Origin of the sequence: Kitasatospora sp. NPDC058492 (assembly GCF_042720685.1) — a bacterium.
Lineage (GTDB): Bacteria > Actinomycetota > Actinomycetes > Streptomycetales > Streptomycetaceae > Kitasatospora.
On record NZ_JBHXMU010000022.1, the window covers coordinates 1 to 57,671 of the forward strand.

The window sequence follows — 57,671 nt, forward strand, 5'->3', positions numbered from 1 at the left end:
GATTGGTGCTGGTCATCAGGGGTGGAACTCCTACTCGGGCCCTCTCAGGCTAACCCGACAAAGCGGGATGTCTCACCCAAGGCTGACAGAGAGGGGACGCCGCTGGACGGCAAGCGCCAGACTCGGCGGCGGGGTGGGTTCGCCAGCCGGGCGGAGGCCGCGAGGGAGATGGCGCGGGTGCTGGATGCCGAGTACCGGGGCGTGTACGAGGACCGCACGCTGCGCGTCGGGCTGTTCCTGTACGAGTGGCTGGAGTCGAAGCGGCTGGCGCTTGCCCCGAACACCTGGGCGGGCTACCGGGTGTGCATCGAGCGTGACCTGGTCCCGGCGTTCGGCGGCATGCTGCTCGTCGACCTGCGGCCCAAGCACATCGACGCCTGGGTGAGCACGCAGCTCGCCGCCGGCCGCAGGCGCACCACCGTGCACCACCCGGTGGCCATACTCCGCAACGCCCTGAACCACGCGGTGCGGACGTGGCGGCCGCGCTACAACCCGGCTGAGCACTGCGTTCCAGCCAAACCCCGCGCCGCCGAGCGCGTCTGCTGGACCCCCGATGAGGCCGCGGCGTTCCTGCGGCACAACGCCGAGCACTACGCCGACCGGCTCACCGACCTCTTCGAGGTCATGCTCGGCACCGGCATGCGCCGCGGCGAGATCCTCGCCCTTCACTGGTCCGATGTGCACCTCATGGACCGCCAGCTCTACGTCCGCTGGACACTGACCACCGTGAACAACGGGAAGATCCACCTCGGCGAGCCCAAGACCGAGGCCAGCCGTGCCTGGATCAGCCTCGCCCCCAGAGCCATGGCTGCCCTCCACCGCCAGGCCGACCTCCAGATGGCGGCCCACCCCGACGGCCGCTTCGAAGGACTCGTCTTCGCCCGCCTAGACGGCTCGCCGCTCCGCCCGCAGTGGCTGCTGGACCAGCCCCGCAAGCGCACCGCCGAACTCGGCCTCCCCGTCATTGGCCTACACGACCTGAGCCACACCGCCGCCAGCATCATGATCGCCGCAGGCATCTCCCTCGCCATCGTCTCCAAGACCCTGCAGCACGCCAACCTCGCCATCACCGCCGATCTCTACGGCCACCTCCTCAAGGACTCCGCCGCCGACGCCGTCAAGGCCCTCTCCGCCGCACTCGACCGAGCGGACGTCGGAGTCGTTGGTCAGCACGGTTCCCCTGCCGATCACGGCTTCGGGAAGGCGGCGTGATCGGCGGGTAGGGGATCTCCGGTCGGCCGCCGGCCAGACCGCCGAGCACGCAACCGGCGAGCGGGCTGCCGTGCATCAATCGGAACTACCGATCTGTGCTTCGGTTCGTCCGCCGTGGCCCGGCTGCCTCGAGTGTCGGAGCCATGGAGCAGGATGGGTGCGACTATTCGCTTTTGGGGGAAGGAGGCAGGCCATGGCCACCGACGGCTCCCAGCTGCCTGTGGAGTTCTTGCTCGCCGTCGCGGCCAACGCCGAGCCTGAGTCCACTGCGGCAACGATGGCCGCTGAACAGGTACACGGCATGGCTGGGCTTGATTCGCCTTGACGGACACCCCTGATCAGGGGCTTCGGCCCCGGTAAGGATGATGTCCATCATGGAGAGCTTGGGGAAGAAGAAGCCACGCCCTCGCCGCTCGTTCACGCCGGAGTTCAAGACCGAGATCGTTGAGCTGTGCCGACGCGGTGACCGCTCGGTCGGCCAGGTCGCCAAGGACTTCGACCTGACCGAGACCGCGGTGCGCGACTGGGTGAGACAGGCCGAGGTCGACGCCGGTGATCGCGACGGCCTGACCAGCGACGAGCGCGAGGAGCTGGCGAGGCTGCGGCGGGAGAACCGCCGCCTGCGCGAGGACGTGGACATCCTCCGCCGGGCCACGGCTTTCTTCGCGACGGAGACCCGGTGACGGTGCACCCGTTCATCGAGGCGGAGAAGCAGGTAGGCCACAACGTCAAACGGGCGTGTGAACTGCTCCAGGTCTCCCGAGTCGCCTTCTACGCCCGCCGCACCGAGACCCCCGGCCCCCGCGCCGTGCGCGACGCGGAGCTCACCGAGAAGATCACCAAGGTCCATGAGACCTCCCGCGGCACCTACGGCGCCCCGCGCGTCCACGCCGCCCTGCACCGCCAGGGCACCACCTGCCGCCGCCGAAGGGTCGCACGCCTGATGCGCCAGGCCGGCCTCGAAGGCTGGCACCGAAGACGGCGCCAGCGCACCACGATCCCCGACCCCCACGCCGCCACCCGCCCGGACCTGGTCCTACGCGACTTCCAGCCCCACCCGGCAGCCCTCGACGCGCGCTGGTGCGGCGACATCACCTACATCCCCACCGACGAGGGCTGGCTCTACCTGGCCACCGTCATCGACATCGCCTCCCGCCGCGTCGTCGTGGGCCACCGCCGACCACCTGCGCACCAAACTGGTCGCCGACGCCCTACGGGCCGCCTGCCACACTCGCCGCCTGACTGGTCCGGTGATCTTCCACTCCGATCGCGGCTGCCAATACACCAGCCGTGAATTCGCTGACCTGGCAGCCGAGTTCGGCGTTCAGCTGTCGGTCGGCCGCACCGGCCAGTGCTGGGACAACGCCCTCGCCGAGTCCTTCTTCGCCACCCTCAAGCGGGAGCTGCTCGGCGACCACCCCTGGCCCACCAAGGCCGCAACACGGACCGCGATCTTCGAGTGGATCGAAGCCTGGTACAACATACGCAGACTGCACAGCAGCCTCGGCTACCGCAGTCCCGCCGAATACGAGACCGCCCTGGCGGCCTGACCACCACACCAACGGTGTCCGTCAAAGCGGAGCAAGTTCACCCGACCCCCCGCCCGACAGGGCCCGACCGGAGCAGACGTGGAAGAGCTGGCAGACCAGCGGACGTCCCACGCCCTCCGCTCAGTCGCCCCGGCCGGACCCCGGACGTGATCACTCCCGAATCACCGCGGTGGATTCAGGCTCAGCAGTCGGGCGAAGAACAGCGTTAGGGATTGGCAGGCGAGGCCCACTACCTGCCATGACATCTACGGCAAACTCCCTGGTTGACTCGCCTTGTCGTGGGCTACAGGTACGGTGTCGATCAGATGCTCTCCCCCACCATGTCCCCGCGGGCCACGGCCGGGAGCGCAGGGCTGTATTGAGGGACCACTCCGTGTCCGCGCCAGGGGCGGACACGGGCACGGTTGGAGAGGGGCCAGCACGTCATGGATGCCAGGGAGACCACGTTCCAGCGCCTGATTCAGGGCGACAACCAGTTCCAGATCCCGCTGTACCAGCGCACCTACAGTTGGACCCGAGACGATCACCAGCGCCTCTGGAGCGACCTGATCGAACAGGCTACGGACCTGGCCGTTCCGCGCCCCGGGATCGCTGCCCCGGACAACGAGGAGCCGGTGCGGCATTTCCTCGGGTCCTTGGTCTTGGCTCCCCGGCCGCCAATTCCGGACACGGTGCAGCAATGGGTCGTCATCGACGGCCAGCAGCGGCTGACCACGTTGATGTTGCTCGCGTGCGCCCTCCGCGATCACGTCCGCATTTTCGACGCTCCGAAGGCGGAACTCATTCACCGCCGCTTCCTCGTCAACGAGGAGGACTTCACCGGACTGGACCGGTACCGGCTCCTGCCGACGCAGGCCGACCGCCCTCCCTTCCTGGCGTGCGTCGACGGACAGGCGACGGCAGGTGGGGAGGACAACGTCGGTGCGGCCTATCGCTTCTTCCGCGCGGCGCTGGCCGAGCACGACCCCGTCGGCGACTGGGAGGTTGTCCGGTTCATCGACCTGGCGCTAAGGCACCGGCTGTCCTTGGTCAGCATCACCGCCGGTCCCCGCGACAACGTCTACCGGATCTTCGAGTCGCTCAACAACACCGGCGTCCCGCTGACCCAAGCGGACCTACTGCGCAACTACGTGTTCATGAATCTGCCCAGGCTGAGCAACGAGGTCTACGAGAAACTGTGGCTGCCAATGCAGACGGAGCTCGGGCCCGACCGGATGGTGTCCCTGGCGTGGTTGGACCTGATCCTGCGTGGGGACAGCAGGGCGAAGCAGAGCGAGGTCTACGTACTGCAGCAGCGCCGCCTCTCGGCCGTGGTTGCCTCCGGCGGTGAGCCGGCCCTTCGGGACGAGGTCTCCCGGCTTCGCCGCCTGGGTTCAGTTCTACTGCGCATCACCGAACCAGGCCGCGAGGCTCACCCGGGTCTCCGCGAGGTGCTAACGCGACTGCACGAGTGGGGCAGCGAGGTCCACTACCCTCTGGCTCTCCACATCCTCGATCGGGTCGAGCAGGGCGCGGTCGAGCCTGAGGAGGCCGTCCAGGCGCTCTCCTATGTCGAGAGCTTCCTTGTACGGCGCATGATCTGCTATGTCCGGACCAACAACCTCAACCGCGTGCTCGCCGCGGCTCCTTCCGAGCTCGAGCTGGACCGACCGCTGGCCGAAGCCGTCCACCGGTACCTCTCGGGACCGCGCCGCTACTGGCCGACCGATACCCAGCTGCGGGACGCCGTGCGTACCCAGCCGTTCTACTGGCGCGGAAAGCACGAGCAGAGGTTCTCCGTCCTGCGACGCCTTGAGGAAAGCTACGCGGCAGCGGAACCGGTCGACTTCGAGCGCGCCCGCCTCACCGTCGAGCACATCCTGCCGCAGACTCCGACGCCTGAATGGCTCAAGCTGCTCGCGGAGGAGGTCACCGACGAGGAAGGTCCCGAGGAACTGCACGAGCTTCTCCTGCACACTCTGGGTAACCTCACTCTGACTGGCGAGAACGGGCGACTCTCGAATCACCTGTTCCAGCGCAAGCAGCAGATCCTCGATTCCAGTTCCCTGCGTATGAATCGTGAGATCGCGGCAGCCGATCGCTGGGGCAAGGCCGAGATCCTCGCCAGAGCCGAGCGCCTTGCCAACCGTGCCGCGGTACTCTGGGCTGGTCCCCTACCTGCCGGCTTCGAGGAGACCGACGAACGCAGCGAATGGGCCCTGCTCCGGCAGATCCTGGCGGGAATGCCCACCGGGCATTGGACGACGTATGGGGACGTTGCCGCAGTCATCGGTACCCATCCCCGCCCGCTGGGTACGTATCTGGCCACACGGCGAGGCATTCCGAATCCACACCGGGTTCTGACCGCATCCGGTGTCCCCTCCCCAGAGTTCGCTTGGCTCGACGGACGCACCGAGACGCAGCGGGAGTTGCTCGAACGCGAAGGAGTTCGCTTCCAAGGCGCCCGGGCGGACCTCGCTCAGAGGCTGTATCCGGTGGACCTGGCGGGGCTCGCGGGGATGGAGGCGCCCGAAGCGGCGGTACCTTCCACGACGTCCTCGACCACAGATCGAGGCGCGGCTGCCGGTCGCCCTGCCCGATTCCGGTCCCTGCTGATTGAGCATCAGCCTGACGTCGCAGACGGGGTGCTCACGATTCTGTCCGCTTGGGAGGCGGACGATGGCTGGTTGAGCTATGGATCGACCGAGGAGACGAGCTGTTTCCCGATGCTTCGTAAGGGCGGTGGCGCCCAGGGCGAGATCTGGCCAGTCGCGGTCTACCCCCGCTCCGGTCGGGTCGAGGTGGTGTTCGAGCATCTCAGTCGCCGAGAGCCGTTCACTCGGCCCGAGCTTCTGATAGGGCTACTCGACCGTATCAACGCAGTACCAGGCGTACATCTGAACGTGGATGCCGGGGAAATCATCCGCCGTCGTCCCAGTTTCCCGATCGACGTCCTGAGCGGCGTAGGCCTCGAACGCTTTCGAGACGCCCTCACCTGGTTCTCGACGGAGGTTCGGAAGAGGCAGGATTGAGAGATCACCTCCCCCATGGACTCTTGGAGCTACCGGCGGAACTCATCAGCTTTGTTCATGGGTGAACACGCCGCGAGTTCGGGGCCACGGTGGCGATGACACCGGAGCGTGCGGTTACCTGGAAGCTCTCACGAATCCACCCCGCGCTGGAATCCGACGGGATCCCAGCGCGGGCGCTGTCCTCAGTGAGAATAGGATCGACATCGCCTCGGGGTTTAGGCAGCAGCGGAACCTGAGGGCGGCCCGTCGTCTGTGAGCAGGTCAGTGGTGCTGACGGCCTGCTGGGCGGCGTCCCTGGGGAGGAATCGACTGGCCTTGCCGTTCCAGGTAATGACAAGCTCGTCGCGAGCGCGGGTGGCGGCAACGAAGAGGAGCGATCGGGCACGCTGCTCTTCTTGACGGTAACGCTGGGGGTTGCTCAGGCGATGGGTCTCGATCCGCTGGTGCGGTACCTGTCCGTCGCTGACGCTGGTGAGGAACACCCGCTGGAATTCGAGGCCCTTGAAGCGGTGCATAGTTCCGATCCGCACGCCCTCAGAGCTTCGTGGGCCGTCCTTGCCCAGTTGCGTGGCCGGGATGGAGAACGGCGGATGCGCAAGGATCAGTGCTATCTGAGTTGCCGAAGCGCCATCGGGGACGCTGATGGCCATCGCCTCGTACGGAGTGCCGTGCTGGTCGTGGCGTTCCTTGATGAGGGTGGCCACGGTCCGCATCTCAGTCTGCCAATCGGGTGCCCGGTAGAGCTGCGGGGCTAGGCCGGAGAGCACCGAGCGGTAGCCGTCGAGGGTGTCGATGCCATCGTCGAGGTCGTCGAAGGTCTCGCCGGTGATCAGGCCGTGGGCGCTGCCGAGGATCTGGCGCGTGGTGCGGTAGTTCAGCGTCAGGCGGCGTGAGGCGCGGCCTGGGGTCTTGATGCCGAGCTGGCCCAGGACTACCTGGTGGGAGTAGATGCGCTGGTGGGCGTCGCCGACGAGGAAGATGTCGTTCGATCCGGGCCGGACCATGGCCCGCAGCATGCGCCAGTGGGAGGAGGAGAGGTCCTGGGCCTCGTCGATAACAATGTGCTGGTAACGGGGCTTGAGCCACATTCCGCTGCCGGCCTCGCGGTGGACGAGGTCCAGGCCGCCGTGTTCCTCCTTGTACTGTGTCTGGGCCTCGACGCGGGACATCCGGTGTTCCTCTGTGCGGGCGGCCTGGTCGGCGATCTGCGCGTAGGTGGTCTGGAGCGGCGGTTCGGCGAGCTTGGTCTGGTACGCCTCGACCAGGGCCCAGACGCGTGCGCGCTGGGAGCGCTGGAATTGGCCGCGCCCCTTGCGTGGGGCGCGCATGTACTGCGCGCAGGTGCCGCAGCCCTGGGCGAGGATGACGTGCTTCCACTCCGAGTCGAGGAACTCCACGTCGAACTCATACTCGCCTGCCTCGGTGCACACGGTGTGCCACAGGTTCAGTGCCGTCTCGTCGTCGATCGGCCGCCCCAGGCGCACGCTCGGCTGCTCCTCGACGACCTCGCGGGCGAGCTGGTCGACGGACTTGACGTCGACGCGCCGCAGCAGTTCGGGGCCGCCGAGGAGCTGGAGGCGGTGCCGTAGGTCGGCGGCGAGGTTGGTGTTGTAAGTGGTCAGCAGAACAGGGCGGGTGTGGCCCGGTTGTAGTTGGTCGACGAGGTGGCGCACACGGTGCAGGGCGACGACGGTCTTGCCGGTGCCGGGGCCTCCAGTGACCTTTGCCGACCCCTTGAAGGTAGCGGTGGCCAAGCGCTGCTGTTCGGGGTGCAGGAACAGCCGCCAGGCGTCGAAGCTGGAGCCGAGCGCGTCGAGGACGGCGGCGTCCTCGGTGCTGACCTGGGAGACAGGGCGACGGGCTGCCTGGGCCCAGTCGTGGGGGTCGACCTGCTCGTCGGCCTTCCACTGGCTGGTGATGTGCTGGCGCACGTTGTCGGGGTCCATGCCGCCGTGAAGGGCGAGCAGGACGTCCTTGGTGAGCTCAGGAAGATTGTGAGCGAGCAGGGCGTCGAGCTGATGTGCGTCCGTGAGCTTGCGAAGTGCGGGAAGCAGGGAGGCGATGACGCCGAGGCTGGTGAGCGTGGCGTCGTCGAAGCGGGCGAAGAGTTGTACCGGCAGATTCAGGGTCGGCTGCGACGGCGAGTCCGGCTCTTGAGCCGCCGCTGGCTCGGTGCGTTCGGGCAGGGCGACGACGTTGGCACTTACCTCGGCCTGGTCAACGAGCTCGATGCCGCCGGAGACCGGGTTGATGTCGACGGTCAGGCGCGTGAGCTCGTCGTGCGCAAGGGGGCCTTCGCGCAGGGCGAGAACAGTGAGGCGGTTCTCCTCGGTCTCCAGGAGCAGCGCCATGCGGGTGCTGTCGAGCACAGCCGTGCACAGCTGGCCATTGTCGCCGGCCGCGCGCAACGGGAGCAGGCCCAGCGCACGGTTGGTGCGGTCGGCGCGTAGTCGGCGAACGAAGTCGCCGAGGGCGTCCTTGGCGTCGCGTCCCAGCCGGCGGATGTCCTGGTGGGCCTGGGGTGAGACGGTGACCTGGGTGCTGATCTTGTTCACCGTCCACCTCCGGACGTGGGGGTGGGCCCGGTCGGCTCGCTGAGCAGGGTGAGGAGTTCGTCGATCGTCCAGTCGCCCGGTGCACGCACGTGCCAGCCCGCGCTGCGGCACTGGTCCATGTAGGCGTGGTCGTCGGCGTCCTCGGCCAGGACTACGCCGATCCTGTGATCGGGCCAGGCGAGCTCGATGGGCCGCTCAACGCCGACGATGTCCAGGCCTGCCCGGGCTACCGGGGCTCCCTTGCGATCGGCGAGCAGGCGTGCAAGGGCGCCGACGTCGGGGTCGCCCGTGTAGGACAGTTCCTTGAGGACGATCTGCCACAAGGCACGTTCCAGCTCGGTTTGTGTCTGGTCGGCGGCCACCGGTCCAGGTTCGGGCTCGGCCGGAGGTGCGAAGGTCAGACCGGTGCCGGGGTTGTCGTCGCGCAACGCGGCCAGTAGCCCGGTGGCCTTGTCCGCAGCTGCGGCGCTGGATACCGCAGCCAGCAGTCCGGCGTCGAAGGCGTCGAGGCCGGAGCGGGCGAGTTGCAAGCCGTCAGCGCGTCCGGTGCCGATCGGGTCGAGGAACTGCAGCAGGTTGCCCCAGCAGAGCCATGCCTTCCAGCGGCGGCGGTGTTCGGCGCGATCGCCGTCCACCGCCTGGGTGCGGTCATCCAGGACGGCCAGGCCGCTCCAGCGCAGTCCCTTCGACCGGTCCGCGATCAAGGTGAGCGGGAGACCGGAGGCGTCGCGGACCGCGATCAGTTTGAGGCCGTTGCCGGTGACGGGTGGCCGGGTCTCGTCTCGCAGCGCGGCCTCTATCCAGGGCGTGGCCGCGGCGGGCTGGGAGTCCACCGCGTCGCCGGGGCGGACCCCGTACAGGAGCCCGCCCACGGCGTGGACGGCGAGGTCCTGCCAACGTGCCAGGTCAGGGTTCCGCAGGAATCCCAGGAGTGAGGGGAGGGCTCCGGCGTAGACCAGTTCGTCGAGCTCGAGTGGGTCGCGCCTCGCCTTGCGCCACTGCGCGCGGACCTTGCCACCAGGGCTGGCGTCGCTCGTGGTGTCGTACGGAGGCCAGGCGGCGTCGGCGGCAGGCCCGGCGATCACTGCGGCAAGGGGGTTGACGGGGGCGTCGACGTCGTCGGGGCGGGGCTTCGTCGCGCCGCGGAGGCTCTGTTCCCAGGCCATGACGTCATCCCAGGTGATCTGCCACACCAAGGTGCCGTCCGCGCGCAGTCGGGCGCGCTTCGCGGCGTCGTCCGCGATGCGGTTTGTCTTCGAGGAGGCGTGCCAGCGGTAGCCGTCGAGGTAGATCGCGGCCGCTAGCGGCGGGGCTCCGTCGCCCGTCGTGTCGCCGGCCACCGGGCGCAGCAACAGGTCGGGGCGTGTGGCGTGCTCGGGCAAGTACTTCTGGGCTACGAGCTCCCAGCGGACGGACGGGCCCGCCGGGTCGCCTCGGTGCAGCGTGAACTGCTTGCCAGCGCGTCCGGTTGGTGTCTCGTCGTGGCTCGGGACGGCGTGGTTGTCAGGATCTGCGAGCCAGCGGTCGAGGGCTTCGATGAAGCGGCGTTCCAGGTCACTCTCAGCCTGGTTGGCGAACCGCTGCCGTGCTTCGCCAGTCCCTTCCTTCCGGACGCTCCAGCGGCTGTGGCCGTCAGGGCCGAGGAGCTCGTCGAGCATCCACAGAGCTTCCTGGCGGTCCAGCAGTCGGTAGTCGCGCTGGGGGGCATGGCCGAGCAGGCACAGATGGCAGGCGCGGCGTTGCCCCTCCACACAGGGGCACGTGCGCAGGGCCTGCTGGGCGGCGGCGAGGACAGCTCGGAATTCCTCGCCGTCAGCGTCGGCCAAGCGCTGCAGGTAGCCGGTGCCTCCGGCGAGGGCGTCGTACAGGACGAGGTAGTGGCGGGTCAGGTCGGTGTCGCGGTCGGGTTCGGTGCTGGTCGTGGAGCGGATGTGGGCGGGGTCGCCGCCGTAGCGCAGGCCGATGCCCAGATGCAGGGCAGCGGAGAAGGAGGCCAGGCGTTCCTGGACTTGGAGGGTGGCGGCAGGCAGCAAGATACGCAGGGCCTCGGTGCGGTGCTCGGTGGCAGTGATGACGCGCCGGTCGTCGGGCTGCTGAGGGTGGCTGCGGCTGCGGGTGGGGCACCAGGGGCGATGGTGGGCCAGGTCAGGGCGTCCGGCCAAGGATTCGCTGAGAACTTCCTGAACAGGCGCATTGCCTGGCTCGCGCTCGGTCGCTCCTCCGCACATCGGGCACACGGTGAAGCCCGTGACCGTGACAGGTTGCCCGGCAAACGCGGTGTCGGGTCGGCGCCCATACTTGGCCGGCCCGAGGTTGAAGCGCCGGATGACGGCCTCGCGGACGTGGTCCACACCGAAGGTGGCCTTGGTGTGCCGCCAGGTCTCCTTGATCGCGGCGGGGTCGACGTCGACGGCGGTCGCGATGGTGTAGACGCCGCTGCGGCGGCTGTCGTGGTCGTCGATGATCCGGGCGTCGTCGCGCTTGTCCCGGGAGGTGACCTTGCGGGGCACGATCACGGCCTGCAGGGCTGCCCGCCCGCCGATGCCGGTACCGGTGCAACGCGGGCACGCGGAGGTGTTGCTCTCGGCGTCGCGGGTTCGCACATATCCACAGTCCTGGCATACCCGCCAGATCTGTACGCCTTCCGAGGTGCCGCTCTCGGAGCGACGGGAGCGCGGGCCGAGGTCGAAGCCGTCGATCTCGTGCCGGTAGCCGCGTACGTAGTAGGCGTTGCCGGGCGCGAGTTCGGTGAGCGCGGCCTCGGCGGGGCGCTTATAGGGGCGCAGATCGGTGCGCCACCGGGCTTTCGAGGTCGCCTGATCGTCTTCGGCGTCGGAGTCCCGTTGCTTACGGGCGGGCTCCTTGTGGCTGAGCGTGGCCTCCAGGCACACGCTGTTCTCGACGAGGCTGTAGTTGGGCAACAGGCCCTGCTCTACCAGGAAGCTCTGTGCGCTGGCCTGGCCGAGCTCGTCCAGACGGCGGCTGACGCCTGCGGCTTCGCGTTCCAGGTTGCGCTTCTCGCGGGCCTCGTCCTCGACGTTCTCCTGGAGCTTGTCGGCTGCCTCGTTGATCATCGCGCGGCGGTCCAGCAGTTCGGTGCGCTCGGCTTCCCAGGCATCCTCGGCCTTCGTGAGCTCGACCTGCAGGCCGGCCTCGGCATAGCGGCGCAGGGCCTTGCGGGCGTCGCGGGACACGCCGGCGTCAAGGACACCGTCGATGTCGGGGAAGAGGCAGAGGAACTCCTCGACCAGGTCCATCCGCCCGGCCACCGCCTTGCCGAAGGTCTTGAGCCAGCCGTTGCGGCCGAACAGCGCGGTGACCCGGTCGGGCAACGGCAGGGCGCCCTCGATTCGGCCCCGGGCCGTGAGGTCGACCAGGTGGGCGGTGTACTGGCGGCGCAGCAGCTCCACCGCGGAGAGGAAACACCCAGGGGGCAGGATGCGCCCGGCAATGAGCTGGCGCGGATCGGCGAGGTGGTAGAGGGCGCGCGGGCTGGTGTCTGCGATGCTCACCATCAGCGCGTTGCCCGTCGAACGCCCGGCCCGGCCCACCCGCTGGACGTATCCTGCGGTGGACGACGGCAGGGAGGCGAGGATGACCGCCTCCAACTGGCCGATGTCGATCCCGAGTTCCAAGGTCGGGGTGCAGGACAGCACGTTGGGGTCGGTGTGGCGGCCGTTGCCCTGCCGGAAGCCCTTCTCGACGGCTTCGCGCTCCTTGCGGGTCAACACACCAGTGTGCTCGGCGGCGACCACGCTGTACGGCTCGGATTCCCGGTACAGGCGACGGTAGTAGTCGGAACGGAAGTCCCGCGCTGCGCGCCCCTCCGCGCTGGACGAGGGCATCACCAGCGCGCCCTCGCAGCGCTTCAGGGGACAGGGCAGCCCCTGCCACACCGGAACCCGGTCCGGATGGACGGTCTGCGTCCACCCGCACTCGGGGCAGGTCACAGCGGCCTTGGCGGTCTGGGTGTCGTCCAGCGGACGCACCCGGACATGACCAGCCGTCAGCCCGTACACCCCATGGTCGTGGTTCTGGCCGCCCGAACGCCCCTCGCCAGTGCGCCGGTGCGCGAGCGCTTCGAGGTCCGTTCCGGCCAGCCGCGGTACCAGGTCGGCCAGGTAGGCGGCAGCCTCGCTGTGGTCGAGTCCGAGGCAGCGGTGGGTGAAGTCGGCGTACCAGCTGTCTTTGGAGTCGGCCCGCTCGAAGTCGGTGCGCCCCGAGTGGGAACCCACCAGCAGGAACGACGGCGCGTCAGAGCCGCGTCCGAAGGCAGGCATGCCCTCGGGGCGGCCGGTCCAGATGGGGTAGCGGGTGCGGCCCTCCTCGTCGACGTAGGTGTGCAGCCAGGCATGCTGGATGCCACCGCTCTGCCGCAGATGCTCCAGCAGGCCACGTACGTAGCCTTCGAAGCGGCGGTCGCGGTCGATCCCGGCCGACGGCAGCGGGTGCTTCATCGCCGCAGCGGCCGGGTCGTCGATCCCGTCCAGGACCTGGCGGCGGTCCAGATGCACCTGGAAAAGCGCCTCGGCGGTCTTCGCCGCCCGAGCCGGGTCCTTGACGTAGACCTCGGCGGCGACGGTCCGAGTGAGTTCAAGAGTGCGACCCATCCGGGAGTACAGTCCGAACTCCAGAAGGGTGTTGAACGCCAAGCGCTCACCGACCAACGTCCAGGTGCTGGCGGGGATGCGCTTCTTCTTGTCCAGCAGCCGTGCCACTCGGTCCACGTCATGCAGATCCGGCGGGACGACGGATGCCAGCAGGTTCTCCTCCGGCACGGCGGCGCGACTCACCAGTGAAGCGATCAACTCGTTGAGCGGAAGGCCGTTTTCGCGGAAGTCGTCGGTGTCCAGCGCGCGCCACCGCAACTGCTCGTGGATCAAGGAGCGCAGTGAGAACTTCCAGGCCCGGCTCGCCACGAACCCGGCCCGGTGCGCGGCATCCTGCACCGAGTCGTTGAAGATCAAAGTTCGACGGCGATCTTGCCCCTTCGCGTCCTTACTGGGCAGCTCACCACCGGTGAACAACTGCGTCACGACCACAGAGGCCAGCGGAGCGACACCGGCACCCAGGAAGCGGATGCCCTGCGCCTGGCCGCAGGCCGGGCAGCGTTCGTTCTTCGAGTAGTCGTCGGCCTCGGGGTTGTCGTACCAGGCGAGGACGTAGACGCCGTTCTCCGGCGCGGTCGCGATCAGCCCGCCGTCCAGCAGAACCTCGTCCGGGTCGATGCGGCGCAGCGCCTCGCCGGTATTCTCCAGGACCAGGACGGTTGCGTCATGGCTGGCCGCTCTGCGTCCCCGGCGCTCTCGCTGCTGCAGGATGGCTCGTGCCTGCTCAGCTGCCTCGGCCGGCGTCGCGGACACCAACGCTCGCACCCGTGCCTTGATCGGACCACCCGCGGCGCTGCGCCGGTAGATCTCGTCGGGATCACTGATCAGCGCGGCGGGATTGCGCTCCGGGGAGATCGCCGCCCACCCGGAGCGGCCGCAGTCGCGGCAGTACACGGACGGCAGACGACCTGCGCGGGTGGCTTGGCTCTGGCTTCGCTGCGGCCGGGCACTTTGGCTGGTGATCGCGGCCTGGTCGGCGTCCGACCAGGAGAACACCGGCTCGGGTGCGACGAACCGCAGCACGCGGGAAAGCGCACGCACCCACAGATGCGTCTCGACCAGCAGCAGCGGGCGCTCGCGGTCGGCCGGCGCGGACGGGTCGCGGGCGACCGAGATGAGCGCGATCAGGCGGGCCAGCGCGGCGGCAGCCGTGGTCGGGTCCTGGGCAGCGGTGGTACGCCAGGCAGAGGTGGGATCGAACGCGGCGAGAGCTTCGGCGGACGTCAATGGAGCGTCAACGTCAGCGCGCAGCAAGGCATGGACCAGTGGATGCTTCAGCAGGCGGCTGCCCAGCTCACGCGGGTCGGTGGTATCGCAGCCGACGACGGCCTCGGCGATCCGGTCCAGCGCGTGCGGCGCGCGAGCGGGGTCGGGGAGCGCGGCCAGGGCGGCAGCAGTCGGATGAGGAAGCGTCAGGTCGAGCGGGGAAAGGAAGGAGTTGAGATCACGACGGTCCTCCCCCACTACTGAATCGTCGGGGAAGCGCACACCGAAGACCTGCGAGGCGACGTCCAGCATCGGACGGGCCGACGTGACACCGCTGGGCAAAACGGTTCCCGTCTCGGGTGAAGCCGGCTTCGCGGCGGCTGGGGTCTCGCCCAGGGTTGCCGACGTCGCAACCGGGCAGATCCCGCCCAGCGGGCGCCCAGGCTCGGAGGCTCCCACAGCAGCGGCCAGTCGTCGCAGCAGCATCGCCACGTCCGTGCCCTGGGCGCCGTCGTAGGTGTGGAACTCGTCGATCACGATGTAGGCGAGGTCCGCGTCGAGCCACAGCGGGGCGTCATGCTGACGCTGCAACAGCAGGTCCAACATCTTGTAGTTGGTGATCAGGACGTCCGGCGGATTGCGCCGAATCTCCTGCCGGTCCACCATGACTCGCTTGTACGGTGAGGCGGCACGCGAGGCGCCCGCCTCACCGATGTAGAGCCCTGCGGTGACCTCCGCCAGACGCGGGTCCTCCAGCAGATCGCCGATCCGGTCCGCCTGGTCGCCGGCCAGGGCGTTCATCGGGTAGAGCAGGATCGCCTTGATCCCGGCCCGGCCCTGCTGCCGAGCACGGCGGCAGTGGTCCAGGACGGGAATGAGGAACGACTCCGTCTTACCCGAGCCGGTGCCGGTGGTCACCAGGGTCGGCGAGGGGATGTGGCCGCCCTTGGTCGTCAGCCGCGCGAACGCCTCCGCCTGATGCGCGTACGGCCAGAAGCCGTCCTGCCACCAGTCCAAGTGCTCCTGCCAGCCCGCGTCAGCCGAGCGGAAGGGACGGCGGATACGCAGGTACGGGCCACGGAACAGTCCGTCGGCGGGGTCGGTGAGGAGCTCCGTCAGCGCGTCCTGGGTATCCGGCTCGGCCAGCGCGAACGTCGTGGTCAGATACTCAACGGTCGTATCGCGCAGCGCCTGCGCAGCAAGTGTGGGCCTCATGACGCGGAACCGCCCCCCGTGATGTCCGAGTGTTCGGATGACGATGTTCCAGATTCCCGGAGTCCATCGCTCGACTCGAACGTATTGGCTGCCACTGACAGGCCAGGCTTCGACCCTCCCGGGACCCAGCCTGCGGCGTGCATGCGGTTGGTGAACTCGGCGTGCGCGGCGCGCATCTCCACCTCGCGATTGGCGCGGTAGAGAGGGCTGGCGTAGCCGGTGGGGACGTTCGCCGCGAACGGGAAGTCCGGGTGGGAGCTGAGCTGCTTCCAGGCGTCCTTGGGCTGGCCATAGCCGTGGACCTCGGAGTCCTCCGCGATTCGGCGGCCTGCGGCGTCGAACCACATGTTGTCCTCACGCGGGACTAGTACAGGGAACCGTGAGCGATACATCGCGACCAGTTCGTCGGCACCGATACCAAGCCAGACAGACACCAGGGCATCGAGTTCAACGAGGGCAGCCCGGCGTTCACGTTCACTACGCAATGGTGTGGTGGCAGTCCAGTCAGGGGTGACGTTGCATGCCAGATCCCCAAGCCCCGGCCAAGAGGCTGCCCAGGTGTCCTGATGCCATGAGTCTGTATAGAGCTCACGCCACAACGAAGCGAACGCACTCGTCTGACAATTGAGGCGCAGAGTACGCAGTAGTAGGGTCTCGGCCAACGGATGCCCGTCTGTCGGGCCTGGCAGCGTCTTGGCCTGGTTGATCCGGAGGTCGCGCAGACCGGTCACGCGAATGTAGTAGTCGAGTGGCAACGCCGCCATGAAGCCAGCGGCCAGGACCGTGCCTCGGAGGCTGGAGGCAGACATCGTGTTGACCAGGTCGACATGTACTGGCCCGGAAGGTACGAGGGCCGAGACGAGACTGCGTTCAGTGTTCAAGGGGATCCGACGTCTCCAACCGACACGAACAAACTCGGAGTACGGACGCTTGCTAGCTTCACGCAGCAGCGCAGTCGCAAGAGTCCGCCGATCCTCCGCATCGAGATCAGGATGGGTCGCGATCACATCGGACTCGGCTGCCGCCACCGCAGCCGCATCGGCCTGAAGTTGATCAAACCGGCCATAGTCAACCCACCGCTCCTGGGCCGCAACGAACCGAGAGGCCCCGCCGGCTGGCCGGTAGTTAGTTCGCGGAACGGCATCGGTAGCAAGGTTGACGTGGTCCCACGAGCCGTAGTCCCGCATGCTCTTCGAGCCGCCCGGAGGCGGTTGCTTCCCATACGGCGTAGCAATCGTGATCGTCGGTGCCTGCAGGATCACCTCGTTCCAACTCTCAACGGCGCCCGGATCCCAGGTGAAGTAGCCCGCCGTCCGATCCGTCTTCTCGTTGAAGCCAGAACTGATGCGCGGATTGAGAGACCGGAGCCGATGCGGCCACTTAGCCAGGGCGGCAATAGCTGACTCCTCTGCACTTGTAACCGGGAACAGTAGCTTCGCTTCCGAGGCAGGCGGCGGTACTTCCTCACCGGCCAAGTCGAGCCAGTCCGACAAAGTTGCGGGGGTCACCGTGATGATGCGTTCCCGGTGAGGGCGCAGATCCCATGCGCCATCGTGTTTGATGCCCGGGAGCGGGCCAGTCCCATCGTGGCGAGTGGAACGGAGCAGCACTTGCGGATGCAGCAGCCAGCTCATGTGCTGGAATCGAATTTCCTGCGCGCCGCCGTATACGTTAATGCTGAAGTGACTGCTGTTGCCCACTGGGTTGGCAAAGAGCAGCAGCTCGTTCGTGAAGTCGGCATGGAATCTCAGATGCCTGTAAGCCGCCCATCGCAGCGCGCCCTCCTTCGCCCCAGTCAAGTGAGTGGAAGGGTGCAGAAGTCCCGCAACACCTCGTTCGCCGATCGCACACCACACCTGAAGCATGAACGCCCGATACATGTCCGGGCGCGTCCCCGCAAGCTCGGGATACGTGTCTGGTGCAGACAGGAAGCTGGAGATTGCCGCCACACAGGCTAGTTCATCTAGGTAGGTCGAGCGCTTCCCTGGATGATTGAGGATGCCTTCCTTCAGATCGGCTCTCTGCTTGATCCCGGGCTTTTCGGCCAGCTTGAACCACGGCTCGAACTCCGCCAGTACGCCGTCCTCGTCCCACTCCTGACGGACCCACGGCGGGTTCCCGACCATGAGGTCGAATCCGCCGTCCGCGAATACGTGCGCGAACTCCAACTCCCAGTGGAAGAAGCCGCGCTCGCGCGCGATCCGGTACGCCGTCCCATACCAAGGGAATAGGTCGCCCAGGTCATAGGGTTCCTCCCACGCCGTGGCGTCGATCATCTGCGCGTCGAGGTTCCGTTCCGCCTCGTCCAGCTGTTCCAGATCGGTAACCTCGGCGACCTCGAAGAACGACACCTTCTGCTTCCCCGAGTCGACGTCCACCCGCCCCACCACGGCTTCGGCGAACTCGATCCAATCGTCCAGGGACTTCAGTGCGGTCTTGCGTCCCGGGTAGCCCTTCTTGATCTTCGTCAGATCGATGTCGCCCTTGAAGTACCGCGCACGGTCGGTGCCGTTGAGCAGCCCGACCTCCTCCAGCGGCCAGAACCACAGCGCGCACCAGGCGTCCATGACCTGCCGCAGCCGCCAATACGGACTGCCCTCGGCGTGCAGTGCCGCCAGCACCGCGTCGCGGTCCATGGCCAGTCCACCGGCAGCGACACGCGTCTTCGCGAGCACGTCGGCACTCGCGCCCCACACACCCACCGTGCGAGCGATCTCCTGTTCCGACAGCTGCAGCCGCTTGACGACCAGCCGCCAGAGGTACTCGACCCGCTGGGCAAGCGCCATCAGTCGGCCGACCTGCGCGCTCTGCTCGCTCTCCTCCTGCCGTACCTCTGTCCGCTGGACGCGCTTGGCCGCGGCCATCCCCCGCCCGCCGCTCGCCGACCCGCTGAGGTCCAGGGCGCCCTGCTGCCACGTATCGAAGCCAAGGTCCAGTGCCCCCTGCCCGTGCTCGTCCTCGAACGGCAGCGCCACGTCAGCCGTGACGGTCGCAGGCGCCGCCTTCCGCGCTACCGCAGCTTTCTTCGCCGCGCCCCCACCCTTCGGCGCGCGGCGAAGCCTCGCCCGCCATTTCGTCATCGCCTCGATGATCTCGGGTTCGAGCCACTCGGCCTCGACCCCGGCCACCACACTCGTCTCGGTCTGGTCGGCCGCGCCCTTCTTCGGCTTGCGCACCGACACGTCGTCGACCACCGACCCCCACCCCAGCGCAGGCAGCAGGAACTGGTGCACCGCCTGCCCGGGCAGTGGCTGCCCAAGCGGTACCTCCTTCGGCGCGGCCTGTCCCTTACTCCTGAGCCATCCGCCCTCATGCAGGGCGTTTCCCGGATACACCTTCCGTGACGCGCCGATGAGCGAATTGCCCCGGTGCAGGTGCAGCCCGTACCAGGGGGCCTTCATCCCCGGGTACATGGTGTTGAGCCACAGCGAGATCTCCGCCAGCTCCACCGCCGTGTCGTTGAGGTCAACCCCGTAGGCGTTGTGCAGGGCGATGTACGCCTTGGCCTTCTGGAACTCCCGCTGGTACTCCTCGGGGTCGATCTGCACTCCCCGCTCGCGCTCGGCCAGGCGCAGGTATAGCTCGGCGAGCTGGTTCACCGCCTCGTTGAGGAACGCGCCCGACCCCAGCGCCGGCTCGCACACCCGCCAACGCAGCACGTCCGCCGCGTTCACCCATGCCTTCTCCGGCTCCTTCGGGTCGACCTTTCCCTCCGGGTCTAGTCGGAACCGCAGGGCCTGCTCGACGGTGGCCTGGGTCAGGGACTCGGGCGTGTAGTACGAGGCGCTGGTCTGCCGGTCGCGGCCCGCGAGCCGGTAGACATACGTACCCACCGGGTACGTCGCGGACTCCTCCTCGCGGGTCTCCTTGTTGACCGTCCGCTTCACGAAGACGCTGTCGCCCGGCGTGTCCGGGTAGCGTCCGGAGGCGACCTGACTGCCCGTGATCAGCCAGGACCCAGCCTCCGGGTCGCCGTCCTTGGCGACCTCGTACTTCACCTCGTCCATGATGAACCCGGTGTAGGACATCAGGCCCTCGTACACGGCACCGAGGTGATTGATGCTCAGGTTGGCGTAGGAAATGAAGCCGCCCCTGCCGTATCGGCCCTTGCCCTCGATCAGGGTGAGGTGGCGCAGCACCTTGTGCAGGACATCATTGCGCAACCGCAGGTCCAGCATCTCAGGGCCATTGCCGGCGCCGCGGCTGGGCGCGGAGAGCTTCTGCCCGACGAGCCTTATCGACATGGGGTCGAACAACCGCGAGCGCAGCGCCTCGATCCGCACGCCCTCCTGCCCGTCGTCACCGCTGATTTCCGCCGCTTCCCCCATATCCAACGCGTCACGCGTGGAGACGGTCTCGGCTACGGGATGGCCTGTGAAGACCTTGTCGAAGAGCAGCGCCAGCGAGTCGTGGAAGTGGTGTCCGCGCCGGGCCCGGCTGTCCGTCAACTTCTCCGGGATCACCAGTTCCCGCAGGCGGCTGACGCTGTATCCGGTGACGTACTCCTCGCTCTTCATCGGCAGGATATCGAGCTCCGGCCGGGCCTCCGCGTACAACAGGAACAGGATCCGGTACAGGTACCGGAGCGACTCCGTCGTCAGCAGCTTGGGCAGGTCGCCAGGCTCCTTGAGGACGTCGGGCAGCCACGCGGCAAGGTCCTCGACCCGTACCTTCTGCTCCCGGACGAGGGTCAGCACCTCGTTGGCGATGAGCTGGACCGAAGCCTGCAGACCCTTGCGCAGGTCGCCGGTGACACCGACCGAGTGATCACGGGATTCCGCGACGAAGCGGGCGATGTCGTCCTCTTTGCCGTCCTCCTTGGGACGCAAGGAGTCTGCTCCGAAGAGCGCGGCGATGACGTCGAGCTCCCCGGCGTTGGCGCCCTTGGCACCCTTGCGGGGCAGCGCGACGTCAAGGCTGACAGCGAGGTACCGGCCCCGGGCGAAGTGCTCCCGGTCGGCGAGGACCATCACACCGCCGAAGAGCAGCAAGGCATAGCGCGGCGGATTGTCCGCGCTGAGCAGCCAGGCGGCGAGGTCGGTGACGGTCGTCAGGGTCTTGCCGGAGCCGACGCGGACCGGGGCGGGCAGTCGGCCCGCCGCCCCGCCGCTTCCATCCTCTCCGCCACCGCGCACCTGATCCACGGAAGTGGCGAAGCCGCCAGTGAGTACAACGAGTTGGTCCTCGCTGAGGGCGACGGGCACTGCCACCACCCCGGCTGGACTGTGGACGATGCGCAGGCCGGGAGCAGGGTTGTAGCCCAGGGCACGCAGGAGCCGGTCGTGCCATCCAGCCAGGGCCGTACGCCATTCACCCTCGGGGCTGCTGTCGCCCGCCCAGGCGGCGCCGGACTTGCGGTTCGCGTGCGCGACGGCGGCGGCCAGTTCGTCGTGTTCCAGGGATCGCTGCGACTTCAGCACCTCGGCGCCGGCCTGCTGGACGGCGACCGCAAACACGTCCTCGGTGGCGTTGAACTTGCCCGCAGCGTCGCGAAGTGCGGCGCGAGCGGTGAGGTAGGGCGCCGACAGGTTGCGCAGGCCCTGCCGTGGGGTGTCCTCCCCCGCGCGTTCCTTGGCGGTCCACTGCTTGAGGGGACCGTTCTTGAGCTGCGTGGGCAGGATCTCGTCGAGGTAGAAGGCGGGGAAGTACTCGCCCTCGTTGACCAGGGAGTCGTACGTCACGCCTGTTCCTCCTGCCCGCTACCGCGGTTACTCATAACATCGTTGGCGCTCATGCGCTGGGCTCCAGGACGGCCAGGACGCGCACCATCGGCTTGCCTGCGGTCCTGAGCCGTTCGGCGCGCTTACGCAGCAGCTCAGCTGTCTCGTCGCGTGCGCTACGCGTGAGGGCGCCGAGCCCAGGCAGGGTCTGCTGCCAGCGCCCGATCTTCTTCTCGTACTCGTGCAGCGGGGCATCCACCAGCTCGTCGCTGAGTTTGCGCAGCTCGTGCAGCTCACGGCGGGTTGCGGCGACGGCCGCCGGGAGCAGCTCGGTAAGCGCATCGCGATCACCCGGAGCAAAGTGGTCGTCCATGCCGGGCCCAACGCCGAGCTCGGCGAGAAGTTCGCGCGTCAACGGGCGGATTCGTGGATGGTCCTGTGCCAGCAGGTCGACGGCGAGCCAGGCGACCACAGTTGGGCGCCCTTCCGAGTTGGACCACAGTCCCTGGGTCAGGAAGACCGGCTCCGGCACCCTCTTGGCGTCCACCTGCAGTACCGGGGCACTCTGGCGGCCAATCTGGACCAGCACCTTGTCGGTGATCCACTCCAGGACCGGGTGCAGCTCACCGACGTAGTGGGAGTCCGGCCACAGGGAATTGGAATGGGAGTCCTCGCGGGCACGGCGCAACGAGTCGGCGGCGTCCGCAGCGTCGAAGGTGAGATTCAGGCGCCGGTCGATGCCCTGATCGCGGCGGTAGGAGTCGGGTAGAACGGATAGGCGGTCGGCCAGGTCCTCGGGAGTGTCGAAGCTCAGGTCGTTACCCTCGACGACAGTCTTCAGCCGGAACGATTCCAGGTCCTCGAGCTCATCGAGCCCAGCCAGGACGTAGTCGCGCCGGGTGGAGAAGAGACGCAGTTCCTCTGCCAGGACCGGCGGAGCGGGGAGGTCGTCCGCCGGCGCTTCCTCAGGTTCGGCTTCGCCTCCGGCGTCAAGCATGTCGAGGAAGTCCATCCCGATCGGGCCATCGTCGTACTCGGCCATCAGCGCCTGCTCGACTAGCGGTTCGCCATCCTGAGAGGCCGTGTGGGCCTCCAGGTCGCGAACCGCGTCCTGGGGGCGGCGGCCGGCAAGGAGCGACTCCATCAGCCGCTTCTCTTCCTTGTCGGCATCATGTTCCTGACTGACAGCCTCCACCGTGCCGAGCACCTGGTGAACCACCGCCTCACGGTCAAGAACCCGCTGCGCGACATCCCGGTCGTCCAGCGCACCCTCAACGCTGGAAGCGAGGATCATCGCGCGGAACTCCGGCGGGTGCTGTTGTCCATAGCGGTCAATGCGGCCGTTGCGCTGTTCGACCCGGATCAAGCTCCACGGCAGGTCCCAATGGATCAGGTGGTGGCACTGGCGGTGCAAGTTCACGCCCTCGGACGCCCCGTCACCGGTCAACAGCAGCCGCACATCACTGCCGGCCCGAGCGAACTCGTCCACGTACTCCTGCTGCTCGGTGTCCGACACAAGGCTGTGCAGAACCTTGACCGCGGTCCTGCCGCTCTCGTCCGTCTTCCAGCCGAGCAACGATGGAAGGATCACCCCGAGCCAATCGAGGGTCTCGCGGCGCTCGGAGAACACCACCGCCCTTGTCCCGCTGCCAGACCTGACGCCGATCTCGCGCAACTCCTTCACCAGCCCGGCGAGTTTCGCCGCCCCATGCTGTCCCTTGGTACTGACGGCCTGCTCGATGTCACGGGCCAGATCGGCCAGGCGCAGCAGGGAGGCCACCTCCGGGGTGGACGCCGGCGGGTCCACGAGCGGCGGGTCGGTGACGTGCTTATGGTCATGCGGCAGCTGGTGGCCCAGCTTCCCCAGTCGTTCCCGTGCAGTCGCGAACAGCGCACGGTGCGAAGACAGGAACGATTTCAACAGCACATACGGAAACAGTCTGTTTTCGTCGCTGCGCGACTCCGTTCCTTCTCCGCCACGCTCACCGGGGCGTCGCAGCCAGAACGAAGCGAGCTCGGCGAAGACCTGCTCCTCCAGATCCGTCGCATTCCGCTCCACCGGGTACGAGCCTCCCCTGGGCGCCCACTTCACCACCTCGACGGTCTTCCCGTCCCGCACCTCGGTCTTCGTTGCGAGTACCTGCGAGACCTCGCGGCTGGTCTTGGTGCGGCGGATGTAGAGGTGCCTCAGTTCGTCCGGCTGGGGGTCGTTCACGTCCTTGATGGCCATCGGATCGAGCAGCCGGACGAGGCCGGCGAAGGACCGCATCTTGCCGTTGTGGGGCGTGGCGCTGGCCAGGATCAGCGCGTCGGTGCGGTCCGCCAGGAGGTTTGCCAACGCCCGGCGGTCGCTGCTCTCCCCGATGAGGTTGTGCGACTCGTCAATGATGACTGCGTCCCAGTGGACGTTCTCCAGCCATGGCTTGTAGCGCTTCGGATTCTTGATCGTGTCCATGGAGACGATCACGCGCTTGTAGTAGGTGAAGGGGTTGCGCCCCGCCGGGACACGCCGCTCGATGCGGGCGATGCCAACGCTGTCGAGCCGCACCAGCGGAAGCGCGAACCGTGTCCACATCTCGTGCTGGAACTGCTCCAACACCGGAGCTGGCGTGACCACGAGGATCCGCTCACCACGCCCACGCCGCACCAGCTCACCGAGCAGCACCCCGATCTCCAGGGTCTTGCCGAGCCCCACCACGTCGCCGATCAGCAAACGTGGCCGAAGCGGGTTGGCCAGGGCCTTCTCAGCGGGGCGCAGCTGGTAGTCCATGCGGTCGAGCAGGAATCCATCGGTCAGCGCCAAGCCCTTCTCGGACTGTGGCAGGGGCGTCCTGCGCATGACTGCCTCCAGGAAGAGGCGGCTGCGCCGAAACTCCTTCGAGGTATCGGGCACCAGCCGGGTGTCCTCAGGACGCAGTACCCGGGGCTGGTCCAGGGAGGTAAGGAATCGGGCCTCGTGCCCTCGGACCAGGTCGGAGGCACCGGTCGCCTTGATCAGGTACTCGCCTTCCCTAGGCTCGCTGATGCTACGGACCAGCCAGTCCTCGTCGCGCACCTCGATAACGGTGCCGACGGCGATCCCGAGCGGTGCGGCTGCGCCGACGTGGTCGGGTGAGGTGGCTGCTGCGTCGGGCATCGCGTGGTTACCTCTCGAAAAACGATCGCGCCGCTGTATGGGCGCTGAGCTGGTGGAATGGTCTTCTGTTGGCACCCTAGGCCCCGACTGCCCGGGAAGGAGGGCGAGCGGCATGTTTCGGTGACTTCAGTCTCACCGGCCCACGGATATCCGCCTGCGGCTGGGGCCGACGCCTAGAGTTTGCGGCTGCGGGCGTACGCCTCGCGGAGGTACTTCGCGACGCGTAGCGCGGCCGCGGGTGCGGCCTGCGGCGGCGCCTGGGCGTCGGCGCCGGCTTGCGGCGGTTCGATCGGAAGGATCATGGTCGCTTTCCCTGGAGGTACGTCCGCAGGCGTCAGCGCGACCGTGATCACGTTCGCCGGATCAATCAACGTGGGTGAGTAACCCTCTTCGGGCTCCTGCACCGGGTCAGGCGCTACCGCTTCGAGCTCATCCGAGGCGAAGAGCTGTGCAAAGAGATCATCACCGCCGACCCACGGCGCGTCGGGCGCTGCTCCGGCATCCACCGCCTGCTGCGCCGCCGCCTGCACCTCGGCGTTCGCGGCACCCGCAAGCGCCGAGGGGGGCAACTCCGGCGCGAGCCCTGCTCTCTCTACGACCTCTCGCAACTGCGCATCGGCGTCCTCCGGTGTCAGCCCGTGCTGGATGAGGAGCTCATGCAAGCCTTGCTCCACCGCATCGAGCGACGGACGCTGCTCCGGAATATGCACAATGATCTTGGCTAGCAGCGGGACGAACGTGTTGTCGACGTCATCCCAGACCGGCGACACCGGCACAGGGCCGTGCGGATAAGGGGGATGGCCTGTCGCCGCAAAGAACAGCGTGGCTCCAAGCGCGTACACGTCGGCCGGTTCCTTGACTCGCTTCAGGTCGGTCGCCTGCTCCAACGGCATGTAGCCAGCGGAGCCGAAGCCCAACCCGGTCTTGGTCACAGCCTGGCTAGTGCGGCGGTCGACCAGTACCGCCAGACCGAAGTCGAGGACGACGGGGCCGGTGGGGCCAAGGACGACGTTTCCCGGCTTCAAGTCCCGATGCAGCAGTTTCGCTCCGTGGATGGCACGCAGCGCGTCCACCAGGGCAAGCCCCAGCGCAGCGTAGGGGCCAACCGAGAAGACACCCTTCTCCTTGATCATGGTGCTGAGGTTCGGACCGTGCACGTAGTCGATCGCCAACCACGGCTGCGCTGCCTCTGGGTCGGCAGCAAGTAGCGAAGGCACCCGGTCACTAACGACCGCCCGAACCGCGCCGATCTCCTGCGCAAACCGGGCACGCTTCTCATCCTCGTCCTGCTGCGTGCTCTGCAAGTACTTCGGGCTGATGACCTTCACGACCGAGAGGGTGTTCTCTCGGTCGTCATCGCCTTCGGCCAGGTAATACCCGGCCTCCAGCTCGGGGCCCAGGTTGTCCAAGGGCAACTGCCGCGCAAGGTAGGCCCGCCCCATACCCCCCTCGCCGAGGATGGCTAGCAATTCAAACGGGCCGAGCACCAAAGGGTCCACATCGCTGTCCAACGGCTTCATCAGCGCCCTCGTACCCCCGCCCGACTCGAACTCGACCTGACCCCGGGGCCACATGCAACGGGACGCGGCGTACCCGTCACAGACCCGCAGCACAGCCCACTGATCAGTTTAGAGCGCGTGCGCATGAACACGGCCCGATCCGTCGGAAGTCGGTTTCGTGGACGTGGTCGGCCGCGCGAGCGCCCCGGCCAGGACCTCGAAACACCGGGCAGACCGTCGATGGGCCTCCCGCCCCACCAGGCGATCCCAGGCCGCGCCGAGTTCGCCCGCGGTGGTCTGCCGGCTCCGTTGCGGCCAGCGGTGGCCCCGGGCCTTGTGGCTCGCCTCCGCCGCCGTGACTGGCGCCCAAGCACAGCTGCCGAGCCAGCCAGTCAGCATGTTTGGCGCAACCATGATATATGAGCACGTCAACATTCCCCCCGAAGGCGCTGACGAACACCTCGCTTACAACGCCGACCTTCACCGCCACTCCGGCAATACCGGTAACCGCGCCCCAGACCCACGCCTGGGCCAGGTTCCTCGCCGAGGCAGTCGACAACGGAATCGACCCGGCACTGATCACCCAGTGGCTTACCATCCTGGCCGACGCTACCGGCAGCCCCCTGCTCCCCTCAATAAGCTCGACGACCCTGACCGACTACGTCGACCGCCGGCTTCCGAGCATCCTTCGCGGCCTGGAGACCACCACCCACATCCCCTATCTCGCGGGCTGGCACCTGAGGATCCAACCCGACCTCGGCCACCTGCCCGTCCGCCTGATCACCGCTGGCACAATCGCTACGGCGGTCTTCTCCTGGATCGCTGAGGGCTGTAGCCGCTCCACCATCAAGAACACCCTCGCCATGCTCAACCGAGCCCTCGGGCAAGCCGTCGTGGACGGCATCCTCAGCCAGACTCCGGCCCGCGTGAGCGGGTGGCAGCGCGAGTTCAAACAGGCCGAGGATGAACTGCGGGACCCACGCAGCCTCGCCCTGCGTGACTGGACCGCACTCACCGAACTCGCCGACGCCCTGGTCGATGCCTCCTACAACCACTACCAGGGCTGGGGAGAAGTCATCCTCCACAGCGCATGCACGGCCAGCCGCATCGGCGAGGTCTCCGGAGTCCGAGCTCGCGACATCGACACCAGCAAATGGATCCTGACTTGTCGTCGGCAGACCACCCCCGCACCCGGTGGCCTGGTCGACAAGCACACCAAAGGCGGCGGCGCCCGCCTGATCCCAATCATCGAACCGCTACGCCTACAGATCGCCCGCCGGCTCCGCACCACCCGAGGCGACCCCGACGCCCGCCTCTACACCGGCCCACGCGGTGGCCGCATCAGCACAGCAGTCCTACGAGACGCCACCCACTGGGACAACGTCATCCTCGACCTCGGCTACGAACACCTACGCCGCCACGACCTGCGCCACACCGGGCTGACCTGGATGGCCGACGCGGGAATCCCGCTCCACATCCTCCAACAGATCGCGGGCCACGCGGAGATCACCACCACCCAACGCTATCTCCACCCGGATATCCGCGAGCTCACGAACGCCGGCGATGCGCTCACCCGCCACCTCGTCGAACAACTCCACCTCAACGGCCAAATCCCCGACCGCTGGTGACCAGGAGACAAGAACATCCCCTCATGCCAGGAACGCAAGACCCGCGCCGCCGATCCGGCGCGGATCGGTCGACAGCCCGTCAGATCACACGAACCGGGCCAGAGTTACCCACTTGACCCCACCGTTCCATGGGTCAAGTGCGCTACAGAGCCGGAAATCGCCCTTTTGAAGGTCAGCACGCCTGTCGGTCTTCACATTGAAGGAAAGTCACCCAAGTCCCTTTCGGTCCCACGAGGGCGGATGTCCAGGTTGCCCCGCTTTGGAATGTCCGAAAACCGCGAAAGAGGCGGCTTACTCTACGCGAGTAAACCGCCTCTGACCTGCGACTTTACAGTCGGGACGACAGGATTTGAACCTGCGACCCCTTGACCCCCAGTCAAGGGGTTCAACTATTGTCGGCAGCCGAGGCCTCAAGGCCTCGGCTTTCCTATTGCTCAACTATCATGGGGAACAAGTGAGTTGGGACTTCACGACTGAAGCGATGCCACAGGCAGCTGACAGTTGCTCAGTGTTTACTTCGTGCAGAAGTGTCCGTTTCGGACCATCGGCGCCCATAGGCGCTCATCGGGTGTGGTCCCAAAGTGGTCCCCAGGCCGCCCGCCCCGCCGCGGCTACTGCCTGTGATCGAGACCTGTCGGCCCTTCAGCAAGCGGCGTCGTACCTGCCCGACCGCCCCTGCGTCGATGCCGTCGGCCGGCCCGCGGGGCCCGGTCCTGCGGGCGGATCATGGTCGCTTACCCACCGGTTGCGGACAGTGATCTTCCGGGCGGTGTGTCGTCTTGAGCGTGTCGTCGCCGTGTGGTTCTGACGTGCATCGCGCACCGCCTCTCACGCTCTGTCGCCACGCCCGACCGGGCAGCGACTCTTGGTCCCAGGATCACCCGATCGGGAGAAGGGGAAGCTCATGGGACAGCGTGCGCGGCGGGGACGGGTCTACCGGCGGTGCGGTTGTACGGACGAGCACCGCAAGCAGCTGGGTCCGTGGTGTGTGCGGCTGCTGGGGGAGGCGGGTCACGGGTCGTGGACGTACTGCGTCGACGTCGCTCCGGAAGACGGGAGGCGAAGGACCCGTCGACGGGGCGGGTTCACCAGCCGGGCCGAGGCGGCCCGCGAGATGGCCGCAGTGCTGGACGGTGAGCTGCGCGGGGTCTACGAGAACCGCCGTACCACCGTCGCGAGCTACCTGCGGGAATGGCTCGCCACGAGGAAGCCGCACCTGGCGCCGAACACGTACGCCGGCTACGCCGCGTGCGTCGAGCGCGACCTCGTCCCCGCCTTCGGCCACCTCCGGCTCCTCGACCTGCGCCCGGAACACATCGACGACTGGGTCACCGCCCAGTTGGAGGCCCAGCGCGGGCGCGTCACCGTCTACCGGGCCGTGTCCACCCTGCGCAACGCACTCAACGCCGCAGTCCGCTCGTGGCGCCTGCGCTACAACCCGGCCAAGCACTCCGTGCCGCCCAAGCCCCGCGCAGCCGAGCGCACCTGCTGGACCCCCGAGCAAGCCGCGACTTTCCTGCAGCACAGTGCGGAGCAGTACGCGGACCAGCTGACCGACCTGTTCGAGGTCATGCTCGGCACCGGCATGCGCCGCGGTGAGGTTCTCGCCCTGCACTGGTCCGACGTCCACCTCATGGACCGCAAGCTGTTCGTCCGCTGGACCCTCGCCGCGATCGACAACGGGAAGATCCACCTCCGCGAGCCCAAGACCGAGGCCAGCCGCGCCTGGATCAGCCTCTCCCCCAGGGTCATGACCGCCCTCCACCGCCAGGCCGCGATCCAGATGGCCGCCCACCCCGACGGCCGGCTCGAGGGCCTGGTCTTCGCCCGCCCGGGCGGAACCCCGCTACGGCCCCAATGGGTCCTCGACCAGCTCCGCAAGCGCACCGCCGAGCTCGACCTGCCCAGGATCGGCCTGCACGACCTTCGCCACACCGCGGCCAGCATCATGATCGCCGAGAACATCCCCGTCGCCGTCATCTCCAAGACCCTGCGGCACTCCACCATCGCCACCACGATCAACCTCTACGGCCACCTCCTCAAGGACTCCGCCGACCAGGCCGTGCTCGCCCTGGCCCAGGCCCTCGACCGGGCCGCCGCCGGACGGAGTCCGGTCCCCGGGCCTGGTGAGGTCCTCCGGCGGGCGGCGTAGCCGCGCGTCGGAGGGCTTCCGTACTGCGGCTTGGGCGGGGTGAGGCGTCTCTGGCTGTGCGGCCGGTCAGGGACGCCCGAGCGTGGCGTCGGCAGCTGGGGCCTCGTGCTCCTCGGAGTCCGGGCGGAGCATGTCGAGGAGGTCGTGAGCTGCCCAGTCCGGGAGGGTTGCGGGGGCGGCGCGCGGCCTGAGCTGACCCTTTCTGCAGGGTGCGCAGTCGCGAGCGCCGGTCGTAGGCGCGGGCGGGCTCGCTTCTACGCCTGCCCCTCACCCGCTGACGAAGCGCACCCGGTCGGCAACCTCTGGCCGCAGTCTGTCCGGCGCCGCTAGTCGACGTCGGCGGCGCACCGAAGCATCCGGACAGGGCCGCGCCGAGCGGGGCGGCGGCGACGGAGGCCAGGCTCATCGGCAGGGTGCGCACGCCGACTGCCTCGGGGCGGGCGGTGAGCAGGCTGCGGGCCGCGACCTCGGACAGCATCCCGACGAACCGAGGACCATGCCCAGCTTGAGGCCTTGCCGTCCTGAGAAGTCCTACTGCGTCCACCAGCACCCAAATCGGCTGTTCCCAAAACAGCGTCAAGGCCCAGCATCGGATTCGGCCACACGGAGTAACAGCCCTCTGCCGGCCCGGCTCGATGCTTCGACCCCACGATTCGGGTGGATGCTTCGCCATCTGGCTCTTGGTGCCTGCCTGCGTGGGCACCTTCGCTCATCATGACGCTTCTGTCGGTGAAGGTTCATCGTCCGATTCGATCAGGGCCAGAAGGCTCTGCGTCGCCCAGTCGGGAAGGGCCAGTGCGGTGGTCCGGGGCAAACGGGCCTTTTGCTGGAGGAGCCGTTTGTGGAAGATGGCACGTGTCAGCCAAGCGAAGGTGTCATCGTCTAACAGGTCGGGGTGGCCGCCGGCGGCGTCAGCGAATTGTTCCGGGTCTGTGAAGACCTCGAGGACCGAGGCGGGGAGGGTGTCGGCATCCGCGGCACGGGCGATAGCGCTGCGGGTCACGGTTTCGAACCAGCCTGAGCCCCACCACTCGCCAACGGACTCGGTGTGGGAACCATGCATGGAGAGCAGGCGCATGGTGGCCTCCGCGCCGAGATCCTCGTCGACCTGTTGCCAAAGGTCGATCTCACGGTGGATGGATGCAAGGATCGGCCCCCAGCCTTCTTCGAAGGTGTCCCGCAGGGCCTGGCCGTCCGCGAGTCGGCGGGCGGGGGCTGTGAGGGCGAGACGCACAGCGTGCCAGTCGATGGCCTCGAGGTGGACGTGGGGCAGGACGGCCCGGGTGGCGGCGATGTTGGCCCGGGCCATCGCGATGTCGTCGATCTTGAAGTGCCAGTCCTCGACGTCGCTCTCGCGCCGCCAGCACCATTCGGCGATCCCTCGCGCTGCCGCTGACGGCACCGAGTCGGGGGAGATCACCGGGTAGGCACGCAGCCCGCTTCCGATGCGCCAGTAGAAGTCCTCGCCGAACGCCCTGAGTACCTGCAGGCTGTCGTGCTCGCGGCGGTGCCGACGGATCGCGGGGCTGATGTGCTCTTTCCAGAACAGGGTGCTCAGGGTCCCGCGGAGCGATGTCTCGTCGCCGGGCAGATAGATGCGCGTCACGTCGAGCAGCCCGGCGGCGGCGAAAGCCCGGCGTGCGGCCTCCGCCCTGTCCACCTGGGTGGATTGCGGGCTCAGGTCGATGATGAGCGGCTCGTCGAGCGCGAACAGCGGAGGAAGGTACCCGTCCCAGTCCCAGCCGTCGGTGGGGTCGTCGATGACGAGGCGGCCGGTGGCCGGAGACCAGCTGATGAAGAGGTGGAAGTTGGAGCGGCTCAGCTCGACCGTTGCCGCCGCGTCGGCGCCAGAATCGTCCTCGTCCTCTTCGTCCTCGTACCACTGATCTGCCTGGGTCCAACCAGCCTGCCGCAGGGGGGCCATGAGCCGCTCGAGCAGCTGCGGCCCGAGGGCGTGCGGTGACAGGGGGCTGTCCGGCGTGCTGTCCATGGGAGACCTCGTCAGGCGGGTCGAGGGAAGGTTCAGGGCTGGCCGGCTTGGGCGGATCGGGCCCGGAACAGCAGCTTGCGGACGATCTGGTGCCACTGGCGGGAGTCCTCGCTGTAGGAGCGGTCGTCAGCGTCGGTCAGCTGCCGCGGTACGCGGTGAGCGGTTCGCCGTGGACGGCCTCGGAGGTGAAGCCGTCCGGGCCGACCGGGCGGTCGCCGAGTACGGTCACCCGGTAGAGGGTGCGGCGGTGGTCGGTGCGGTCCAGGTCGGCGGGTTGCAGGTGGGCGACGGCGCGGTTGTCCCAGATGGCGACGTCGCCGGGGGCCCACTGCCAGCGCACGCTGTACTCTGGGCGGCCGATGTGCCCGTGGAAGAGCTCCAGCAGGTGGCGGCTCTCCCAGGGCAGCAGCCCGCGCAGGTGGGTGACGGACGCGGGTGGTGCGAACAGGGCGCGTTCGCCGGTCTCGGGGTGGACGCGCACCACCGGGTGGACGGAGAGCAGGGTGTCCTCGGTGAGCCGGCGCAGGACTTCGACGTCCTCCTTGTCGGACAGCAGCAGGCGGTTCGCGGCGTAGAGGGTGTGTTCGGCGCGCAGTCCGTCGGCGAGCACGCGCAGCGGTTCGGAGAGGCCCTGGTAGGCGGCGACCAGGTTGGTCCACTGGGTGTCGCCGCCGTACGGGGGGACGGTCTCGGCCCGTAGGACCGAGATGGCGGGCGGGTTGACGGCGGCGGCCAGGTCGACGTGCCAGCCGGAGTACGGCTCCAGGGCCTTGGGCCTCAGTCGCTCCTCGAACCGCTGGCCGTGCCGGGTGTCCTCCACGTCCGGATCGACGGTGAGGACCTCGGGGTACCCGTCCGGGTGGACGCCGTGCTTGCGGCCGGGACGCCGGGTCAGCTCGCCGAGGCGCCGCCCGAAGGCGATGTGCTCGGGGTGGCCGAGCCGCTGGCCGCGCAGGAAGACCACCTTGTGGCGCAGCAGGGCGGCGCGGACGGCGTCGATCGTCGGGTCGGGCAGGGCTTCGGCGAGGTCGACCCCGTCGATCATGGCGCCGATGTGGCCCGCGAGCTGTCGGACGTCGATCCCCGCGCCCGTTGCTTCCGTCATGAGGTCCTTTCCCTCCGGTCGGTCGGCCTGGCCGGTCAGGCCCACTGCAGGACGGTCCGCTCGTCGAGCAGGCCGGTCGACCAGAGCGCCACGGTGCGGCGCACGTCCGGTCGTCCGCTGGGCGCGACGGCGTGGACGTTGCCGCCGTCGAACACGTAGACGTCTCCGGGGCGGATCTCCAGGGTGATCCGTTCCACCCCTTCCAGGGCCTCCAGCGGGTAGCCGTAGCTCCCGGGCGGCAGCCCCAGGGCCCTGCGGTCCTCGGGGCCGGGCGCGGCGTTCCAGTAGACGAGCTCGCCGCCCGGGCCGTTCTCCAGGCAGGTGAGGGCGTTGCAGACTGGTCGGACCCGGATGACTTCGAAGCCGGCCAGGTGCGGCTTCATCCAGCCGTACGGGGCGTCGTCGTGCGGCAGCAGGCCGAAGGTCTCGCTGTTGGCACGCGACCGCAGCTTGAAGACGGCGGCCTGTCGGCCCTCGTGTTCCGCCGGCCGCAGCTCGACGCCGAGCCCGGCCAGGTGCGCGCGGCAGTCCTCCAGCAGATCGGGCAGGGTCGGGCCCGGCCCCTCCCAGATCGCGTCGAGGCCGGGGCGGGCGCGTTCGGACGCGTCCAGGTAGGCGTCGAGGCTCCCGGAGGAGACGAGGATCGGGCCGGCGACGCGGTCGGTGCTGCGGACGGCCTGCGGGGGACTGACGGTCAGGGGACTGGCCCAGAAACGGCGGCAGGTGCGCTCGCAGACGTCGGGTGCCAGCGCGCCGCGGAAGATGGTGCCGGCGACGCGGCCGGACAGGACGTCCCACCAGGCGTCCCAGTCCACGCCGTCCCGTTCCAGGAAGCGGAAGTACGCGACCCCGACGCCGGCGTCCCGCCAGCGTCGGGGTCGCGCCCGGGTCGGCCATGGCCGCGATTCTCCCTCGTTCGGGGTCGGGGGGTGTCAGTAGGCGATGCTGAGCACGGTCTGCGGCGATCCGTGCACCTTGTGGGCACGCTCCTGCATGACCATCACTCCGGCCAGGCCCTCCGGGGTGTAGAACCCGCTGAGCTTGGTGTAGGCGTCGAAGCCCACCTGCTCGCCGTCCCGGGTGACGCCCGTGGCCGGTTCCGGCAGCAGGCGGGCGTCCTGCGCGACCCAGAGGTGACCGGCCGCCGTGTCGACCAGGGCCCGGTCGAAGAGGGCACGCAGCGCCGCGCCGGAGAAGCTGCCCGTGTGGTAGACGGCGCGGCTGCCCCAGTTCAGGGTGGGGTGATGGCTGCCGAACTTGAGGTAGTAGCGGCGCTTGCCCTGTCCGAGCGCGCAGTACTCGTCCAGGCCGATCCAGCTGCCGTCGGGCAGGTGGAAGCCGTCGGGGGTGACGATCTCGGTGTGCGGGAAGAGCCCGCGCACCCGGTCCGGGTAGTACTGCCGGGTCTTCTCCCAGAACGGCCAGGCCATGGTCACCTTGGCGTCGTAGAGCGGGGTCGGCGGGTGGTCGAAGAAGAGTTCGCCGCGCTCGCAGGCCTCCATCCACTGGTCGAAGAAGCCGTTGTAGCGCAGGTCGTAGAACTCGTGGGCGCGCACGAGCCCGCAGTCCTTCCAGTGCACCCGGTCGAAGCCGAAGTGCCGGATGCCCCGCTCGCGCAGTCGCTGCACGGTGTACTGGACGCCGTGCGGCCGGGAGGCGTTGCCGGTGAGGTGGTGGACGACGAGGTCGTCGCCGAAGCGGGCCCGGAGCGAGTCGGCGAGGTTGTCGATCGGCGCCCCGAGGTGTCGTGAGGGGCCGCCGAAGTCGTCCGGGAAGGCCTGGTAGAGCGCGTGCACCTGGTCGGCGATCTCCCAGCCGGACGCCGGGCACTGCACCTCGGCGATCTGGCCGGGGGCCGGCTCGTCGGTGCGGAAGTACCGGGGCAGTTCCAGGTGCCGTTCAGTCAGGTTCTTGTGGTAGGTGTGGTCGCGTTCCGGGGGCTGGCGGGCGAGCAGGGTGTCCGCGACGGCCGGGTCGATCTCGCCGCGCACGCTGGCCAGGAAGACGTCCCGGGTGATCCGCAGGTACTCGCGGATCAGGGCGTTGCGATCGATGAAACCCTCGAAGGTCCCGGTGTCCATCGGGTAGGGGCGGGTGGAGATCAGGTTGGTGAAGCCGACACTCGTCCGGGTCCTTCGTTCGATGTCGTCGTCGATGAAGCGGTACCAGCGGTTCGCGTTCTGCTCCGCCATGCGGGCTCCCTAGCGGTGGACGGCTGGGTCACTCGGTCGGTTCGGCGGCCAGGGTGGCGAGGTCGAACCCGTAGAGCCGGGCGCAGTTCTCGGAGGTCACCTGTTGCCGCGCCTGCGGGCCGGCGTCCCGCAGCCCGAGGTCCAGGACCTGCCGGGAGTTCGGCCAACTTCCCTCGTAGTGCGGGTAGTCACTGCCCCAGAGGAAGTTCCCCGAGCCGAGCAGCCGCATGGTGAGCACGCCCACCTCGTCCTCGGTGAAGGTGGCGTGCACCTGGCGGCGGAAGTAGGCGCTGGGCGCCATGGTGAGGTCGGTGCGCAGGGCCGGGCCGAGCTTGTCGTAGATGCGATCGGCGTGCAGCAAATGGTAGGCGATCCAGCCGATGTCGTTCTCGGCCAGGACGACCTGGAGGTCCGGGAAGCGCTGGAGGACCCCGGAGAAGATCAGGTCGGTGAGGGTGTGCTGGAGTTCCTCCGGGTAGCCCATGTTGCGCCGGATGCGGCCGAGCGGGCTGTCGTAGTCGAAGAGCTTCGGGCTGTCCCGGTAGCCGGTGAGGCAGTGCATCGACACCGGCATGCCCAGGGCCTGGGCCTCCCGCCAGAACGGGTCGTTGATCTCCCCGCCGAAGTCCCGCTCGGTGGGGGTGGAGGCCCAGATCGCGGCGCCCCGCAGGCCCAGCTCGCGGCAACGGCGCAGCTCCCGTACGGCCTCCTCGGTGTCCCACAGTGAGATCAGCCCGAGGCCGACCAGTCGCTCCGGGGTGTGGCGCACGTACTCGGCGAGCCAGTCGTTGTAGGCGCGGAAGCAGGCACGCTGGAACTCTCCGTCGGAGAGCCAGAACAGGTGCAGGCCGAGGCTGGGGTAGAGCACCTCGCCGGCCACTCCGTCCAGGGCCATGTCCTTCAGCCGCGCGGCCGGATCGCTGCCGCCCGGCCGGGCCGCCTCGACCACCGTCTCGGCGTCGGTGACGAACCCCTCGGCGGTGGCGTCGGTGGCGTAGAGGCTGTTGACGAGGGCGGGGGGCAGGTCGTCGCAGGTGAAGTACCAGCCGCGCCGCTCGGCGTCCCAGGAGACCCGGGGCGCGCGGTCGCGGTACTTGCGTTCCAGTCCTTCGGTCCACAGGCGCACGGGTTCGACGACGTGCGAGTCGGCCGAGAGCACGGGAAAGGTCAAGGATTCACTCCTCACGGGAGGGAGGGGGCCGTCGCGGCGGGTCCGGTCGGTACGGTGCGGTGCGGTGCGGGCGACGGCGAGGCGGTGGCACGCGGAAGCTCGTGGGTCCGCCGCAGGGCCGGAGCGGCAGGAGCGTGGAATCCATTGTTGTCCGGTGCATGCTCCGGTCAAGGGGTTGCACCGCAGAGAGTGAGGATCCGGACACCTTGCGCTGATCCGTATGGTGGTGAAGAGGACTGACGATGTGTCACCATCCCCAGCATGGCAGACCCCATCCCAGTGGTACCGGGGCGACACGGCGTGGACCTGCTGCTGCTGAGCGCCTCGAACTACCCGGCACTGCCCATCTATCCCTACGCGTTCGTCCAGGTTTCGGCGATCGCCGAACGGCACGGCCTGACCACCGCCCGGTTCGACCTGCTGCGCACCCCCAAGCCCGAGTGGCGCTCGGTGCTGGCCGCGGTGCTGGAGCGTACCGACCCCCGCCTCATCGGCATCCACCTGCGGCAACTGGACTCGATCTTCATCTGGAACTACGCCGACGCCGACCTCCCCGGCGCCCCACCGGTACGCCGCAACAGCTACTGGCCGATGCACGAGACCGAGGAACTCATCGGCATCCTGCGGGACCTGACCGACACCCCGGTCATGCTCGGCGGCTTCGGCTTCACCACCAGGCCGCACGCCCTGCTGGAGCGGCTGCGGCCGGACTACGGGGTGGTCGGCGAACCGGACGAGATCATGGGCCGCCTGGACGACATCCTGGCCGGGCACGACCTGCGCGGCATCGCCAACCTGGCCCACCGCCACGGCGACCGCTACACCGTCAACGAGCGGGTCTTCCTGCCCCCCACGGACCACCCCGAGTACACCGAGGAGATCCTGCGCGACCTCCTGGACTTCTACGGCCCCGAACGCGTCCTCGGCCCCGAGCCCGAGGTCCACGTGCCGGTGGAGGTGCAGCGCGGCTGCCCGTACCGCTGCTACTTCTGCACCGAGCCGATGGTCAAGGGCCGGCGGCACCGGGTGCGGGACCTGGACGCCGTGCTCACCGACATCCGCTTCCTGGCCGATCGCGGTGTCACCCGGATCTGGATGGTCTGCTCCGAGGTCAACATCGGCCGCAACGACCTGCTGTTCGAGCTGGCGGCGCGCATGCGCCGGCTCAACCGCGACCGGCCCCGGCCGGTGCAGTGGACCTGCTACCTGCTGCCCAACCCGGCGCTCGAACGCGCCGAGATCCGGATGCTGCTGGAATCGCACTTCGAACCCAGCTGGAACCAGTTCGGCTCGTACGACGACGCGAACCTCAAACGTACCCGCGTGCCGTACCGGGCCCGCCACGCCGTGCAGGCACAGGTCGACTGGCTGGAGGAGGAGGAGGCGTTCCGCCTGGCACGCGGCCTGCCGGTGCCGCCGCGGAGGCTGGACATGTTCCTCGGGAACTCCTACGCCACCCCCGAGACCGTCTCGACCACGCTGCGCGCGGTCAGCGACCTGCGACTGGCCGAGCGCTTCGAGGACTCCCTGATCACCCGTGCCACCCGGGTCTTCGACCTCGGCGATGGGATCACCGGAGAACCGGGCGACGCGGCCTACTCGGTCGGCCCCCGGGGCCGGCTGGAAACCGTGGACCTGCTGTATCCGACCTTCAGCTACCCGCCCGCCCTGGTCGCGGCGCTCGGCGGCGCCCGGGCGGTGGACGAGTTCTTCGCCCACGTCGAGGCGACCTACCTCTCCCGCGCCCACCGTGCCCGCCTCGACTGGCAGGGGTTCCTCGCCCGGAACGCCGGGGCGGGTGAACTGGCAGCCTGGTGCGGCCGCCTGGGGAGCGGCGGTGAGGGCGACAGCGCGGAGCTGCGCACCGTCCGGGCGGCCCTCGCGTCGGACGGCGGCGTGGCTCTCGTCGGGCGGTTGCTGGATCCGGCGGACGGGTCGGAGTCCGAGGGCCCGCTCGCCCGGACCCTGGTGGAGCTGGCGGTGGGGACCGAACTGCCCGCTGTCCGTTCGGCGTTCGCGGGGATCGGCCTGCCCCGGTACTGGGACGACCGGACCGGGCGCACCGCCTACGAGGTGTGCGCGGAGCTGGCCGCCCGGTTCGGCTCCGTCGAGGAGGTCCTCGCGGCGGTGCGTACGGCGGTGGAACCCGGCGACCCGTCGGTGCCGCTGCTGGCCGTGCGGTACTGCCTGTACGACAACAACGTCGTGCTGCGCCCGGACTACTCCCGGGTGCTGTTCGCCTCCTGAACGGGTGCGGGGCGGCCCTGCCGCCCCGCACCCGGACTCAGCTCCCGGGAACCGACAGGTACCGGCCCGGACCGCCCTCGCGCACGGTGTCCAGCGTGACGCAGTGGAACGACCCGCCGAAGCTGTAGACGTGCCGGAAGTCCACCTCGACGCAGCGGAACCCCCAGGCCGTCAACGCCTCAATGAGTGGCCGCTCCTGGCGTTCCACCACCACGGTCTCCGGATCCAGGGACAGCACGTTCATGCTCACCCACGGGCTGCAGAAGTACATCGGCCAGTCCGCGGGCAGGGCCGGCGGAGGGGCGGGCAGGATCTCCCAGCCGTCGAACAGCTCGGAGTGCACGTACCGCCCGGGGTGGACCAGTAGCTTGCCGGGGGCGAGCGCGGCGATGGTGGCGTCGATGTGCATGGCGTGGGCGTCGTCGGTCTCCACGGTGTGGACGGCGAACTCCGGGCCGAGCGCGCTGCGCATCCAGTCGATGCCGAACTCGTTGGTGACGTGGCTGCGTTGCACGATCAGGTCCCGGCCGAAGCGCAGGAAGTCGGCGGCGTCGAAGACCGGCTCGAACTCGGTCACGGCCCAGCGCCCCGGGTCGTGCGCGCCGCGGTACAGCTCGTCGGTCAGCTGCGGGCGCGGCGCCGGCAGCCACCGGGCACCGCGACGGAAGTACGACTTGATCAGCGGGCGGAAGGCGTCGGCCTCGTGGTACCGGCAGCGCCAGGCCATCGGCGCCTCGACGATCGCGTCGCCCACCACGATCAGCGAGTCCCTGGGCATCGCCGCGTAGAGCCCGCCGTCCGACTCCCACTCCGGAGTGCGGAAGGGGCGGTGGTGCCGGGCGGCGTCCGGCCGCCGCACCCGGATGCCCTCGGCCGTCAACACCTCGGCCAGGTTGTCGAGTTCGGCCTCCGCGGCCTTGAGGTGGCGCTCCGGCAGCGGCGAGCCGCCGTGCTCCCGGAAGACCGGCCAGGCGGACTCCGGCATGGTGTGTTCCAGCGAATCGTGCCAGGTGGGGAACACCGCGCCCAGCAGGCTCCCCACCACCACCTCCCGCAGGGGGTCCCACTCGGTGTACGAGTTGACCGCCGGTCCCGCCGCGCCGCTCCGGTCCCCGAACGGCCGTGATTCGTCGCTCGTCATGTTCCCCGTTCCTCAGCCCGACCGGGGTTCGGCGCCCCCGGTACGTCGTTGCCGCGGCCGGCCCCCCGCCACGGTTCGCCTGTCGGCCGGCTGGCCAGCCCGCCCGCCGTCTCCCCACCGTCGATCACGAAGGACTGCCCGGTCACGAACGCCGCCTCCGGGGACGCCAGGTAGGCCACCAGGGCGGCGATCTCCTCCGGCAGGCCGAGCCTTCCCAGCGGCAACAGGCCTTCCTGGTCGGCGAGCTGCTCATCGGTGTACTCGGCCCGCTGCATCGGGGTGAGGACGTAGCCCGGACAGACGGCGTTCACCCGGATGCGTGGGGCCAGCTCCAGGGCCATCGTCCGGGTCAGCTCGATCAGCCCGGCCTTGCTGACGTTGTACGCGGCGTAGTCGGGCATGCCGACCAGTCCGCTGACCGAGGCGGTGTTGACGATCGTCCCGCCCCCGCCGGCAACCATCCGACGGGCCGTCTCGCGGGCCACCAGGAAGGCCCCGGTGAGGTTCACCCGCAGCGTCCGCTCCCAGTCCTCCAGCGAGGTGTCGAGGAACGGGCTCCGGATGCTGATGCCGGCGTTGTTGCACACCACGTCCACGCCGCCCCAGGCGTCGTCGGCCTCGGCGAGCGCCTCGCACAGCTCGGCCTCGTCCCCGACGTCGGCGGCCAGCAGCAGTTCGACCCGGGGCGAGTCCTTCGCGAAGGATTCCAGCGCCTCGCGGTCGCGGTCCAGGACGGCCACGCGGTGGCCGTCCGCCAGGAACCGGCGGGCGATGGCCGCACCGATCCCCGAGGCGCCGCCGGTGACCAGGACGCGCCGCCGCGGCGGACTGTCCGAACTCACTGACTCTGTAGGCATGTCGGCCATGCGATCCCTTCTACTGGGCGCCGGAGCTCGGGTCGTTGCCGCGGGAGAAGTCGCCGGTGCGCAGCGCGTCGTAGAGACGCCGACCGGTGGACGCGGGGCTGAAGAAGAACCGCGTCGATTCCTGGCGCCGCAGCAGCCCGTGGACCACGAAGTCGCGGGCGGTGGCGCCCCAGTACGCGGGCCCGAGCAACCCGAGCAGGCGCAGATAGTCCGGCAGTCCCAGCGGCTCGCCGAACCAGTGGTTGACCGAGACGGACGGCGTGTGGGCCCGGATGTCGTGCCACCAGCCACGCGGGATGTAGAGCAGGTCGCCCGGCCGCATCCGCGCATGGTGCAGGACGGCGTTCCGAAGCCGGGGGAACCGGGACAGGTCGGGGTCTGCCAGGTCGATCCGGCTGTTCACCAGATTGCCGGGGAACGGATAGACGGCCCTGCTGTCCTGCCAGGACACCAGGATGACGCTCTTCTCGCCCCAGACCTGGCAGAAGAAGTTGTCCTTGAGGTCGGAGTGCAGCATGGAGCGCGTCCCGGCGGAGCCGATCCACACCCGGGTGTCGGTGCCGTGGCCGTCGGGCGGTAGGAGGGAGGCGAAGTCGCAGTCGGCGGGATCGAAGATCTCGTGGGCACGCTGGTAGGCGAGGTAGCAGGGAGCGGCGGGTCCGGCGGTGGTCATCCGGTCGAGGAACTCGCCGAAGGGCAGCTCCCGTTCGTACCGTCGTTGGTCCTGGGGGAAGAGCACGCCGGTGGCGGGGAGGTCCATCAGGGCCGTCACCCGGCGCTCGGGGTTCCGCTTCGTGAGCTCCGCCGGGTTCCAGGCCGTGCCGGCAGGCCAGTCATCCATCAGACCGGAACAGACCAGCGGACCGGAACGGGCGGCGACGCTCCGGCGGAGGGCGCCCACATCAGCCACACGCGCGCGTTCGACGGGCCGGACCGTGAGCCCGGCCGCCCGAAGGATCGGTGCCACCTCACCCGCCATCCCGGACGGGACGCCGGTCGGCTCGTGCCCAGCCGATGACTGTCCCGCGCCGGACCGTTCGATTGGGGTCATGACACCCCAGGGTCTGGGAGATCGAGAGTTGTGCATAGACCCGTTCACGCCGAGATTGCTGTCGGGTGTCCGGCTTTCGGCCACCCTTGACGCCACCCGCCCCACGGAACGGTGTTGGTACGATCATTGCTACAACAGCTCCAGGATCTCGCTCATCTCCTGGGCGGTGGGAATCCACTGCCCCGCTGCCGCATTGGCCCGCACCTGGTCCGGATTCGTGGCCCCTGCTATCACCGAAGTGCAACCCGGGAACGCGGCGAGGCAACCGATCGCGATCTCCAGGAGACTGCGACCGTTCTTCGCGCCCCAGGCGGTCAGCGCCTCCACGGTGTCGAGCCGTGCCTCCGTCACCTGGTACGCGCTCTCCTTGATGCGGGTTCCCTCCGGGAGGGCCCTGCCGCGCCGTACCTTGCCCGTCAACAGTCCGTTCGCCAGCGGGAAATAGGGCAGTACCCCGAGGCCGAAACGGCGTGCGGCCGGGAGGACCTCGTTCTCGACATCCCGGTTGAGCAGTGACCAGTGGTTCTGGGCGGATACGAAGGGCTCGAATCCCTGGGAACGGGCCGTACACGCGGCCTCGGCGATCTGCCAGCCGGCGAAATTGGAGCTCCCGACATAGCGGACCTTCCCTTCCCGGACCAGCTCGGTCAGGGCGGCGAGGGTCTCCTCCACCGGAGTGTGCGGGTCGGGTGTGTGGATCTGATAGAGATCGATGTAGTCCGTACGGAGACGCCTGAGGGACGCTTCGACGGCGCGGCGGATGTACGCACGCCCACCCTTGGCGCCGGCTGCGGGGCCGTACGCCATCGCCAGTTTCTGATGGCCGAACTTTGTTGCCAGGACGACGTTCTCGCGCTGTCCCCGGAGGCATTCGCCGAGCACGGACTCGGAGTCCCCGTAGACGTCGGCCGTGTCGAACAGCGTCACCCCGGCGTCCAGCGCCGCGGTGACCATCGGGCGGCCGCGGTCCAGCCCCACGGACCTTCCCAACTCGTTGCATCCCAGGCCGACTGCGGAGACCCGCGTACACCGAGGCCGCCGCCGCGCGCGCGGTCACCCGGGCGGTCCTGCCCGGGGGCGAGTCCTGCTGGCTGGCCACCGGTCACGCCGAGGTCCGCACCATCCTGTCCGACCGCCGCTTCAGCGCGGACGCACGTTACCCGGCCTTCCCGATGCGGGTCCCGGGCCGCCGGGAGCTCATTGCCACCGACCCCAGCTTCCTGCGACTGGACGACCCGGAGACGCCCGGCTGCGCCGGGCGTGCTCCGGGGACTTCCTGGTCAAGCGGGTGGCGGCGATGCGGCCGGACATCCAGCGGATCGTGGACGAGGCGCTGGACCGTATGACCGAGGGCCGGGCGGAGGCCGACCTGGTCGCAGACTTCGCGCTGCCGGTACCCTCGCTGGTCATCTGCCGGCTTCTCGGCGTGCCGTACGACGACAGGGACCACTTCCAGAACCTGAGCCGGACGCTGCTCAACACTCTGGAGGAACTCACCGCAGCCCAGGAAGAGATCTTGGAGTACATGCGCGGCCTGGCAGCGCGCAAGCTGGAGCAGCCGGAGGACGACATCCTCAGCCGGCTCGCCGCGCGCGACAACCTGACCCTGGACGACGTGGCCAACACCGGGGCCCTGCTGCTGGTTGCCGGGCACGAGTCGACTGCGAACATGATCTCGCTCTCGACTGCCCTGCTGCTGGATCAGCCTGAGCAGGCCGCCAGGCTAGCCGACCCGGCCGCGGTGCCTGGCGCGGTGGAGGAGCTGCTGCGTCTCCTGACGATCGTGCACACCGGGCTTCCCCGAGTGGCGTTGGAGGATGTGGAGCTGGGCGATACGACGATCAGGGCCGGGGAGGCCGTAATGGCGCTGCTCTCCACCGCCAACCGGGACAAGGCGTGTTCGGCGGCGCCGGCTCCCGCTCTGTCGACGAGCTAGACCTGGACCGGGAGGCCCGAAGGCACATGGCCTTCAGCTTCGGCGTGCACCAGTGCCTCGGCCAGCCGCCGGCCCGCGCCGAGCTGCAGATCATCCTGGCCACCCTGTTCAGGCGACTGCCCGGGCTACGACTGGCGATCCCCCGCAGCGAACTGGCGTTCTGTACGGAGTCGTTCATCTACGGCATGCGATCACTGCCCGTCACCTGGTGACTCACCCAGTCCGGATTCGAGCCCTGGCGCGCACAGCACCGCTCACCCGGCGGGCCCCGGCATGAGGGCGAAGGCAGGCTGGAAGGACGAAGGGGCCCCGGCCTGTTCGGTGACGCGGGCGTCGCCCCTTGTGGCCTGTCAGAGCCGCGTGGGCCTGGTGCAGCGACTCCGCCGAACGGTCGACCCCAATGAGGCAGTCCTGCGGTGCTTCTCGGCTGACAGCCCGAAGCGCCGGCCCCGTAACACACCCGAGATCAACAACCTGGTCGAATTCCTGCGGGCCGGCCAGCTCCTCAAGACGCGCATGGAGACCCGCCGCAACGGCGTACAGGTGATCCTCATCGAGCCGGGCGCCGTCGCGACCCCTTTCTGGCAGCGGGCCCAGGACGACCTGCCTGCCCTCCGCGCCGCCGATGCCGGTGCCTACGACCGTGTCGCGAGACTCCTCACCCGCATCCAGCGCTCGGCCGGTGGCCCGCACCATCGCCAGGGCTCTGAGCGTCCGGCGCCCGCGCGCAGGTACACCGTCGGCATTGACGCCCACCTGGGCACCGCCCTGCAACACGCCACGCCCCTGTGGCTCAGCGACCACCTCAAGAGCTGCCTGTTCGCCCTCCACACCCCGGCCGCCGCTGTCCCCACCCCGGTCGGGCAGGCGAGCGATGTCTGACTGTGCATCAGAATCCTAAGGCACCTCACGAACACCGTTGCGGCCCGTAGGCCTCGGCACCCACGTGACCGCACACCGCCGTGATCGTTGCACCAGGCCGGGGACCTGCTGACCCGGTTCCCCGGAAGCCCCTCGACGAGGTACCTGACCGGCGGAACGGGCAGGCTCGGCGTCCGGCGATCTCTCGAGCACGCCGGTCTCCGTGATGCCACCGCGCCGCTGGTCTCATCCGAACCCGTCGAGAAGCCTGCAACTCGGGTTCAAACGCCTCGGCCCCTGAGGAAGCCTCGTTCTCTCGCGGTCGTACCGCTGCCGGTTGCACGATCCGGCGCTTTCTGGCGATGCGTCAGAATGGCTCGATGCCCGGCGGCGTTGCCGGGCAGATCACCGGAGGTACGGCTTCATGACCCGCTACAGCATCGACCCCGAACGGCTCGAGCTGCTCGCCAGCTGGGGAACGGGCGAGGGTGATCTCGCCACCCGTATCGCCGCCGTCCCGGCCGGTACGGACACGGCCGCGCTGATGCGCCTGGCCCGCGCCCTCACGCACCTGTCCGAGGCCGCGTGGCGCACCTACACCCACCCGGCCAGCGCCGCCTCCTCCATGGAGCCCAACTCCGAGGGCTGGCGTCGCGCGGAGGAACGCAAGGCATTCGACGAGGTTCCCGGTGCCATCGCCCGGCCCAACCTCCCCCAGGACGGCATGCTCGACGTCTCCTACAGCCCGCTGGTCGAGTCCGCGCACCGCGCCGGCCGCGCCCTGCACGCCCTCGACTACGCGGACCTCACCGACGCCGTCCTCGCCGAGGTCGCCACCGAGCTCGCCGCCGTGGAGAACGCCGAACTCGGCGACCTCGCCGGCCGCGCCCGTCAGGCCGTCCTCCTCAGCCGCGAAGGTGCTTCCCCTGTCCAGGTCGCCGCCGCCGACCGCCTCCTCGAACAGGATCCCTTCGGCCCCGCGGCACTGTTCACCGACATCGATCCCACCGCTGCGGCCGTCGCCGCAGCTCACTGGCTCGCGGCAGCAGCCGAGGTCACCGCCGAAGCCACCGGGCACTCCCCCACCACCGTGCTCTTCGAAGCCGACAACATCGAAGCCCTCCCCCACGAAACCCCCACCCTCGTCCTCCAGCTCCTCGAAACCGGCGCCTCCCCGTACGACGCGGTCACCGGCCTCGTGCGCCATGCCCTCCACATCGCCGACGGACTCCTCCCCGACCCCGCCGGCCTGCGCCGACAACTCGAAGACCTCGACGACGACCTCGCCCAGCACACCGGCCCGGACACCGACCCCGAGGACACCGGCCTGCGCCTGACCCCGCTCGACCCCAAACGCCCCGCCCCCGACCTGCTCGAAGACCTCCTCGCCGGCATCCACGGCTGCTGGCTCTTCCACGACGAATACGACGAACTCGACGACGAAGACGACTTCGGCGATGACAAGGACTGGGACGACGACGAACAGGCCGGCCAGCAGCAGGACCGCAGCCGCAGCGACTTCGCCCAACTCGTTCGCGAAGCCGCAGCCGCCCACCGCAACCGGCTCATCTGAATCGCCTGCCGCAACCACCCATCGCGGATCAGGGCACCCTGACCTCGGCGGCCCGCCCACTTCAGCCCAGGGCCGCGCACGGCCGGCCAACCCGACAGGCCGTTCACGCTGCGTAGCCGCGTCGGGGGCAGGAAACAGCCCCCTGCCGCCCGCGCGTGCCTCCAGATCAAGGCCCCAGGCAGTCACGTACGGTGACGGCTTCCGCGCGCCGCGGTCCAGCGATCGGTCCAGCCCGCCTCAAGACTCAGCTTCTCCGTGCAGCCGCCGAAGCCACGGTGAAGGTGCGCGAAGCCGGCCAGGTCGAGGGGGTCAGACCATCCCGCAGCCGATCCGGCACCGCGTCCCTTCGCCGCACTACATCCGTCAGGAACTGCCGTGGCCACCTCGCAACACCCCCGCCGGGTACGTCACTACACGGGGTCAACCTACGGTCATCAGACCACCGCAGTGCTTGGTTGCAGTGCCAAACCACCTGAAAGGTCATTCCTGTGCCGGGCTGGTCCTGGGGTTCCGGTGCCGGGCCGACCGCCGTACCTACCCCGGGTGCTGGACCAGGACTTCCCATACCGGTTCGTGGTCGCCGCGCACCGAGGTTGCAGTTCTGGATGGCACAGCGGCGCCCGAGCGTGTTCAACGAACATGCTCGCACCCTCGTAAGCGCCCACGCATCTGGCTCGGTGGACGGAGTGCGACCCTCCCGGTGCCGACCTCCGGAGCTTCCCTTCAGAAGCCGAGAGCTCGTCATGTACACCCGGCGCGTACCGGATCGACCTCGGCTCGCGAACCCCGAGCAATCCAACTTGTGTGCCATCACGTGGCACCAGGCATGAGAGGAGTACCCGGCCAACAGCAGAATCGGTACATTTCGATGCTCGACCTCCGCCCCCAGAGCCACCAGGCGGTCGGATTCTCAGCATACTGGAGTAGATAAGGCGAGGTCATGTAGCCCAAGCGGTTCCCGCGAGCCTGCTTCTCACAGCCCATAACCCTGGCATCGGAAGTGCAGAGTTCCTGGATCGCTGCGTCCGGTTTGCCTTATGCCCCATCACGTGGTGGCCCCCACTGGGCAGTTTGCCCGGACGGGGCCTCGGCCAGGTGTGCGATATGTCGTGGGCTCACCTCCGCGTCCCGCTCCGGAAATGACCGTGTTGTCCGAGGTCGGCTCGGTTACGCCAGGAGCAAACAGATTTAACTGATCATGATGGGTCTTCAGGGGTTCTGAAGACCCATCATGATTAAAATGCCGAATCACGGACCCTGGGCCGCGAATCGCCTGGGCAGCCACCTGCCGAGGAGATTGGGCATCGGGAGAACCCGGGTGATGCCGCACAATCAGCAGCCACACTGCCGACCCTTCCGATCCCGCCGGAGGGCTGAGGGCCCCAGCGCACGGCCGTGATCCTTCTCAGCGCCAAAACCTGTACCGGAACTACTTCACGCACAAGGCCATTGCGCTCTCACCGGAAAGGATAGGGGGCGCTGCGAGAGCACGCCGTCTCAGCTGGTTTCGATGACGACCGAGAGATCGGCGGTCGCACGTCCGCGCGTGTAATCGTCACCACTGCCCGTGACCGTCACCTGCTGGCCGGTCTTTACGTGACCGACGTAGTGGACCGCGTACGGGCCACCTTCCTTTGAGGTGATCGTGCGATTAACCTTCTCTTCGCCATCCACCTTCAAGATGATGTCCGAGGTGCTCCCGCCCGCTCCTGCGGTATTATATTCGGCAAAGAAGACGAGAATTCCGGTGTGCTCGGACTTCTCGTTGTAGGCGAGCACGTCGGCCGACTTCAGGACGACATCTTCCAGGGCCACTATTCCTCCAGTGGATTAGATGCGGATACACATTATCGCGAGTGCGAATGTCCGCCTCTTCCACTCTAGATAATTGCAACCCGGCGCGCAAGCCAGTCATCAAAAGAATCGTTTATGCAAGAGAAAAAGATCGTCTTCGAACTTTTATCATTCCGGCCGGGCCGGCCCCTTCGGCGTGCCAGGAGGGGCTCAGTCCTCGCCGGCACCGGGGTCGCGCAGGGGCCGCAGCGTGTACCTCGCCGACTTCACCCACGCCTCCGAAGCCGAGTCCCGCATGGACGACCTGGAACTGTCGGTGGCCGCCGTGCTCACCGCGGAGGCCACCAACGTCGCATGGAGCCGATCGTCCACGACGGCGTCGCAGCCCTCAGCCGCGACCGCCTGTTCTGGACCGAGCTGAACTACCTGCGCTCCCAGACCCTCTTCTCTGAACTGCGAGGTTCTGGTGGCGATCGGGGTGAAGGTGGGCAGGCCGAGGTGGACGACGGCGGATCGGCGGGCGAGTTCGGTGTCGAGCTGGGTGAGCTTGTCCTCGGCGGCGGCGAGGCTGATGCTGAGCCCGTCGACTTCGCCGAGCCAGCCTTCGCGGTGCGCTTCGGCGATCCGCGCGACGAGGTTGACCCGGACCTCTTCGAGGCGTGGCCGCCTGCTGACCAGCTCCGACCCGCACCTGACCGCCGAGGAGATCGCGGTCGGCTACAAGGCGCTCCTGGAAGCGGAGCGCGGATTTCGCGGCCTGAAGACGGTGCTGGAACTGCGGCCGGTCTTCCATCACCTGGAACACCGCATCCGCGCGCACGTACTGCTCTGCTGGCTCGCCCTGCTGCTGATCCGCGTCGCCGAACGCCACACCGGCCAGACCTGGAACCGGATCAGCACCGAACTGGGCCGCGTCCACGAGGTCACCCTCACCGGCGACGCCGGACAGCTGACCCAGACCACCCCGCTCACCAGCGAGCAGGCCACGATCTACCGCGTCTGCGGCATCAAACCACCACCCCGGTCACCGCCGCAGACCCCGCCTGACCAGCCACAACGCAACCGCGTGGGCACACGCCCACCCGGCCACGTCCCGCATGTTCCCGCAGCTCAGACCCCATATCGGACGCCTCCACATGCCTTCCAACTGCGGAAGTCAGGCAGCTTTTCCTTCTTTTTGCGTCCACGCTGATCACAGGCTCACCCGCGGCCTAGTGCTCCTTGACCTGCTCGTTTGTGTAGCGGAACTGCGCGTCACGGTCGGGAGGTTGATCGCCCTCCAGGGTCTTGGCGGTGCCCTGCAGGCTGAACCCGTGCTCCCTCAACAGCTGGCCCACCGTGGGCGCGGTGATGCGATGCCCCTGCCGGGACAGCTCAGCGGCCAAGTGCCGAAGCGCCTTCGTCGTCCAGCGCAGCGGCGACATCGGATCACCGCGCTCATCCGGTTCGACCAGCGCCATCAGCGCCGCGACGAGAGACGGGTCAACGGCCTCGGCCCGCATCCGCCCACCGCCGGGGCGTCGGGCGCGCCCCTCGGGCAGCGGATCGACACCGGCTTCGAGCTCGAAGACGCCCTTGCGGACCGTCGTCTCGCTGACCCCGGCCGTCCGCGCGAGCAGGCGCACACCCCCGTGGCCAAGCAGTCGGGCCTCGGCCGCCAGCGCCAACCGCTGCTGACGCTCGTTCAAATGCGGGAGCAGGACCTCGAACCGTCGCGCCAGCTGACCCCGAACCTCGTCGGATATTCGCACACCACATCAACGAGATCGTATGCTCCGAAGAGGTTCCCGGAGGGACGGGCCGCGGGCGGATTCTCCACCGTCCGAAACAAGTACAGGGGCGAGGCGAGGTCCGGGTGGTGCCTGCGTACGTACAATCCGAGCCCCGGCGTCACCGTCGGGTACCGTGAGGCCCGGGGCGGGCCGGCCGACTCCACCTCCATGCGCCGGTGGGACCCGGCTGCTTTCACCGGCACCGTCCGCGCCACCGGCCCGTAGGTGCGTTCGATCTCGCGACCACGCCGGAGCCCCGCTGCCGTGCGCGCGGTGACGTCCGCGTTCCCCGTTCAAGTCACCGCAGCTCATGGACGAAACAAAGAGGTGTCCGTCGTTCGCGGACACTGCGCGCCGTGAACGGCTCCGTACCCGCACCTCTTGGAGCTTGCATGCGCCTGCGCGCACGCTGGGCCTCGACGGCCCTCCTACTGCTTGCCCCCCTGACCGCCACCGGCGCCGAGGCCGCGGCCGACACCGCGGCGAGCCCTCTGCCGGTCGAGCGTTCCTCGGGGGCGATCCCCGGTGAGTACGTCGTCAGCCTGAAGCCGGCCGTGTCACCGGCCGATGTTCTGAAGCGGATCGGTGTCAAGCCGATGTTCGTCTACCAGAGCGCTCTGGTCGGGTTCGCCGCCAGGCTCTCCCCGGCCCAGCTCACCGCCGTGCGTACTCTTCCCTCGGTCAGGGCCGTCGAGGAGAACGCCACGGTCGGCGCCGACTCCGCGCCGCCGGTAGCGGTACCGGCCCCGCAGGCGCGGTCCGGTGGCCGGGCGGTGCCCGCGGCGAGCTGGGGACTGGACCGGATCGACCAGCGCCACCTTCCGCTGGACGGCCGGTACGACGTCACCGGGACCGGCCGTGGCGTGACCGCGTACATCGTCGACACCGGGATCGACCTCGCCCACAGTGAGTTCGGCGGTCGGGCCACCGCGGGGTACGACGCGATCGGCGACGGCCGGAACGGGCAGGACTGCCACGGCCACGGCACCCACGTCGCGGGCACCGTCGGCGGCGCCACCTACGGAGTGGCACGCGACGTCTCACTCGTGTCCGTCCGGATTCTCGACTGCAAGAGCAGGGGCAGCACGGCCGGTGTCCTCGCCGGCTTCGACTGGGTCGCGGCCAACGCCCGGCAGCCCGCGGTCCTCAACGCCTCCATCGGCGGCGGCGCCTCCGCGTCGGTCGACGAGGCCGTCAGCGCCGTCGCGGACCGGGGCGTCCTGCCTGTCGTCTCGGCCGGCAACAAGGCCAAGGACGCCTGCGACGCCTCACCCGCCCGCGCGGCGAAGGCGTTCACGGTCGGAGCCACCGACCGCGACGACCAGCAAGCCCGCTTCAGCAACTTCGGCGCTTGCCTGAACACCTTCGCCCCCGGCGTCGACATCGTCTCCGCCCGCCTCGGCGGCGGATCCGTCGCCATGAGCGGCACCTCCATGGCCACCCCGCACGTCACCGGAGCAGCCGCCCTCCTCAAGGAGCGCTACCCAACCGGCAGTCCGCAGGACATCAGCGGCCGGCTCACCGACACCTCCACCCAGGATGTCGTCAACCTCATCAGCCCCGGCTCACCCAACCGCCTCCTCTACACCGACGGGCTGTGAGCACCCCCGCGCGTCGGTGACCGCGCGCACGCACCCGACTGCCCTGAAGCGAATCGCCGTTCGCCGGTTCGCACGGCGCGGATACGCCGCACGTAAGCGACTGTTGAGGAGTCACCAGATCCGGTGACGTATCACCGAAATACGGGACACCCTCGGTGATCTGAGGATAATTCGAGGGCAATCACCCTTCGACTGAACGGAGAACGCTCATGGGCGCCAAGGATGAACCCCAGGACAAGGCCGCGCAGGGCAACCAGGACGAGGAGGCCCGAAACGGCCAGGCCGAGGAGACGGACGACACCGGGGAGTTCGGCGCGGACTCCATCGGCGACCTGGCTGACTGATGACCGTCGAGGCAGTACCGGGGGTGTGCTGAGCCCGGTCCAGCAGTGACGAGGGCGTTGCCCCAGGACCGTACGTACCCGGGGCGACGCCCTCATCACTGGGGGCCTGTGGAGTGTCGGAAGAGCCTTTCAGGTGACCAGCATGGAGTCGCCGAAGTAGTTGAAGCGGTAGCCGCGGGGGACGAGTTCGTGCCGGTAGGTGTCCATGAGGAAGTCCCGGCCGGTGAGGGCGGCGGCCAGGACGAGTTCGGAGGAACGGGGCTCGTGGAGGTTGGTCATGAAGGCGTCGCAGGCCCGGACACGGTGTCCCGGGGTGATACGCAGGCGAGTGAGGCCGGTCGCGGCGGGGACACGCCCGTCGGCGCCGGTCGCGGTCTCCAGCGTGCGCAGTGCGGAGGTGCCGACCACCAGGATCCGGCCGCCGCTCGCACGGCGCTCATTGATCAGGTCGGCGGCCTCTTCGGTGATCTCGTAGCGTTCGGCCGGCGGGAAGCCGGAATCGGCGCCGAGACAGGTCGTACCGTCGAGACAGGTTGCGTCGTCGAGGCAGCTCGCGTCGGTGCGGCCCTCGGCCGCCGGGTCACCGGCGTCACCCCGCGCGACCATCGGCGGAACATCCGGCGCACCTCGCGGCCCGTTCGGGCCGCGAGGAACAGGGTGACCTCTGCGACGGCGACCCCCCGCTCGCGCACCTCGTTCAGCTTGTTCTTTAACCACTGGAGCGGTCTTCGCTGCCAGAGGTGTCACCAGCCTCTGCTGATTTCGCTCAACTTCCTTGATTTCAAGGTAGGTTGCTCCGGCCATGGGGAGTCCGCTGCCCGAATCCGGTGGCACGGCCCAGCGGCCGGTGACTACGGTCTCGGCATGACCAGCCAGAGCGAGCACCCAGCCCGGCCCGATCTCGCCGCCATGCTCACCGGCCAGACCGCCGCCTGCGCCCCGGCGCGGGAGGCCCTCCTGGCCGGCGGCAAGCTGCGGTTCTCTGGCGGGGTCGCGCCCGACTGGATGGTGCGCGGCATCGCCGCCACCCGGCTGGGCTGGGCACGCAAGGTCGGCCTGGTCACCCTCGGCCTCGACGAGTCGGTCGAGATCCTCTCCCGGCACCGGGACGTATCGTTGCGTACCGGCCTCCTCGACGCGCCGGACCGGTCCTGGTTCTTCACCCTCTACCTCGACGCCACCGGCACCGAACTGCTGGCCTGCAGCGCCGTCAAGAACCAGCCCCCGACCCGGAAGGCCACCCGGCGGCCGAGCGCGTAGCTGCCGCTGCTCCTTCCTGCGCATTGTCAATGCAGGTCAGGGTCCCGTGTCTTACGAGCCTTGCCGTGGTGGTTTGATCCGGTCGCGTTCGATGATGGTCTCGGGGCGCCGGACGGTTTTGCCCACGTCGTAGCGGGTGGCTGGCCGCTGCTTCTTCGAGCCGAGCGGCCTGCCGGGGCCAGGTCGGGTGGGTTTGGGCGCACGGGCCGGGCATGGCAAGGTCGGGCGGAGGTTCCTGAACCCCCGGCGGACCCGGGCAGGTGTGAGTTTGTTCGGTTCGACCGGTCTCTCCCAGGGCCGGCGGATGTCCTCGGCGAGCGGCCGGGCGAGGCGGAGCTGGGTGTGCGCGACGATGATCAGCCACGTCCACCGGTCCGCCGCCTGCGGGGTGCGGAGCTTGGGGCGGGTCCAGCCGAGGGTCTGCTTGATCATCCGGAACGTGTGCTCCAGGTCGAATCTCCGCAGGAACGCCTGCCAGCGCAGATCGACGTCGCCGGTGCTCATGCCGGTGGCGGAGGACCACAGCCACAGCGGGAGCGGATCCCCGCCGCCGGGCAGGCGGTCGACCTCCAGGCGGATCAACGTCCCCTCGATGATGGGTAGTTCGCCGTCGTGGTCGATCCACGCGGAGCGAGTAGTGAGCCGGGGGTGGAGACGGTCCCAGGCCATCGCCTTCGCGGTGCCGTAGCGGTCGGTGACCTGGACGGTGGCCGTGTCGGGTTCGCCCCAGGTCTCGGGTTTGGCGAAGCGGAACTCCTTGCCGTGCTTCGGCGGCCGCCCGCCCTGGGGATAGACCCGGGCGTACTCCAGCTGCGTGGGTGTCGGCAGGCGCATCACGCGGTCCGAGCGCATCCGCCCCAGGGCCTCGACGGGCAGTCCGTCGAGAAGGTGGGCCATGCGTGGGGCGTCGTAGCCGGCGTCGAAGACGACCAGGACGTCCGGATCGCCCTCGCGCCACTGTCCGCCGGCGACCAGGTCCTCGACCACACGGCGAACCTGGCGGGCGGTGACCTTGGCGACGTCGTCCTCGGGACCGAGCCGCACCGCGTCCAGCAGCTGGCACCACGAGGTACGGCCCGATTCGAGAGCGGCGACGAACGAGTACGGCCAGCCCGGGATCATCAGGTGCTGGTCCCGGCCACGGCCGTAGGTGTGGCAGAACAGCCTGTCCGGGCTGCACTCGGCGTCCGGCCGCAGCCAGTTGCTCACGTCCACGGCCAGGACGAGCCGGTTGTCGGCTGCCTTCGGCTGGGGCAGCGCGGCCAGCGTCCGCCGCAGCCGCACCGGGTCGAGGCGGCCACGGTTCAGCGCGTCGTACATCGCGCCGTGCCCGCGGCGGTGCTCGGCCAGCAGCGTCAGGGCCACCGGCGCTGTCACCGGCCCGTCCGCGCACAACAACGCGTCCGCAAGCTCGAACAGCTCATCCCGCCGCGCGGTCAGACACGCGAAGAAGTCCTCCCGGAAGTGTGACGCTTCAGCGAACGGCTCCCGCCGGACATCGTGGTGCAGCAGACTCATTCCCCCACAGCCTTCGTCGAGTTCAGGTGCGTCCTTGGTCGGAGCACATGATCAGACGAAGGCCGTGCCCACGTCCGGTGAACACCCGGATGAGCGATCCCGTTCGAGCCATCGTTCGAGGTCGGAGCATAAAGAACAAGCTGAGCGACCAGGAGATCAGAGCGCTCCTTGCGTATGAATGGCGTTCCCGACTGACCGCTGCGTGGTTGGTCGGCGTGGCTCGGCGGGTTGAGTGGCGTGAACGCATCGGCGGCCTTCTGCTGGCCAGTGAACTCACCTATGCAGGTCAGGGTTACTGCCTTGCGCTCGCCCGGTTCGGCAGCCAAGATGATGCGGACATCCTTGTGTCCTATTTAGACCGGTATCTTCCGCAGTTGGAATGCCGGTATGACCAGGGACCCGCCCTTGGAGCTCTCATGAGGCTGGATTCCCAGCTGGGCACAAGTCACTCCGCGCGATTCGTTGCTCCGGACGGCCTCTGGGAACGGTGGGTCGGTGCGCTTCCGCATACGCGCGGGACCGCGACCGCGTGGGCGGACAGCTCCCGAGCAGCGATCGACGCATGGTGCGGGCCTTGGGACGCTTGACCTGTCGCTCATGACGCGGAGAACGGTGTCGGCCGTCAGCTGTCGGTGGCGCGTCCCGCGATCTGGTTGAAGGTGGGCATCCCGAGATCGACCGCCGAAGCCGCGCGGGCTGTGGCGGCGTCCATCTGGACGAGCTTGTCGTTGGCGCCGGCGAGGCTGGTTTCGAGGCCTTCGACTTCGCCGAGCCAGCCTTCCCGCTTGGCCTCGGCGATGCGGTCGATAAGATTGTCGCGGATGTTGAGATCGGCGAGTTTGAGACCGTCCGCCACCACCGGACGGCCTTCACCCCGCCCTTCCCGCTCCAGGACACCCAGGCCTACACCATGGCCGGCGAGCACATGATCGTCACCGCGTTCCGCGGCACCGAACCCGCACAGCTCCGCGACTGGCTCACCGACGCCACCACCCCGCCGTGGCGCGGCCCCGCCCGCACCGGTTACGTCCACTACGGCTTCGCCGAGGCACTCGACACCGTCTTCCCCGCCGTCCGGGAGACCATCGCCGAACTGCGCACCGACGGACAGACCCTCTGGTTCACCGGCCACAGCCTCGGCGGCGCCCTGGCCGTGCTCGCCGCCGCCCGCCTCCACCTGGAGGACCCGCGCCTCCTGGCCGACGGCGTCATCACCTTCGGCCAACCCCGCACCTGCGACCGCCTCCTGGCCGCCGCCTACGACAAGGCCTTCACCAACCGCGCCTACCGCTTCGTCAACAACAACGACGTCGTCCCCCAACTGCCCCCGGAGCCGGCCTTCACCCACACCGGCACCCTGCGCCACATCGACGCCGCCGGACGGATCCACGAAAGCACCGGCCTCCTCCCGAGCCTGGCCAACCGCACCAAGGGCCTGACCACCGCTGCCTTCACCCCCACCGGCGAGGGGGTGCGCGACCACTTCATCACCAACTACCTCACCGCCCTCGAGAAGATCCTCACCTGACCAAGCCCCCGCGCACTGCGGCGCCCTCCTGCTGGCCGGAACCCGATCCCGCGGGGTTGTGCGGATACTGCGACGCCTCCCACGATGACACCGCGGCTCGGGCGTCCGGCCCCGGACCTGCCTCGCGGTCCTCAGGCGGCCGGGGAGGCGGCTCGGCGCACTGCGATCGGCGACGGCACGGGAGGACACGGGTGATACCGCACGTACAGCTGCCGGGGCACGCGGCCGGCTGGACCCCGAAAGACCGCGCGGCGCTCGCTGCCGACATCGGCGGCCACTGCCGGCTCAAGGGGTTCTTCTTCGTCCACGGCCACGGCATCCCCGCCGACCTGATCGGGGACGTCTACGCGGAGACCCGGCGCTTCTACCGGCTGCCCCTGACGGAGAAGGGCCGCTACGACGCCACCGAGCAGTCCCAGTTCCTTGGGTATCGCAGGCTCGGCAGGGAGCGAAGCCGCACCCACGCCGGTACCGAGGCGTGCGAGCAGTACCGGGTCGGCAACACCACCGACGAACTCCCCCTGCCCGCCGCGGTGGACCTCTATCACGAGCACTTCCCGAAGTCCCTTGAACTCTTCCGGCACTTGACCCACCTGGGCGACGGGATCCTCGCCGCCTGCGCCCTGGACCTGGGCCTGGAGGAGAACTCGTTCACGCCCTACCTGGCGGGCGGCCCGCTGCACCGCCTGGGCCTCAACCACTACGGCGCGAGCCGCCCCGCCGCCATCGGCTCCACGGCCGGCCACGCGATGTCGCCGCACACCGACCTGTCCCTGCTGACCGTCCTGGACCAGGACGAACCGGGCCTGGAGGTCCGGGACCGCGACGGCCGGTGGCTGGAGGTCCCCACCGTTCCCGGCGCCCTGTTCCTCTTCCTCGGCGACTACGTGCAGCGATGGTCGAACGGACGGCACCGGGCGGCACCGCACCGGGTCCGCGCGGTGCGCCGCGACCGGATGTCGATCCAGTACAAGCACCGGCCGGACTACGCAGTCGTGGTCCGGCCACTGGACGCGCTCACCGGTCCGACCGATCCACCCGTGTTCGCACCGTTCAACACCGGCCCCGAGTACCTGGCCGTGCTGAGGTCGATCCTCGGCAGGTGACCTTGCCGGTGAAGCTGGGCAGGAGTGCCGGAGTGGATCGGCAGACCCGGGCCGAGACCCGGAGAGCACGCCGTGCCGTCGGGACGGGGGCGGTGCTACAGGCCGTCGGTGAACAGGAGCAGGTTGGGGGTGCCCTCGCGCACGTCGGTCAGGACGCCGGCGGTGGCGGTGCGCTTGAGGAAGGCTGCGGTCTCGGCAGGGTCCGCGTTCGGGTGCTGCGCGGTGTAGAGGGCGGCGGCGCCGGTGACGTGGGGTGCGGCCATGGAGGTGCCGCTGAGGGTGGTGCTGCCGCCGCCGAGTCCGGCGGACTCGGTGGACTGGCCGGGGGCGTGGAGGGTGACGCAGGGGCCCCAGTTGGAGAAGCCGCTCTCCTGGTCCTGCCGGTTGGTGGCGGCGACGGTGACGACCCGGTCGGCGGAGGCGGGGGAGGCGGTGCACGCGTCGGCGGCGTCGTTGCCGGCGGAGACGACGGGCAGGACGCCCTTGTCGAAGAGGGCGGTTGCGGCGTCGTTGAGGGCCCGGGAGCGTTCCTCGCCGATGGAGGCGTTGAGGACGGCGGGGCGTTGGGCGTTGTGGGCGACCCAGTCCAGGCCGGCGATCGTCTGGGCCTTGTCGCCGTTGCCGGTGCAGTCCAGGACGCGCACCGCGACCAGGCTCGCCTGCGGGGCGACGCCGTAGGTGCGGCCGGCGACGGTGCCGGCGACGTGGGTGCCGTGGCCGTGGCAGTCCAGGCCGTTCCTGCCGTCGCCGACGGCGTCGAAACCGAGAACGGCCCGGCCGCCGAACTCCGGGTGGCCGTAGTCGATGCCGGTGTCGAGGATGTAGGCGGTCGCGCCGGCGCCGTGGCCGCGGGTGGTGAACTCGCCGTCCAGGGGCAGGAATCTCTGGTCGATCCGGTCCAGGCCCCAGGTGGCGGCCGGTGCCCGGGTGGCGCGGCCGGCCCGGCCCTCGGGCTGGACGGCGGATTCGGGGGCGGGTTCGGGGACGCTGATGGCGGTGTTCTCCTCGACGGCCTCGACGGCGGGGCTGGTGCGCACGGCCCGTAGCAGGAGCGGGTCGAGGGTGGCGGCGAAGCCGTTCAGCGCGTCGGTGTAGGTGAACCTCGGGGTGATACCGAGCGCCCGCAGGACCTCGCCGGGGGCGCGGCCGTGCTTGAGGGTGACGATGTACTGCCCGGGCAC

Annotated in this window: 39 protein-coding genes and 3 pseudogenes (1 of these 42 running past the window's edge); 21 read left to right on the forward strand and 21 right to left on the reverse strand. The window is 68.9% G+C overall.

The window, feature by feature from the left end; translation table 11 throughout:
- Positions 1–177 precede the first annotated feature (177 nt).
- From xerC to ACFWPI_RS16595, 6 genes are all read left to right on the forward strand, one after another.
- A complete protein-coding gene (gene xerC, locus ACFWPI_RS16570) occupies positions 178–1,212 on the forward strand; it encodes a tyrosine recombinase XerC (protein WP_380371605.1) in 1,035 nt (344 codons plus the stop codon).
- Between the two features lie 193 nt (positions 1,213–1,405).
- Positions 1,406–1,537, forward strand: coding sequence for a hypothetical protein (locus ACFWPI_RS16575; protein ID WP_380371608.1), 132 nt, complete (start codon positions 1,406–1,408; stop codon positions 1,535–1,537).
- 49 nt (positions 1,538–1,586) lie between these two features.
- Positions 1,587–1,895 (forward strand): transposase, encoded by a 309-nt coding sequence (locus tag ACFWPI_RS16580; RefSeq protein ID WP_380371611.1) that lies wholly within the window; start codon positions 1,587–1,589, stop codon positions 1,893–1,895.
- Positions 1,892–2,506, forward strand: coding sequence for an IS3 family transposase (locus ACFWPI_RS16585; RefSeq protein ID WP_380371613.1), 615 nt, complete (start codon positions 1,892–1,894; stop codon positions 2,504–2,506). The genes ACFWPI_RS16580 and ACFWPI_RS16585 overlap by 4 nt, the downstream gene beginning before the upstream one ends.
- Positions 2,409–2,762 (forward strand): transposase, encoded by a 354-nt coding sequence (locus ACFWPI_RS16590; protein WP_380371751.1) that lies wholly within the window; start codon positions 2,409–2,411, stop codon positions 2,760–2,762. The genes ACFWPI_RS16585 and ACFWPI_RS16590 overlap by 98 nt, the downstream gene beginning before the upstream one ends.
- 425 nt (positions 2,763–3,187) lie before the next feature.
- On the forward strand, positions 3,188–5,773 hold the full coding sequence (locus ACFWPI_RS16595) for a DUF262 domain-containing protein (RefSeq protein ID WP_380371615.1): 2,586 nt from the start codon (positions 3,188–3,190) through the stop codon (positions 5,771–5,773).
- 215 nt (positions 5,774–5,988) lie between these two features.
- On the opposite strand, the gene ACFWPI_RS16600 is transcribed toward ACFWPI_RS16595, so the two are convergent.
- From ACFWPI_RS16600 to ACFWPI_RS16620, 5 genes are all read right to left on the reverse strand, one after another.
- Complete coding sequence (locus ACFWPI_RS16600; RefSeq protein ID WP_380371618.1) at positions 5,989–8,328, reverse strand: UvrD-helicase domain-containing protein; 2,340 nt, start codon at positions 8,326–8,328, stop codon at positions 5,989–5,991.
- Positions 8,325–15,359 (reverse strand): DEAD/DEAH box helicase, encoded by a 7,035-nt coding sequence (locus ACFWPI_RS16605; protein ID WP_380371620.1) that lies wholly within the window; start codon positions 15,357–15,359, stop codon positions 8,325–8,327. The genes ACFWPI_RS16600 and ACFWPI_RS16605 overlap by 4 nt, the downstream gene beginning before the upstream one ends.
- Positions 15,356–21,040 carry an Eco57I restriction-modification methylase domain-containing protein gene (locus tag ACFWPI_RS16610; RefSeq protein WP_380371623.1) on the reverse strand — a complete coding sequence of 1,895 codons (5,685 nt, stop codon included), beginning with the start codon at positions 21,038–21,040 and terminating at the stop codon, positions 15,356–15,358. The genes ACFWPI_RS16605 and ACFWPI_RS16610 overlap by 4 nt, the downstream gene beginning before the upstream one ends.
- 49 nt (positions 21,041–21,089) lie before the next feature.
- Positions 21,090–24,155: a helicase-related protein gene (locus tag ACFWPI_RS16615; RefSeq protein WP_380371625.1), complete on the reverse strand. Its 3,066-nt coding sequence runs from the start codon at positions 24,153–24,155 to the stop codon at positions 21,090–21,092.
- 173 nt (positions 24,156–24,328) lie between these two features.
- The gene (locus ACFWPI_RS16620) at positions 24,329–25,675 is read right to left on the reverse strand and encodes a serine/threonine protein kinase (RefSeq protein WP_380371628.1); all 1,347 of its coding nucleotides are present in this window, start codon (positions 25,673–25,675) and stop codon (positions 24,329–24,331) included.
- Between the two features lie 398 nt (positions 25,676–26,073).
- Here ACFWPI_RS16620 and ACFWPI_RS16625 point away from each other — a divergent pair, with 398 nt between their 5' ends.
- Complete coding sequence (locus ACFWPI_RS16625; RefSeq protein ID WP_380371630.1) at positions 26,074–27,282, forward strand: tyrosine-type recombinase/integrase; 1,209 nt, start codon at positions 26,074–26,076, stop codon at positions 27,280–27,282.
- A gap of 1,114 nt (positions 27,283–28,396) precedes the next feature.
- The gene (locus ACFWPI_RS16630) at positions 28,397–29,434 is read left to right on the forward strand and encodes a tyrosine-type recombinase/integrase (protein WP_380371633.1); all 1,038 of its coding nucleotides are present in this window, start codon (positions 28,397–28,399) and stop codon (positions 29,432–29,434) included.
- Between the two features lie 712 nt (positions 29,435–30,146).
- On the opposite strand, the gene ACFWPI_RS16635 is transcribed toward ACFWPI_RS16630, so the two are convergent.
- The 5 genes from ACFWPI_RS16635 to ACFWPI_RS16655 all read right to left on the reverse strand — a co-directional run bounded on the left by ACFWPI_RS16635 (position 30,147) and on the right by ACFWPI_RS16655 (position 35,892).
- A complete protein-coding gene (locus ACFWPI_RS16635; protein ID WP_380371635.1) occupies positions 30,147–31,424 on the reverse strand; it encodes a hypothetical protein in 1,278 nt (425 codons plus the stop codon).
- Positions 31,425–31,560: 136 nt separating this feature from the next.
- Complete coding sequence (locus ACFWPI_RS16640) at positions 31,561–32,529, reverse strand: TauD/TfdA dioxygenase family protein (RefSeq protein ID WP_380371637.1); 969 nt, start codon at positions 32,527–32,529, stop codon at positions 31,561–31,563.
- 35 nt (positions 32,530–32,564) lie between these two features.
- The gene (locus ACFWPI_RS16645) at positions 32,565–33,344 is read right to left on the reverse strand and encodes a hypothetical protein (protein ID WP_380424868.1); all 780 of its coding nucleotides are present in this window, start codon (positions 33,342–33,344) and stop codon (positions 32,565–32,567) included.
- Between the two features lie 117 nt (positions 33,345–33,461).
- The gene (locus ACFWPI_RS16650) at positions 33,462–34,721 is read right to left on the reverse strand and encodes a hypothetical protein (protein ID WP_380371642.1); all 1,260 of its coding nucleotides are present in this window, start codon (positions 34,719–34,721) and stop codon (positions 33,462–33,464) included.
- A gap of 28 nt (positions 34,722–34,749) precedes the next feature.
- Complete coding sequence (locus tag ACFWPI_RS16655) at positions 34,750–35,892, reverse strand: amidohydrolase family protein (protein WP_380371645.1); 1,143 nt, start codon at positions 35,890–35,892, stop codon at positions 34,750–34,752.
- Between the two features lie 261 nt (positions 35,893–36,153).
- On the opposite strand from ACFWPI_RS16655, the gene ACFWPI_RS16660 reads away from it, so the two are divergent.
- Positions 36,154–38,139, forward strand: a complete 1,986-nt coding sequence (locus ACFWPI_RS16660; protein ID WP_380371648.1) for a B12-binding domain-containing radical SAM protein — start codon at positions 36,154–36,156, stop codon at positions 38,137–38,139.
- Positions 38,140–38,176: 37 nt separating this feature from the next.
- Here the strand turns inward: ACFWPI_RS16660 and ACFWPI_RS16665 are convergent, their stop codons facing one another.
- From ACFWPI_RS16665 to ACFWPI_RS16680, 4 genes are all read right to left on the reverse strand, one after another.
- Positions 38,177–39,280, reverse strand: a complete 1,104-nt coding sequence (locus ACFWPI_RS16665) for an amidinotransferase (protein WP_380371650.1) — start codon at positions 39,278–39,280, stop codon at positions 38,177–38,179.
- On the reverse strand, positions 39,277–40,137 hold the full coding sequence (locus ACFWPI_RS16670; RefSeq protein ID WP_380371652.1) for an SDR family NAD(P)-dependent oxidoreductase: 861 nt from the start codon (positions 40,135–40,137) through the stop codon (positions 39,277–39,279). The genes ACFWPI_RS16665 and ACFWPI_RS16670 overlap by 4 nt, the downstream gene beginning before the upstream one ends.
- A 19-nt stretch (positions 40,138–40,156) precedes the next feature.
- On the reverse strand, positions 40,157–41,056 hold the full coding sequence (locus tag ACFWPI_RS16675; RefSeq protein ID WP_380371654.1) for a cupin-like domain-containing protein: 900 nt from the start codon (positions 41,054–41,056) through the stop codon (positions 40,157–40,159).
- A gap of 270 nt (positions 41,057–41,326) precedes the next feature.
- A complete protein-coding gene (locus ACFWPI_RS16680) occupies positions 41,327–42,175 on the reverse strand; it encodes an aldo/keto reductase (RefSeq protein WP_380371656.1) in 849 nt (282 codons plus the stop codon).
- 319 nt (positions 42,176–42,494) lie between these two features.
- Here ACFWPI_RS16680 and ACFWPI_RS16685 point away from each other — a divergent pair, with 319 nt between their 5' ends.
- The 4 genes from ACFWPI_RS16685 to ACFWPI_RS16700 all read left to right on the forward strand — a co-directional run bounded on the left by ACFWPI_RS16685 (position 42,495) and on the right by ACFWPI_RS16700 (position 45,567).
- Entirely contained in the window at positions 42,495–43,133 is a 639-nt protein-coding gene (locus ACFWPI_RS16685; protein WP_380371659.1) for a cytochrome P450, read from the forward strand.
- A gap of 26 nt (positions 43,134–43,159) precedes the next feature.
- Positions 43,160–43,345 (forward strand): cytochrome P450, encoded by a 186-nt coding sequence (locus ACFWPI_RS16690; protein WP_380371662.1) that lies wholly within the window; start codon positions 43,160–43,162, stop codon positions 43,343–43,345.
- Between the two features lie 148 nt (positions 43,346–43,493).
- Positions 43,494–44,015, forward strand: a complete 522-nt coding sequence (locus tag ACFWPI_RS16695; protein WP_380371664.1) for a hypothetical protein — start codon at positions 43,494–43,496, stop codon at positions 44,013–44,015.
- A 403-nt stretch (positions 44,016–44,418) separates the two neighbouring features.
- A complete protein-coding gene (locus tag ACFWPI_RS16700; RefSeq protein ID WP_380371667.1) occupies positions 44,419–45,567 on the forward strand; it encodes a hypothetical protein in 1,149 nt (382 codons plus the stop codon).
- A gap of 799 nt (positions 45,568–46,366) precedes the next feature.
- Here ACFWPI_RS16700 and ACFWPI_RS16705 read toward each other — a convergent pair.
- Both ACFWPI_RS16705 and ACFWPI_RS16710 read right to left on the reverse strand, forming a co-directional pair.
- Positions 46,367–46,551, reverse strand: a pseudogene (locus ACFWPI_RS16705) (DUF255 domain-containing protein); the annotation flags it as partial.
- Positions 46,552–47,064: 513 nt separating this feature from the next.
- The gene (locus tag ACFWPI_RS16710) at positions 47,065–47,382 is read right to left on the reverse strand and encodes a hypothetical protein (RefSeq protein WP_380371670.1); all 318 of its coding nucleotides are present in this window, start codon (positions 47,380–47,382) and stop codon (positions 47,065–47,067) included.
- Positions 47,383–47,611: 229 nt separating this feature from the next.
- Here ACFWPI_RS16710 and ACFWPI_RS16715 point away from each other — a divergent pair, with 229 nt between their 5' ends.
- The gene (locus ACFWPI_RS16715) at positions 47,612–47,782 is read left to right on the forward strand and encodes a hypothetical protein (protein ID WP_380371673.1); all 171 of its coding nucleotides are present in this window, start codon (positions 47,612–47,614) and stop codon (positions 47,780–47,782) included.
- Positions 47,783–47,902: 120 nt separating this feature from the next.
- A complete protein-coding gene (locus ACFWPI_RS16720) occupies positions 47,903–48,553 on the forward strand; it encodes a hypothetical protein (RefSeq protein WP_380371675.1) in 651 nt (216 codons plus the stop codon).
- Between the two features lie 22 nt (positions 48,554–48,575).
- On the opposite strand, the pseudogene ACFWPI_RS16725 reads toward ACFWPI_RS16720, so the two are convergent.
- A pseudogene (locus ACFWPI_RS16725) lies at positions 48,576–49,112 on the reverse strand (ISAzo13 family transposase); the annotation flags it as partial.
- A 413-nt stretch (positions 49,113–49,525) separates the two neighbouring features.
- On the opposite strand from ACFWPI_RS16725, the gene ACFWPI_RS16730 reads away from it, so the two are divergent.
- Together ACFWPI_RS16730 and ACFWPI_RS16735 are read left to right on the forward strand one after the other, a co-directional pair.
- Positions 49,526–50,734, forward strand: coding sequence for a S8 family serine peptidase (locus tag ACFWPI_RS16730; protein ID WP_380371678.1), 1,209 nt, complete (start codon positions 49,526–49,528; stop codon positions 50,732–50,734).
- Positions 50,735–50,943: 209 nt separating this feature from the next.
- Positions 50,944–51,078 carry a hypothetical protein gene (locus ACFWPI_RS16735; protein ID WP_380371681.1) on the forward strand — a complete coding sequence of 45 codons (135 nt, stop codon included), beginning with the start codon at positions 50,944–50,946 and terminating at the stop codon, positions 51,076–51,078.
- 129 nt (positions 51,079–51,207) lie between these two features.
- On the opposite strand, the gene ACFWPI_RS16740 is transcribed toward ACFWPI_RS16735, so the two are convergent.
- Entirely contained in the window at positions 51,208–51,684 is a 477-nt protein-coding gene (locus ACFWPI_RS16740) for an S-adenosylmethionine:tRNA ribosyltransferase-isomerase (protein WP_380371684.1), read from the reverse strand.
- A gap of 258 nt (positions 51,685–51,942) precedes the next feature.
- Between ACFWPI_RS16740 and ACFWPI_RS16745 the strand changes: the two genes are divergently transcribed.
- On the forward strand, positions 51,943–52,338 hold the full coding sequence (locus ACFWPI_RS16745; RefSeq protein WP_380371687.1) for a hypothetical protein: 396 nt from the start codon (positions 51,943–51,945) through the stop codon (positions 52,336–52,338).
- Positions 52,339–52,389: 51 nt separating this feature from the next.
- On the opposite strand, the gene ACFWPI_RS16750 is transcribed toward ACFWPI_RS16745, so the two are convergent.
- Positions 52,390–53,856, reverse strand: a complete 1,467-nt coding sequence (locus tag ACFWPI_RS16750) for an NF041680 family putative transposase (protein WP_380371689.1) — start codon at positions 53,854–53,856, stop codon at positions 52,390–52,392.
- A gap of 89 nt (positions 53,857–53,945) precedes the next feature.
- On the opposite strand from ACFWPI_RS16750, the gene ACFWPI_RS16755 reads away from it, so the two are divergent.
- Positions 53,946–54,443 (forward strand): DUF6000 family protein, encoded by a 498-nt coding sequence (locus tag ACFWPI_RS16755; RefSeq protein ID WP_380371692.1) that lies wholly within the window; start codon positions 53,946–53,948, stop codon positions 54,441–54,443.
- Between the two features lie 35 nt (positions 54,444–54,478).
- Here the strand turns inward: ACFWPI_RS16755 and ACFWPI_RS16760 are convergent, their stop codons facing one another.
- Entirely contained in the window at positions 54,479–54,781 is a 303-nt protein-coding gene (locus ACFWPI_RS16760; RefSeq protein WP_380371694.1) for a hypothetical protein, read from the reverse strand.
- On the opposite strand from ACFWPI_RS16760, the pseudogene ACFWPI_RS16765 reads away from it, so the two are divergent.
- Positions 54,695–55,384, forward strand: a pseudogene (locus ACFWPI_RS16765) (lipase family protein); the annotation flags it as partial. The gene ACFWPI_RS16760 and the pseudogene ACFWPI_RS16765 overlap by 87 nt on opposite strands.
- Positions 55,385–55,575: 191 nt before the next feature.
- Positions 55,576–56,490, forward strand: coding sequence for a 2OG-Fe(II) oxygenase family protein (locus tag ACFWPI_RS16770; protein WP_380371697.1), 915 nt, complete (start codon positions 55,576–55,578; stop codon positions 56,488–56,490).
- Between the two features lie 95 nt (positions 56,491–56,585).
- Here the strand turns inward: ACFWPI_RS16770 and ACFWPI_RS16775 are convergent, their stop codons facing one another.
- On the reverse strand, positions 56,586–57,671 hold the 3' portion of the coding sequence (locus tag ACFWPI_RS16775) for a S8 family serine peptidase (RefSeq protein ID WP_380371700.1). It continues 126 nt past the right edge of the window; the window shows 1,086 of its 1,212 coding nt (coding positions 127–1,212); its start codon lies beyond the right edge, outside the window; its stop codon occupies positions 56,586–56,588.

Coding starts and splice junctions, on each gene's coding strand:
- ACFWPI_RS16575 (WP_380371608.1), top strand. CDS start 1,406: ATGGCCACCGACGGCTCCCAGCTGCCTGTGGAGTTCTTGCTCGCCGTC.
- ACFWPI_RS16580 (WP_380371611.1), top strand. CDS start 1,587: ATGGAGAGCTTGGGGAAGAAGAAGCCACGCCCTCGCCGCTCGTTCACG.
- ACFWPI_RS16595 (WP_380371615.1), top strand. CDS start 3,188: ATGGATGCCAGGGAGACCACGTTCCAGCGCCTGATTCAGGGCGACAAC.
- ACFWPI_RS16605 (WP_380371620.1), bottom strand. CDS start 15,359: ATGAGGCCCACACTTGCTGCGCAGGCGCTGCGCGATACGACCGTTGAG.
- ACFWPI_RS16615 (WP_380371625.1), bottom strand. CDS start 24,155: ATGCCCGACGCAGCAGCCACCTCACCCGACCACGTCGGCGCAGCCGCA.
- ACFWPI_RS16620 (WP_380371628.1), bottom strand. CDS start 25,675: ATGAAGCCGTTGGACAGCGATGTGGACCCTTTGGTGCTCGGCCCGTTT.
- ACFWPI_RS16625 (WP_380371630.1), top strand. CDS start 26,074: ATGAGCACGTCAACATTCCCCCCGAAGGCGCTGACGAACACCTCGCTT.
- ACFWPI_RS16630 (WP_380371633.1), top strand. CDS start 28,397: ATGGCCGCAGTGCTGGACGGTGAGCTGCGCGGGGTCTACGAGAACCGC.
- ACFWPI_RS16635 (WP_380371635.1), bottom strand. CDS start 31,424: ATGGACAGCACGCCGGACAGCCCCCTGTCACCGCACGCCCTCGGGCCG.
- ACFWPI_RS16640 (WP_380371637.1), bottom strand. CDS start 32,529: ATGACGGAAGCAACGGGCGCGGGGATCGACGTCCGACAGCTCGCGGGC.
- ACFWPI_RS16650 (WP_380371642.1), bottom strand. CDS start 34,721: ATGGCGGAGCAGAACGCGAACCGCTGGTACCGCTTCATCGACGACGAC.
- ACFWPI_RS16660 (WP_380371648.1), top strand. CDS start 36,154: ATGGCAGACCCCATCCCAGTGGTACCGGGGCGACACGGCGTGGACCTG.
- ACFWPI_RS16665 (WP_380371650.1), bottom strand. CDS start 39,280: ATGACGAGCGACGAATCACGGCCGTTCGGGGACCGGAGCGGCGCGGCG.
- ACFWPI_RS16670 (WP_380371652.1), bottom strand. CDS start 40,137: ATGCCTACAGAGTCAGTGAGTTCGGACAGTCCGCCGCGGCGGCGCGTC.
- ACFWPI_RS16685 (WP_380371659.1), top strand. CDS start 42,495: ATGCGGCCGGACATCCAGCGGATCGTGGACGAGGCGCTGGACCGTATG.
- ACFWPI_RS16690 (WP_380371662.1), top strand. CDS start 43,160: ATGGCCTTCAGCTTCGGCGTGCACCAGTGCCTCGGCCAGCCGCCGGCC.
- ACFWPI_RS16700 (WP_380371667.1), top strand. CDS start 44,419: ATGACCCGCTACAGCATCGACCCCGAACGGCTCGAGCTGCTCGCCAGC.
- ACFWPI_RS16730 (WP_380371678.1), top strand. CDS start 49,526: ATGCGCCTGCGCGCACGCTGGGCCTCGACGGCCCTCCTACTGCTTGCC.
- ACFWPI_RS16735 (WP_380371681.1), top strand. CDS start 50,944: ATGGGCGCCAAGGATGAACCCCAGGACAAGGCCGCGCAGGGCAACCAG.
- ACFWPI_RS16740 (WP_380371684.1), bottom strand. CDS start 51,684: ATGGTCGCGCGGGGTGACGCCGGTGACCCGGCGGCCGAGGGCCGCACC.
- ACFWPI_RS16745 (WP_380371687.1), top strand. CDS start 51,943: ATGACCAGCCAGAGCGAGCACCCAGCCCGGCCCGATCTCGCCGCCATG.
- ACFWPI_RS16750 (WP_380371689.1), bottom strand. CDS start 53,856: ATGAGTCTGCTGCACCACGATGTCCGGCGGGAGCCGTTCGCTGAAGCG.
- ACFWPI_RS16755 (WP_380371692.1), top strand. CDS start 53,946: ATGAGCGATCCCGTTCGAGCCATCGTTCGAGGTCGGAGCATAAAGAAC.